The following is a 46,421-nucleotide window of genomic DNA, read 5'->3' as shown; positions in this document are numbered from 1 at the left end:
TTTATCTTACCAAATCTTTCCCTGCCCTGTCAACTCTTTTTTCCGCCGGAGGGGTGTTTTTTACAAAACAAACGGAGAGCATACAAATTTTGTATGCTCTCCTCACATGCTCCGCCTATTCTTCGAGATCTACAATCTTTGCGGGATTCATAATATTATTAGGATCCAACGCCGCTTTTATAGCTCTTATAATATGTTGTTCCCCTTTCGGTGTATGGCGTTTGAATTCTTTTAATTTTTTAAACCCGATGCCGTGTTCACCGGACATCTTGCCGCCGAGAGCATAAACCTCCGCGAAAAGGTCCTCATGGAAGCCTTCCATCTTCTTCATCCATCCTTCCGGCGAAAGCCCGTCTCTGTTGAGAGGCAGAACATGGATATTCCCGTCTCCGATATGAGCAACCGTAACGGCATAAAGATCATGCTTTTCTTTGAGTGCCGGCAGCTTTGCCGTAATCGCCGCAATCTTATCAAGAGGTACGACAAAGTCTTCGGCAACATACATAATATCGATGTCACGAGCTGCTTCGGCAAACTGGCGGCGGCAGCTCCAGATGCGGTCGTCCGCCTGGATAACGTCTATAGCGCCACATTCTTCACAAATTTCACCGGCTTTTTCCATTTTCCGGTCCAATTCATCTTCATCGAACGTCTCCACCGTCACGATGACATAGCAGACACCTTCATCCACATGAGGCAGCGTAACCTTACAGAAAGCGGAACAAATGCGAAGCGCTTCATTATCCATGTATTCAATACTCGTCGGTTCAATACCCGCTTTCAGGAGTTTATTCGGTAATGTAAAGCCCTGCGTATCTTCTTTGAAAATAGCGACAAGATCAAACTTATACGGCGGCAACGGCCTCAGTTTAAGCGTAATTTCCGTAATGATTCCCAACGTTCCTTCGGACCCGCAGAAAAGCTGCTCTAAGCAGTATCCCGTCGAACATTTCTGCAAACGCGCGCCAATATCAACAATATCACCTGTAGGCGTAACAACTTTCATACCATAAATCTGGTTGCGTGTCGTTCCATACTTGACAGCTTTATTACCGCCCGCATTGGTTGCGACATTACCGCCTATTTGGCAGCTTTCGGCACTGCACGGATCACCTGCATATAACAAGCCTCTGCGACGGCACTGTTCTTGAACTTCGCTGGTACGGACTCCCGTCTGGACGACTGCATAAAGGCTGTCTTCATTGAGTTCAAGAATTTTATTCATTCTGTCCAGCTCCATAACGATGCCGTGATAAACGGGAATAGCGCCGCAGGCAACACCGGATCCGGCCGCACGCGGCGTAATGGGAACTAGGTATTCGTTCGCCAATTTAACAACTGTCGCCACCTGCTCCGTCGTTTCGGGAAAAACAACGACCTCAGGCGTCCGAAACCAATAAGGATTCCCTTCTTCATCTGTCTGATACGTTAAAAGCTTTTCCGGGTCAACAGTTAATCCTTTGGCACCTAAAACATCACGTAATTTCTCAATAAGTTCAGGTGTCACTTTGTTAAATCTAGCCATAATCACTTCCTCCTTTTGATATACTTATACTGTTCCTTCTGATGTATCGGCTGTTCTATTTCCCCAAATAGACGCTACGAAGGAACAGAAAACAGTAGCCCAAACAACGCCGACTGCTGCCGGCAAAGCCGACAAAGGGTCAAAATAAGTAATTCCCAACGCTACGGCCAAAGCCGTATTTTGTACGCCCACAACAAAAGTAAGGGCCTTGCGTCGTGGCGGCGATGCATGTAATATTTTTCCGACACCGTAGCCGATGGCAAGTCCGCAGCCCGTATAGAGAACAATGGCTAAAGCCGCCATCATTGCCACGGCACGCAGCCGTTCCACATTTAACGCAACAACGACACTGATAACCAAAAGGATCGCCAGCACCGTTGCCAGAGGGACAAATTTTAAAACCAGCGGCATCTGTTTGGCAAATAATTTACGAATAAGCAGTCCCAACATAATAGGAATAAGGACAATTTTAACAATACTCAAGAAGAGCGCCATGCCGTCGATAGCTAAATATGTCCCTGCATACAGTAAAAGTAAAAGCGGCATAATGACCGGCGCCAGCAGTGTGCTCAAGCTGGAAATCGTAACGGACAGTGCCTTATCGCCTTTTGCTAAAAAAGTCATTACATTAGATGTTGTCCCCGTAGGACTGCAGCCGAGAAGCACAAGACCGACAACCAGCATGGGGGCAAGTCCCAAAAGTTTGCCGATTCCCAATCCTACGAGGGGCATACATACATATAAAGTAAGTACACCGACAATAACGTCTTTCGGCCTGGTAAAGACCAGTCTGAAATCATTCGGACTCATTGACAGACCCATACCTAGCATGATGATTCCCAGACAAACAGGAATACAGCCGCCGTACGGCATAAACGGTTCCGGCATGACATAGGCAAGTACGGCAATTAAAATAACCCAAAGCGTTACGTACTTTGCAATAAATTGTATTATTCGTTCAACTGTCGCCATCATCTTTCCTCCTTTACAAAATATGTTTACCCAAGCCATAAATTACTTAATAAGATTTTATTTATGATTTATTTTAATGATTATGTAAAAGTGCGTCAAACCGTATACGATATATAGGTATACTGTTTAGCTTTATCGTTTAATCTTTCAAAGTTGTACCGATTTAAATGCAAAAAGTACTTTTACATATTGTGTAAAAGTACTTTTCCGTTTATTCTTCATTACCCATATACAGCCGTTTATCCATGATATCCTTCAAGAAATTTTCCGCAAAGGAGACATGGCGCTGTACAACAGCTTCCGCCATCACCTTATTACGCAATTTTAATACATCGCAAATAATTAAATGATCTTTAGATACGATTGAATAATATCCCTTAGGCGGATTATACATCAAATAACTGCGATAGCGAAAAAGACGGTATTTTATTTGGTCATATATAGCCAGAAGCAAAGGGTGATCGGCAAGACAAATGATTTTTCGGTGGAATTGACGCTCTAATTCTATCGTTTCACTGCAATAACAAATATTCCGACGTTTGGTATTTTCCCATCCTTTTTTCTGCAGCAGATAAGCCAGCTCATACAGTTCATCCAGTTGTTTGTCCGTCATTATCATGACGGCCCGCCCCGCCGCATATGCTTCCAGCTGCACGGCCAATTCCATCATATCCTTACATTCTTTTTCCGAAAAAGAAGCCACACGATACGCACCGCTTTTTTCAACATATTGATTCTTGGCTAATCGCTGCAGAGCCGCATTAACAGGAGAACGGCTCACACCCAAGGTCTTGGCGACATGACTTTGGGTTATTTTACTCCCCGGAAGCAATTGAAAGGTAACAATTTCCTGCAGCAGAATTTCATGAATAATATCCTGTAACGGCATAAAGGGATTTTCTTTTCGCAGACGCTGAATAACCTGCCCGTCCATATATTATCCCTCCTTATAACACAACTTCACCGACCGGTAAAATCTCGGACTATGTTCGTTGTCATCAACATATTATTCTGAATTTACAAATTTCTTCTTTCATACTTTACTATGCATACTGCAGGTATATCACCCTTGCCCGTCTACAGGACACCGCTTCCGAAAATCCGCTCCGGGCACGCGTACTTACTTTATTTATTTTCTTCCCGCATCAGAGTTACGTCCTTATCATTCATAAAATAAACCCTAATAATAACCGCTAAAATCATAAGCACACCGACCTGTCCCATCAAGGGGTATAAAAATCCGATCAATCTGCCAAGACCCAGCTGAGCTCCGAAGTAAGCGATAATGCCCAGCACAAGCGTGACAAATATCTTAACATTTTTATTGGGAATCCATTGTTCCAATTTATTAATGACCACCCAGAACATAGGGGCGGCAGTGCTGTATATACCCAGAAGGAGAATTACAGAAAAAACCGCGGCCAGAACCGGTGCAAATTGTTGTACTAAAAATAAATTAGGCACCTGTAACGCGGCTATCTCTTCAGGGAAGTACAACATAGCCGCCACCAAGATACCGGCTGCCAGGATAATAGCCACGCCGCCAAGAAATCCGCCCCAAAACGCTTCTTTACGGGAATTGGCTTTACTGCCCAGACCGGTAAGAAAAGGAATACCTCCGAAAACCATGCAGGAAGCATATAAAACACCGCTGAACCACGCCGAATCAAGAACGGCATAGCGAGCAAACCACCATGACCCGGTAGCTCTTAATTCATACAGGACCTGCCAGTTCTGCGCCCATGCACCGGACGCATTCAGCATCGTCAGTATGCCGACAAGAATAGAAAAAACAATGATAACCGGGCCGATGGACCCGATAATATCAGCCAATCGCATCAATCCCAACAAAATGGAAGCCACGCAAAGCACCGTCATGCCGATACTGCCTATTTCTTTAGACAATCCGTAATATTCGGAAGTCATGGCTCCGGTGCCGGCTATCATAATGGAAACCACGCCGAAAAGAAAAATAACGGTCACCCATTCCAGAAAAATACCGATATATGTGCCGCAATAATACCGGAAAACCTGCGTCTGGTATTTTAATTTTAAATCATACCCCTTTTGCATAAGGGCCCCGCCCAAAACTGCAAATAAAACCATACTGACAAAACACCCGATCAGGCCCTCCGGACCGAAAGCACAGAAGAACTGCATTATCTCCTGTCCCGTTGCGTATCCGGAACCGATTGTAAAAGCACAATATGCGCCGGCGAAAACAATAAGATTACGTATACTCACAGCCTGCGTCCTGTTTTCCATGCTATTTCCTCCTAACGTTGATTTAATTCCGATTCAATTACATTGAGTCTCTGCAGCAACTCGGTCGTATCTGAGGGGACACGCAAACGTAAATGCCGTTTAGTCAGACCGGGAAAATCCGGCCCGTTCTCTACACGAATACCGTGTTTTAAAAAAATCTCGCCCAAATCTATATCTTTCTTTGTATAGTACAATGCAATCGGCACCTCGTCCGCAGTTACCGATACCTGTATATGCCGCAGCTTCGGATCAATTCATTTTTATTAGTCCGGATACGGGTTCGAGATTCCTCCAAAAACTCCGGATGAGCCAAAACGTGCGGCACCAGCCTGCTGGCAACAGAATTGAGGTTCATTTCGCCCGAATTCTTATTGATCACGGATATCAGATCTTCCGGCATAACGATATAGCCGGCCCTCAGGCCGCCCAGGCCGAAAGCCTTGGAAAAAGATCTGACGACCAGAAGATTATCAAATTCCGGAATCAAAGAGACAGCGGAGCAGCGCTTGTCTAAAAAATCGCCGTATGCTTCATCAACAATAACAACAATGTTCTTTTCTTCCGCAGCCGTCAATATCCGACGCAACGTTCCCAGATCTATATATTGACCCGTAGGGTTATTGGGATTATCCAGATATGCCAGCCTCTGAGACGGATGAAGAGCCTCTATATAGCGTTCCGGACTGAAAGCAAACCGCTCCGTTTCTGAAAGCGGTACCGCATCAATCACTGCACCGCAGAGCCGCGCATGAGATACATAAGAAGAAAAACAAGGTTCCGGAATCAGGACATGCGTATTTTCTTCCAAAAAAATATAATTAATAGTGCACAACGCCGACATCGACCCCGACTGCATACTGATTTGCCGGGGAGACAACGCCGCCAAATCAGAAAAATATTCACAAATTTTCCGGCAATCGGTACCATACGGATAATCCGGATATCGGCTGAGATCACCAAAGGTCTCCAGATACACCTCCTTGGTCAGTGTCGGTGTTACCCCGTAGGGATTAACGCCCAATGAGCAATCAATAACATCATCGGCCAGGACTGCTCCCTCATCTTTCAAGTAGCTGCCGCTCTGTACCTGTTCAAGCACTCGTGAAATTCTGTATTTCATAAATTGCTCCTCCATCGGCTAATCTCTTCGTAATAAAAGTCTTTTTTCGATTTTACGCTACAATACATTATTTGTAAAGCAAAAAGGAGCGAAAAAGGAGCGCCTTAAAACATCAGGTTTTAAGGCGCTCCTTTTTATACTCATAAGCCGTTATTGCCCGTCCCGGCGTTTATTTTATACTACAGCAACGTCCCCTGCACTTTCTCATCATCGTTGCCCATGGGCAGAAATTGTATCCAGCGCTGCTACCTTATCATTTTCCTCAAGCTTCTGAATTTTTACTCCCGACGTATTGCGTCCCTTTTTGATACCGATACTTTCAATATCCGTCCGGATAACAATGCCGTTTGATGTAATGAGAATCAATTCCTGCGTATCGCGAACAACTTCGACGCCGACGATGACGCCCGTCTTTTCGGTAATCTTAAAGTTTTTCACTCCTTTACCGCCGCGGAACTGCACCTTATACGCATCAACATTATTGCGTTTACCGAACCCTTCTTCACTGACCGTAAGGACCTGTGAATCGGGAGCAAGAATATCCGCACCGATAACAATGTCATCTTTGGCAAGACTGATCCCCCGCACGCCGCGCGTATTTCTGCCCATGGGCCGCACATCCGTTTCGCTGAAACAAATCGCCATGCCCTGCTTCGTCGCCAAAATGATATTCTGATTTCCCTTGGTCATGCGCACCTTTGCCAAGTGATCCCCGTCGACGAGAGAAATGGCAATGAGGCCGTTACGCCGAACATTGCGGAATTCATGAAGAGCCGTCTTCTTGACAAGACCTTTTTCCGTCGCCATGAAAAGATTGGCCTGCGGATCGACTTGGTCGATATCAATAAGAGCATTGACTTTTTCACCCTGTGACAGGGGCAAAAGGTTGATAGCCGCAATTCCCTTTGAATTACGACTGTTCGCTTCGGGAATTTCATATTGATGAGGCGATAGACGCGGCCGAAATTCGTGAAGAAGAGAACTGTATTGTGAGCCGACGTGTAAAGCAGATGATTTACCGCATCTTCGTCCTTCGTCGTCATCCCCTTGATGCCGCGGCCGCCTTTATTCTGCGTGTGATACACATTGGCATTAATACGTTTGATGTAACCGCGGCGGGTCAACGTGAGTACCATGCGTTCATTCGGAATAAGATCCTCCACATTGAGTTCGGATGTATCCGTTTCAATCACAGTGCGGCGTTTATCCGTATATTTTTTCTTCGTTTCGAGAAGTTCGTCTTTGATGATACCCATCAATTTATGCTCATCAGCCAGGACGCTGCGTAAATAAGCAATCGTTTTTTCCAATTCGGCATATTCTTCCTGGATTTTATCACGTTCCAGCCCGGTTAACCGGCGGAGGCGCATATCCAGAATGGCAATTGCTTGTTTTTCACTGAGATCGAATCTGTTCATCAAGGCCTTTTTCGCAATTTCGTCCGTCGCCGATTCACGAATCGTCCTGATAACCTCATCAATATGATCAAGCGCTATAAGCAGACCTTCCAGAATATGTGCCCGCGCCAAGGCCTTGTCCAATTCGAACTGACAGCGACGGGTAACGGTGATCTTACGGTGTCCCAGGTAGTATGCCAATACTTCTCGCAACGTAAGAACACGCGGATGACCGTCCACAAGGGCCAGCATAATAACGCCGAACGTTTCCTGCAGCTGTGTATGCTTGTACAATTTGTTGAGAATAATATCGGGATTGACATCGGCACGCAATTCGATGACAATACGCATGCCCTTGCGGTCCGATTCATCACGTAACGCCGTAATACCGTCAATATCCTTATTACGCGATAACTCGGCAATGCTTTCGATAACGCGGGCCTTATTGACCTGATAAGGGATTTCCGTAACGACAATGCGATTTTTCCCCTTGGACATCGGTTCGATTTCTGCACAGGAACGCATTTTCACGCTGCCGCGGCCTGTTGAATAGGCCTTTACAATCCCTTCGCGGCCGAGTATCTTCGCCCCTGTCGGGAAATCGGGCCCCTGGATTTTCGTCATCAACCGTTCAAGCGGCACTTCAGGGTCATCGATCATCATGACGAGGCCGTCAATAACTTCACCTAAATTATGAGGCGGAATGTTGGTCGCCATGCCGACAGCAATACCGGCCGAGCCGTTGACAAGAAGATTGGGGATTTTCGCGGGAAGTACCGTCGGCTCCTGGAGAGATCCGTCATAGTTGGGCATAAAATCGACTGTTTCCTTATCGATGTCAGCCAACATTTCTCCGGTAATCTTAGCCATACGAACTTCCGTATAACGCATGGCCGCCGCCGAGTCGCCGTCGACAGAACCGAAGTTGCCGTGGCCGTCAACAAGAGGATATCGTGTCGAGAAATCCTGAGCTAAGCGAACTGTTGCATCATATACCGAGCTGTCGCCGTGGGGATGATATTTAACCCAAAACTTCACCGACAATACGGGCCGATTTCTTATACGGTTTATTCGGTGTCATACCGGCTTCGTGCATAGCATATAAAATACGGCGATGTACGGGTTTTAACCCGTCACGCACATCAGGCAAAGCACGCGTAATGATAACGCTCATAGCGTAATCAATATACGAATTCTGCATTTCATTTTCTAAGCACACGGGCAACACTTTATCAAATTGCTGTTCGTCCACAATGTCACCTCAATTAATAAATTATTCATAAGCAAAAACAGCAGCTCATAACCGAAGTTATGAGCTTATCCGCTTTATTATAGCAAAAATCGGAAACTTTGAACAGGTTTACTGAAATTGCCATAAATCATTTTTTATTTAGCGAGTCATCATTTCCGCCCGTTCCAGGAACGAACGAATAATATTGCATGATGTGTGGAACTTTTCCTGTTCTTCCGGCAAAAGAGGCACCTCCAGAATTTCTTCAATACCGTTTTTACCGAGAACGCAAGGCACGCCGGCTACAACATTTTTTTCACCATATTGTCCTGTAAGAACTGTCGAGCAGGGCCAAATGAGCTTTTGATCATGCAGGACGGCGCGAATAATCATAAGTGCCGCATTGGCAATCCCGAATTCGGTGCAGCCTTTAAAGTCCACTTCCAGGTCACCGGCACGCTTGACCTGTGTCTGTAACTCCTCCGGATCCACATTGCTCAGCTCTTTTTTGTCTTTAATGAATTCTAAAAAAGGCCGGCCGTTAATGCGAACGGTTGACCATGCAATAAAGCTGGAATTACCGTGTTCACCGAGGCAGAACCCTTGAATGGAATGACGGGAATAGCCTGTCAGATTGCCAATGATGCGCAAAAGCCGGTACGTTTCGAGACTCGTGCCGGTACAAAAACAGCGCTGCCAGTCCCAATTCATGCGGCGGCGGATGTATTCGCAAATAATATCGGCCGGGTTGGATATACTGAGCATAATGCCGCGAAAATCGACTTTTTTCAGATGAGCAATGACCTCATCCGCCATACGGATGGAGTCATCAAACATATCAAGCCGCGTTTCACCGGGTTTACGGCTGCGGCCGAAGGCCATGACAAGAATATCCGCATCATTAAGTTCTTCATATCCACCGGCACGAACGGTCGAATCACGGCCGCAGGCGGCACCTGTAACGGCGTCATCCAGATCATATGCCTGCCCGACAGCTTTATCTTTATCAATATCAATAAGAACAATATCGTTCGCTTCTCCTGCCTGAATAAGCGCCAATGCTACATGCGAACCGACATGACCGGCTCCGACAATAATTATTTTCCGTGTTTTATACATATCCGCTCTCCTTTATTTCTAAGTATGCCTTTTATTCAAAATATGCTACCCCCGCCGCAAAGATAGGCTGTATCTTGTTACCGGAAATATTTTTGAAGGATGTTTCCCCTGTATAACGCTCCGTATGAGCCATTTTGCCGAAAACACGCCCGTCGGGACTGGTAATCCCTTCTACAGCCATGACGGACTGGTTAGGATTATACATACTGTCGTATGTCGCCGCCCCGTCGGAAGCAACATATTGTGTTGCAATCTGCCCCTTAGCGGCAAGTTCATAAATCTGTTCCACTGAAGCAACAAAGCGCCCTTCGCCGTGTGAAACGGCAAGCGTGTGTATATCACCCGTCTTGGCATTACTGAACCAGGGGGACATAACGGATACGATCTTTGTATCGACCATACGCGAAAGATGACGGCCGATTGTATTATATGTAAGGGTCGGGCTGTACGCATTAAGAGGCTGAATATAGCCGTACGGCAAGAGGCCCAGTTTAATGAGCGCCTGAAAACCGTTGCAAATCCCGAGGACCAAACCGTCCCGTTTATAAAGGAGGTCTTCCAACGCTTGGGCAAGAACGGGATTACGGAAGAGGGTAGCAATAAATTTACCTGAACCTTCCGGTTCATCACCGGCACTGAAACCGCCGGGAACATTATGATCTGCGCCCGGGCAATACGTTTTTCCATTTCTGCAATAGAGGTCATCAATGCCTGCGGTGTTTCGTTACGCAAGACAAACGTATCCGTTACGGCGCCGGCAGCTTCAAAGGCGGCAGCCGAATCATATTCGCAGTTCGTCCCCGGGCAAACGGGAATAAAGACGCGCGGTTTACCGAAAGATTCACTTCGTTTCGGACCGTAAGTCGTGAAAACAGGCAACTCGGCACTGCCTGTTACAGCGGTACTCTGAACAGGGAATATTTTGGCAAGCGGTTTCTCCCAAGCTTGCAGCAACTCATCCAGGGCGATGTGAACATTTCCGACAATCGCTGCGTCAGTCGTCGTTGTCGTCGCGACAACGGTTCTGTACGCATGCGCGGTCCATGTCTTTGCCGTTTCACAATCCGTTTCGACGACAAATGCACCGTAGCGAAGAGCAAATAGATCCGCTGCCGCAATATCAGCTGCCGTCATAAAGCCGATCCCGTTGCCGAATGCCATCTGTGCAAGCGCGGCCGCTACGCCGCCTTGTCCCACAGCACGGGCGGCCTTTACTTTGCCGGAAAGAATTTGTTCATGAAGGAAGTCGCATTGGTCTTTAAATATAACCCAATCAATAACATCGTCATCGTCATGCGGTACATCAAGGAGAATGACGGCATCACCGGCGGCCTTAAATTCGGGAGAGATCACATTTTTGGCTTTTTCCGTAACCACGGCAAAGGATACGAGTGTCGGCGGTACGGTCAGGTTTTCAAAGGTACCGCTCATACTGTCCTTGCCGCCGATTGCGGCAATTTGCAGCTCCCGTTGTGCCGTATAAGCACCTAAGAGTGCAGCTACAGGTTTCCCCCACGCGTTAACCTCCGTACCGAGACTCTGGAAAAACTCCTGAAACGTTAAGTACGCCTTTTTACGGTCACCGCCGAGAGCAACCAGCTTCGCCACGGACTGGACTACTGCATACAAGGCGCCGTGGAAAGGACTCCACAGAGCCAGATCGGGATCGTACCCGTGCGTGAAAATACTTGCCGTTTCCGTCGTAGAACCGACATCTACGGGTATACACGTACCATACCTTCAACCGGCGTCTTCTGATATTTACCGCCAAAGGGCATCAATACCGTACGGGCACCGACAGTACTGTCAAAACATTCGGCTAAGCCTTGTTCGGACGCGATATTGAGAGTTCCCATCACATCAATGAACCTCTGTTTAACGTCCTTCACGCCTTTAGGCGCAAAAAAACTGTTGCCCTGCGGTGCCGTTACATAAGCCTCACGCTGCTGCATGACACCGTTTGTATCAAGAAAAGCACGAGAAAGATTAACAATTTTATCACCGCGCCAATGCATGATCAGCCGCTGCGAAGCGGTAGCGGAGGCAATAATCGTCGCTTCCAGATTTTCTTCCGCCGCGTATGACATGAATGTGTCCACGTTTTCAGGCGCTATGACGACAGCCATACGTTCTTGGGACTCGGAAATAGCCAATTCCGTACCGTCAAGTCCTTCATATTTTTTCGGGACCGCATCAAGATTGATATCGAGACCGTCCGTTAGTTCACCGATAGCAACGGATACACCGCCGGCGCCGAAATCATTGCACCGTTTGATGAGTGTCGTTACTTCAGAACGACGGAAGAGGCGCTGAATTTTACGTTCTGTCAGTGCATTTCCCTTCTGTACCTCGGCACCGCTCGTTTCAAGTGACGTAAGGGTATGCTTCTTCGACGAACCCGTGGCGCCGCCCATACCGTCACGTCCGGTTTTGCCGCCGAGAAGGATGATGACATCGCCGGGCCGCGGCGCTTCACGCACAACATTGCCGCGCGGCGCCGCACCGAGAACCGCGCCTATTTCCATACGTTTAGCCAAAAATCCGGAGTGATAGTATTCTTTTACTTCTCCTGTAGCCAAACCGATCTGATTGCCGTACGAGCTATACCCTTTAGCGGCACCTGTCGTTATCGTACGCTGCGGCAATTTACCGGGAATCGTATCTTTTACGGCCTGACGGGGATCGCCCGAGCCGGTAACACGCATAGCCTGATATACATAGGCACGGCCGCTTAAAGGATCGCGGATACACCCGCCAAGGCAAGTGGCCGCGCCGCCGAACGGTTCAATCTCCGTCGGGTGATTGTGTGTTTCGTTCTTAAAGAGGAGGAGCCATTCCTCTTCCTTACCGTCTACATCAACGGGAATAACAATCGTGCAGGCGTTAATTTCTTCCGATTCATCCAGATCCGTAAGCTTACCGGCAGCTTTTAACTCTTTCACCGCCACAGTCGCCATATCCATCAAAGTCTGCGGCTTTTTAAGCCGCAATGCTTCACGCGTTGTTTTATATGCCTCATAGGCACGCTGTACCGGCCCGGCAAAGGGTCCGTCTTCAAACTTGATATTCGTCAGCTCTGTCATGAAAGACGTTTGCCGGCAATGGTCGGACCAGTATGTATCAATAACGCGAATTTCCGTAATCGTCGGGTCTCGTTTTTCTTCATCCCGGAAATAGCTCCGGCAAAAGACCAAATCGGCAAAACTCATCGCTAAATTGAGACGGACGCGCAACGCCGCCAACTCCGTCTCGGACATAGCCGTAAACCCATTGATATATGCCACATCAGCCGGTCGCTTCCAAGTCATTTCCAGTGTTTTCGCCTCATCAAGAGACGCTTCACGCGCTTCAACCGGATTAATGCAATACCGTTTAATAGCTTCTTTATCGTCAGGCGACAAGACCCCCGTAAAGACAAACACACGCGCCGTACGCACAACGGCATCATTTTGCATCGTCAACATTTGCAAACACTGCATCGCCGAATCGGCGCGCTGATCATACTGTCCCGGCAAATATTCGATTGCCAGGATCATATCGGCGCCGTCTCCGGGCAGTTCACTGTAAACAGTGTCAACAGGCGGTTCAGAGAAAATCATATCTTCATTGCCGGCAAACGTCTTGTCATCAAGACCGCTCACATCATAACGGTTATAAAGCCGGACATCCTTCAGTCCGCGGATCAGTAAATTTTCTTTTAAATCCGTAAGCATACGCCTTGCTTCATCAGCAAAAGCACGCCTTTTGGCAACATATAAACGACGGATGGATTGCATCAAGTGACCCCCTCAAATCGATATAGAACTCCAGTCATGTACGAGTTTATTGTACCCCTATACAGCTCTCACTGGCAAGGAAAAATGCCTGCGCTGTACGGTTTATATGGACAAAAACAGAAAGAATGTGTAAGATGTGAACAATGGAAGGATCAGTCCTTATAACCGGAGTACCTCCGCAGACGGAAAAGCGCGGCGATACTTTAAAAACAGACTGTATTTCACAACCGTTGCAGCGACTCAATCAGAGACACGCGAATCGTTTTCGTATAAAAAGTCTCTGCGATGATAAATGGGCTTTGATATATCCCGATGCTGCCAAAACCACGTAAATCACTGCTATTGTCCCTTACAGGAGGCATACATGCGCGCTCAATTTTTTGACGGGTTTAACTTTAACGACCGTAAATACAGTATTGTCGCCATAGAAAGGCCGGAAGAACTCTTTTCTATAAAAGATGTTCCCATTCGGCCGACCATGTTTGATGAATCATGTATTCGCGGCTGGTCCGCCATTTATACATTATCGGACGGTAAGCAACTTATTCTTTCCCGTCTTTTCACTAATAACGGCGATGAGCCGGCGCCTGCACTCTACGGAGTCGAACCGGTTTCTTTCCATTCACCTGCAGGTGATCTGCAATATAATTTAAACCTGTCTTTAACTTATACGGGTTCCTTTCTCATTGCCTATGATTTTATTCATGAATATTTCATGCCTTTCGGGTTTCAACTCCCTCATGCCTTCAAAACGGTATTTGAGCTGTCCTTCGAAAACGGTATATATACTCATGTGGAGAGTCGTTCCGAAGCGGCCCGCCAATTGCGCATCAATTATGAACCGCCCGTAAATTCACGGAAGAAAATGCAGTTGAAATTCGGCACAGCGCTTAAAGGTAAATCTCAGGAACACGGATTTGATGATGAAATCATAAGCCAATTCATGGATATCAGTTATGATACGAAATACTTATTCTGACTGAAAAAAATCACTTGAGACAAGAAAATTCCAACAGGAATATATACATTTATTATCATTGCACACTCCTTAATATATTCCCTGAAACATTATGACGGTAAACAGCGTATCACTACAATGCGGAGGTAACAGGCATGAACAAGCACATACAAGAACTGGTTAGCCGATACGGAAATAAAGTAGTTGAAAACAGACGTTACCTGCACGCCCATCCGGAACTTTCCTTTCAAGAAGAAAAAACGGCCCGGTGGATACGCGATGCTCTTATAAAAGCGGGTATCCCTATGCTTGAAGGCATCAGCGGCAACAGCACGGTCGGTTATCTCAAAGGAGAGCGGCCCGGTCCTTCTATCGGTCTGCGAGCCGATATTGACGCCCTCGGTCTTGTTGAAGAAAATAAGCTCCCTTATAAGAGCATTACTCCCGGCGTCATGCACGGCTGCGGTCACGACGCGCATACGGCCGTCCTTCTGGCGGTCGCCGAAATCCTTGCGGCACATCGAGAGCTTATCAAGGGTACGGTCTACTTCGTCTTTGAGCAGGCCGAAGAGTTTCTTCCCGGTGGTGCCGTACAGCTCGTGAAAGACGGGATTATGGATAAGATCGACTACATGTTTGCCATTCATGTCGATGCTGAAAATCCGGTCGGCACTATCGACATTGAAGAAGGCAGCCGCTTTGCAGCCGTCGGCACGTATGACTTCAAAATCACGGGCAAAGGCGGCCACGGCGGCTTTCCCCACACGGCAAACAATCCGCTTCTGCCGATAAGTCACTTGATTTCGTCCCTTAACCTTATACCGGCATTAAAATGCGACCCTTTGGCGAACTGCACAATAACGGTCAGCTATCTTCATTGCGGTATCGACGGTGTAGCTAACGTCATACCCGAAAAGGCCGTCATGGGCGGCTGTGTACGCGCACTTGACACACATCTGCGCGATTTCATGATGTCTGAAGTCGAACGGCTCGGCCGCGCCGTCTGTGCCGCATATAACTGTGACATTGAGGTATCCACGGTCTACGGGTATCCGGCAGTCGTCAATAACGGCAACTGTGTTGCTCTTATGGCTGATGCGGCAGACGAGCTAGGGATCACGCGTCTCCATGTTCCTCCGCGTTTGGGCGCCGAAGATTTCTCTTACTTTGCGGAAAAGAAACCGTCCGCCATTGCCTGGTTCGGCCTGGCCGATCCGTCAGGAACGCATGAGCCGACACCGCATCACAGCCCGAAGTTTTATCTGTCCGATGAAGACGGCTTACCGCTGGCCCTGATGTATATGCTCACAGTATACTGCAAAGCATGCGAACGGTTTCATTAAGATAAAAAAAAACGGTGTACAAAAAGAGACGACAACCGTGCGGTTGTCGTCTCTTTTCCGTTTACATCATGATTATTTATCCGTCGCGTATGCTTTTTCCATTGCCACATACGATTCATAACGATCTTTTGCATCCTGTTCGGCCTTTTCAAAGAGCGCTTCCGCACTGTCGGGGAAGGTCCGCAAAAGTGAAGAGAAGCGGGTTTCGCCCATGAGGAAGTCTCTGAAATTAGCTTTAGGCGGTTTCGAGTCAAGAATGAACGGGTTTTTACCTTCCTTCTTGAGAAGCGGGTTGTATCTCCACAAGTGCCAGTATCCGGCCTCTACGGCGCGTTTCTGTTCAAGCTGACTCTGGCCTTGTCCGACTTTCAGACCATGATTGATACAAGGCGCATACCCGATGATGAGGGACGGACCCGGATATGCCTCCGCTTCCTGAAGCGCTTTCATGAACTGATTCTTGTCGGCGCCCATAGCAACCTGAGCTACGTATACATAACCGTATGTTGCTTCCATTAAACCGAGGTCTTTTTTCTTCGTCTTCTTACCGGAAGCGGCGAACTGAGCCACGGCCGCTGTCGGTGTAGCCTTGGAAGCCTGTCCGCCCGTGTTGGAGTATACTTCCGTATCGAAGACAAGAACGTTAATATCTTCATTCATTGCGAGAACATGATCCAGGCCGCCGTACCCGATATCGTATGCCCAGCCGTCACCGCCGAAAAGCCACTGGCTCCGCTTAACGAGGAACTGTTTCATCTTGTACACCTGTTCCAAGGCGGGTTTGCCGTCTTTTTCAGCTTCCAGAAGCGCAATGACTTTAGCCGCACGGTCACGGGTACCGGTGCCTTCATTCATCTTTTCTTTCCATTCAACCAGCGCCTCTTTCAGCTCCGGACCGGCAACTTCGACAGCGGCGTCAACATAGGTGGCAAGAAGTTTACGTTCCGCTTTTTCAGCTACGAGCATACCGAATCCGTATTCTGCATTATCTTCAAAGAGGGACGTCGCCCATGCGGGACCTTGCCCTTTTTCATTTTTTGTGTAACCGCAGGTCGGCGCACTGCCGCCCCATACGGACGAGCAGCCGTGAGCATTGGCAATCATCATGCGATCACCGTAAAGTTGTGTAATAACCTTACAATAAGGAGTTTCGGCACAGCCTGCGCAGGCGCCCGTAAATTCAAGTAACGGCTGTTCAAACTGACTGCCGATAACCGTCAATTTGTCACCCGGGTTCGGTTTAACCGGCAAATCAATAACATAATCCCAAATAACGGACTTATTCTCTTCTTCGTCAAACGGTTTCATTGTCAACGCCTGCTTCGGGCAAACATGCGTACAGCTGCCGCAGCCGAGGCAATCAAGAACAGATACTACAATACTGTACTTATAGTCCGGAGCTATTCTGATGTCTTTATTCGTATACCCTTCCGGTGCACCGGCAGCTTCTTCCGGCGTGAGGAGGAAAGGACGGATCGCCGCATGTGGACATACGAAAGAGCACTGGTTACAACCGATACATTTTTCCGCATCCCAGCTCGGTACGAACATGGCAACGCCGCGTTTTTCTTCAGCAGCCGTACCGGTCGGCCAGTGGCCGTCTTCACGGCCGTCAAAAGCACTGACCGGAAGGTCGTCGCCTTCAAGACGATTTGTCGGAAGAGCAAATTCCTTATAGAAGTCCGAATGCCTGGACAAGTCCGCTTCTTCGTCCGCCGCTTCGGCCCAAGCTGCGGGAACATCGATTTTGACGATATTTTTAAGGCCTTCGTCGATAGCCGCATAGTTCTTGTTAACAACTTCCTGACCTTTCTTGCCGTATGACTTGACAACCGCTTCTTTTAACTTCGAAATAGCGAGGTCAACCGGAATAACTTCAGAAAGCTTGAAGAATGCCGACTGCATGATCATGTTGATACGGCCGCCCAAACCGATGGACTGCGCAATCCCTACACCGTCAAGGATATAGAACTGCACGTCGTTCTTAGCGAGAGAGCGTTTCAACTGTGCCGGTAATTTTTCTTCCAATTCTTCCGGTTTCCAGACCGTATTCAAAAGGAAGGTACCGCCCTTCTTGATGCCGCGGAGGAGGTCATAACCATAAACATAGGACTGCCTGTGGCAGGCGATGAAATCGGCACTGTTTACGAGGTACGGCATATTAATCGGGTTGGAGCCGAACCGCAAGTGTGAAACGGTTACACCGCCGGATTTCTTCGAGTCATATGCAAAGTACGCCTGCGCATACATATCCGTGTTATCGCCGATAATCTTGATAGCGCTTTTGTTTGCGCCGACTGTACCGTCAGAGCCGAAGCCCCAGAACTTACAGGCTTTAAGCCCTTTCGTGTTGAGATGAACATCTTCCTTGCGCGGCAAGGATTTAAACGTAACGTCATCAACAATACTGAGCGTAAAGTCGTTCTTCGGTTCATCCTGTTTGAGATTGTCAAAAGCGGCAATAACGTCAGCAGGTAAAAATTCTTTTGAAGCGATACCGTAACGGCCGTTATAAATCTTCGGATGTACGTCCGCCCGTGCAAAGGACGCGGCCACGCTGTGATACATAGGTTCACCGTTGGCACCGGTTTCTTTTGTACGTTCCAAAACGGCAATTTTCTTCGTCGTTTTCGGAAGTGCTGCAAGGAAGTGTTTTTCCGACCACGGACGGAACATATGAACGTTTATACAGCCGACTTTTTCACCTTTATCAACCAGGTATTTGACCGTTTCTTCAATGGTCTGTGCGCCGGAACCGATAGCAACGATAACATATTCCGCATCGGGAACTCCCGTGTAATTAAAGAGATGATATTCACGGCCCGTAATTTCGTGAATCATCTGCATGTACTTTTCCGCCGTTTCAGGCACCTTATCATAGAACTTGTTGAGTGATTCTTTGTGCTGCATGTAAACTTCAGCAGACTCGCAGAAAGCGACGGCTTCCGGATTGTCCGGATTCATACCGCGTTTGCGGAATGCTTCAACCGCTTCCATATCAAGCATAGGACGAAGATCTTCGTAGTCGATAACTTCGATTTTCTGTAATTCGTGAGATGTACGGAATCCGTCAAAAAAGTTAATAATAGGCACACGACAGGAGATTGCCGTAGCATGCACAACAGCAGAAAGGTCCATAACTTCCTGGACGCTTGATTCAGCCATCATACAGATACCTGTGCCGCGCATAGCCAAAACATCATCGTGCCCGGCGAAAATAGTGTACCCGTTTGATGCAATCGTACGGGATGCGGCATGAAAAACTGCCGGCAAAAGCTCGCCCGCTACCTTAAACATGTTTGAAAGCATGATCATCATGCCCTGAGATGATGTAAATGTTGTCGTCAAAGCACCCGCATTCAACGCGCCGTGCAACGTACCGGCAGCACCTTTTTCGGACTGCATTTCTTGTACGAGTACAGGCACGCCGAAGAGATTTTTGCGGCCGTGAGCCGACCATTCGTCAACATGTTCCGCCATAGGCGAAGACGGTGTAATCGGGAAGATAGGCGCGACTTCCGTAAAAGCATAGGCAATGTGAGCCGCCGCTTCGTTACCGTCCATTGTCTTAAAAATTTTCTTTCCAGTCATTTAATTCACTCCTTTATATTTGTAAAAACATACATCGCATATAACGTTCCACTATAGCATAATAATGTATGCATTCTTTAAAATCATTGTATCTAAAAAAAATCGGCGCCACAAGGAAATTTCGGAAGCTTCGTTCTCCGTGAAAGTTCACCGGAAAAGTACATAAAAAGGGAGAATGCGATAACAAAGGCATTCCCCCTCTTTTGAGCAGGTGGCACTAAAAAAAGTACCACTCTCAAAATTTATGAAATTGTCACAACCGGCTTATTTAAGCTCAGCCAATTTTTCCAACGTACCGCTCAATAACCGTGACAAGCTGGGCTACCGTATCAAGTTCAACACATTCGTCGGCACTGTGTATATCGTGAGTTTCCGGTCCGACGGAAACAATATCAAGTTCCGGATTCAGAGCATAAAGGAATCCCGTTTCCAGACCGCCGTGCATGGCTTCAATACGCGCCTCTTTATTCATTACTTTTTTATATACGTCAGCCATGAGAGACCGCAATTTACTATGCGTGTTTTCTGTCCAAGCAGGCATGGGGGTACCCATATGCACTTCTGTGCCGGTCCGTTTAGCAACGACAGGCATGGTCAGAAGGAAGTCGCGTAAGCGAGCATCACTGGAGGATCGGGGGAAATATTGAAAAGACAGCGTCTTTTCCGTCGTCGTAATCGTGCCCAGACTGGCTGAAAGATCGGGCAAGGTCGGAATTGAGCGATTCATGGCAAAAACGCCTGAGTGAAGCAGGTTAATGACATCGACAACAGCTTCCGTATCTTCTTTGGAAAATACGGTTGCCGGAACTTCCGCCGCAGTTGCTTCAAACACGGCTTGCTGTTCGAAATCGCCGTATATAAGGCGGAATTCTTTTGCCGCTTCCTGTACCGTCGCTTCAACAACAGGACCGTCTTCTTTCCGGACAACGATTGTCGCCGCCGCATCGGACGGAATAGCATTCGCCGCAACGCCTCCGGTATAATCCGCCAGAGCGTACTCAATCCCCTTGTCGGCAAGGCGACGTAATACCGCAGCCACGGACTTAATTGCATTAGCACGGCCTTCGTTAATAACTTCACCGGAATGTCCGCCTAAAAGTCCGTGTACACGGACAACTACGGCAGCATCACCGCCGGGAACCTGCCGATGAAGAGTACGGCTGAAGTCCATATGGCAGCTGCCCGCCGAGGCAACGCAGATAACATCAATCGATTCGGAATCGCAGTTAATGACATACTTGGCATCTTTTACATGGTCGGCACTAAGTGTCGTAGCACCGGTCATATTCGTTTCTTCATCAACCGTAAAAATAAGGCGCAACGGGCCGTGCTTGATTTCCTGCTGAAGGAGATAGAGCGAAACGGCAACGGCAATGCCGTCATCAGCACCCAGGCTGGTACCGTCCGCACGGAGAATATTTCCTTCGCGGACAAGTTTAATCGGATCCTTTACGGGATCATAGACAACGCCCGGTTTAGATACACAAACCATATCCATATGGCCTTGCAATACGGTTACGGGCGCATTTTCATATCCCGGTGTAGCCGGTACATCGGCGATGATATTATACACGTCATCCTGTCTCGCCGTAACACCGAGTTCGGCAAGACGACCGACAATATAATCGCTTACTTCTTTTTCATGATGAGACGGCCGGGGATGTCCGGCAAGACCTTCAAATTCCTTTAAAACGCCGGCAATAATGTCTTCCTTTGTCATAACAGAACCTCCTCAGAGCAATAGTGGCACTACTTCCTAATTCTATTGGTATTATTATAACACGGTCACCGGAGTACGTCTTAAAAAAGCGCGTCTTACTCGGCAAAGAACAGACAACAACGATACTTTATTCGCAAAATGGTGACAAAAAAACAAACAATATAGTATACTGTTTGTAAATTAAGGTGCAAAAGGCGTTGCTTTCGCACACAATTAAAAAGGAGGAAACTATATGGTTTCAAACACTGAGCAGACCGTATACCCGTCCCTTCCGGAATTAACCTTCAGGGGTATGTTCCTGGGGATGCTTATTACGGTCATCTTCACGGCCTCTAATGTATATCTGGGGCTGAAAGTCGGCTTAACGTTCTCATCATCTATTCCGGCCGCCGTTATCTCCATGGCTATTTTGCGCATGTTCAAAGACTCGAACATACTGGAAAATAACATGGTCCAAACACAGGCCTCCGCTGCCGGTACGTTGTCGGCTATTATTTTTATTCTCCCGGGTCTTTTGATGATCGGTTACTGGCAGGGCTTTCCCTTCTGGGCAAACCATGATCCTCTGTGCCTGCGGCGGTTCTCTCGGCGTACTGTTTACCATTCCTTTACGTCGCGCCATGGTCGTACACAGCGACCTTCCTTACCCGGAAGGCCTCGCTGCGGCTGAAATCCTGAAAGTCGGCTCCGCCTCCCACGAAGAAGTGACAACCGACAAAAAAAAGAGTACGGGCATGAGGGATATTGTACAGGGTACGGCTCTCGCCGGTATTATCGGTCTCTGTGCTAACGGTTTTCATATTCTTTCATCCGAATTCAGTTATTGGCTTTCTTTCGGCAGAGCCACCACACAGATCCCCCTGGGCTTTTCCATGGCTCTTCTCGGTGCGGGCTACCTTATCGGTATTGCCAGCGGTATGGCTATTTTAGTCGGTACAGTACTGGCTTGGGCCATCTTCGTTCCTTATTTGACATCGGTCCTCTCGCCGGCCGAAGGCCAGGCAGCCGCCGCATTTGCTAAAACCGTCTGGGCTCAAAAAGTACGTTTTATCGGTGCCGGAACCATCGGTATCGCCGCAATTTGGACATTGATCAAACTCTTGGGGCCCGTTATCGACGGTATCAAAATGTCGATCAGCGCCATCCGCGAGAATGACTCGGCGGAAAAGAAAGCGCTTCATCATACGGATATCGACATGAGTCCCAAATCGGTAGGCCTCGTTTTCCTCGCTATCCTTGCCGGCCTCTTCTTTACATTCTACACCTTCGTCGCGGAAGCGGGTTTGCCCGGCACGGTGACGCTTATATATATCGTCATCGGCATTGTCGTCGCCGTTCTCATGGGCTTCTTTGTAGCAGCCGCCTGCGGTTACATGGCCGGTCTCATCGGTACATCCGCCAGCCCGATTTCGGGTATCGGGATCCTCGGTATTATCGTTTCATCCCTCGTCGTTCTCGGTGTCGGTCAATCCTTCGGCATCTTCGAAACGGCAGAAGGCACGAAATTTGCAACGGCTTTAGCCATCTTTATTACAAGCGTTATTGTCAGCATTGCCTCTATTTCTAACGATAACCTCCAGGATTTAAAGACCGGTTTCATCGTCGGGGCAACGCCGTGGAAACAGCAGGTTGCTCTCATTCTCGGCTCCGTTATCGGCGCTTTCGCTATTGCTCCCGTATTGAATCTGCTTTATCAGGCATACGGGTTCACGGGCGCTATGCCTCGTGCTTCCATGGATCCGAGTCAGGCTTTGGCCGCTCCTCAGGCAACCTTGATGACGACAATCGCTCAAGGTATTTTCAGTTCCCAACTTGAATGGAATTATATCCTCTTCGGTATCGGGGTCGGCGTAGTCGCGATCATCGTCGATGTCCTCTTAAAGAAAAACACGGCATCCCTCGCTTTGCCGCCATTGGCGGTAGGCATGGGAATCTACTTACCGCCGACCTTGGAAGTTCCCTTGGTCATCGGTTCCGTCATCGGCTATTTTCTTAATAAACATCTCTACGCCCGGGCTGAAAAACGCAGCCCCGATCATGTGGAAGAAGATGTGGAAGCATGCAAACACCGTGGTGTCCTCTTTGCATCAGGCCTCATCGTAGGTGAAAGCCTGTTAGGCGTTATCATTGCCATGATTATTGTCTTCTCCATTACTTCGGGCGGCAGTGAAGATCCGCTTGCTCTCGTCGGCAAAGATTTCAGCAGCACGGCCGATCTTCTCGGTTTAGCCGTCTTTGTACTTTCCATCGTCTACTTCATCTATCATGTTCTATCGACAAAGTTCACGGCAGAAGAAAAAGAATAATTTCTCTGCCGACGGGTACGGTTCCGCCGTACCCGTTTTTTAATTACATGCTCGCCGCCGATCGCCAATATTATAAAAACAGCCTGAGTGAGTAAATATAAATTCTTATTGTCCAGAACGGAAACTTTAGTATATACTACTGCCTAGGAGATGATTGCCATGGGCACATTACAGTGGAAACGGGTTTACGAAAAACCGACGGACTCTGACGGCTTTCGTATTCTCATTGATCGCCTCTGGCCGCGAGGCATAAAAAAGGAAGCGGCCGGACTCGACAGTTGGGCCAAAGAAATCGCACCGTCCGCCGAATTACGGAAAAGTTATCATCACGGTGAAATCAATTATGATGAATTTGCTGCCGCTTACCGTAGGGAATTGGATAAAAACAGTGCATTTACACCTTTCATCGAGCTCATTAGAAAACATCTTGAAACGGAAAATGTCACTCTCCTCTATGCGGGCAAAGACCCGGAAAAGAGTCAGATCCCTACATTACGAAATCATATTAATACTATATTACGGCACGAAGGAAAGGATGTTTACGAATGAAGAAACTTAAAGTTGAAATGATCGCAGGCCGTGAGATTATCGACTCTCGCGGCAATCCTACAGTAGAAGCGGAAGTTATCCTCTCCGACGGCACAAAAGGTATGGGGGCGGTTCCCAGCGGTGCATCTACCGGTCAATTTGAGGCATTGGAGCTTCGCGACGGCGATAAATCCCGTTTCGGCGGTAAAGGAGTATCTCATGCGGTCGAAAATATAAATACGCATATCCGCAAAGCTCTTATCGGCACCAATCCCTTTGATGCATACGCCGTTGATAAGGCCATGCTTACAGCCGACGGAACGAAGGATAAGTCAAGACTCGGCGCCAACGCCATTTTGGCAGTATCCCTGGCTACGGCTCAGGCAGCTGCGAGAATGCCCTGGAGCTTCCTCTTTATCGCTACATCGGCGGCATCAGCGGTAATCGGCTCCCCGTACCGATGATGAATATTCTGAACGGCGGCGCCCACGCGGCAAATACTGTGGATGTACAAGAGTTTATGATCATGCCCGCCGGCGCTCCGACCTTCCGTGAAGGACTCCGTTGGTGTACGGAAGTATTCCACACCCTTTCAGGCTTATTAAAAGAAAAAGGGCTCGCTACATCCGTCGGTGACGAAGGCGGTTTTGCGCCTGATCTCTCAAGCGACGAGGACGCAATCCGATACATTCTCGCAGCTGTTGAAAAAGCCGGTTACAAACCGGGCACAGACTTCGTTTTAGCCATTGACGCCGCTTCAAGTGAATGGAAAGGCACTAAGACAGGAGAATATATATTACCGAAATGCGGTAAAAAATATACATCTGCAGAACTCATTGAGCATTGGAAATCCCTTATTGAAAAATACCCGATCTGCTCCATTGAAGACGGTTTGGATGAAGAAGACTGGGAGGGCTGGCAAGCTATGACCAAAGCGCTCGGCAATAAAATACAGCTTGTCGGCGACGATCTCTTCGTCACAAACACAAAACGGCTCTCCCGCGGTATTACGCAAGGCAGTGCCAACTCTATTCTCATCAAACTCAACCAGATCGGATCCCTCACGGAAACACTTGACACTATAAAACTGGCGCATCATGCAGGATATACAACAATCATATCGCATCGCTCCGGTGAAACGGAAGACACGTCGATTGCCGACCTCGCCGTCGCTTTAAACGCGGATCAGATAAAAACGGGTGCTCCCAACCGAAGTGAACGGGTCGCTAAATACAACAGACTGCTTCGCATTGAAGACGAACTCGGCGACAGTGCCGTATATCCGGGATTCGCTGCATTCCAACAAAAGTACTAAAATGATTAAGACGTATGGCTATATAGTCATACGTCTTTTTTATTGGCTCTTTTACAAATGTTGGGTGTGGTACCCGGCAAGTCTTTCCCGGCATTGATCACGGTAGCAGTCGATGCCATTCTTTTGGCTTATCAATAAAATATGTATTCGAAAGCGTTCAAAATGTCGGAGTCCGTAACTGATATGCTTTTGTTTTGCAAAAAAAGAATGCTGAAGTCAACATCTTTCGCTGCCGACCCCAACATTTATTGTAGAATCTATAAAATCCGCAAAGACTATCTTTCTTTGCGGATTTTTTGTTGCAAGAACACTGCCGCAGCTGCCTACCCTTCTCATCCATGAAAAAGCTCTTTAGGTACAACAACCGGACTGAACCCGGTAGATGTCACCTTACGCGGGACATACACGGTTAAAAATGACGGCAGTACTGTTAATTCTAAAGGAAAATCCGGCCCCTTGTCGCCGTCCATGTTAGTTGTTAATTTTTCATCGTCTACAACGGAAATTCTAACCTTTTTCACCTGCTGTAATGTCATATACTCCGAGTTGATCGGAAGGCCCGCAAGGATCTCCGGAATAATTTTTAGGATGTCGAGATAGTTGAATTCCTTAAAAACAGCCAACCAAATAGTTCCGTCGTCGACTTTAGCCAGAGGAGCGATATTATTAAAACTGCCTACAGAGTTTGTCAGCATGGCCACGATCAGCGGCGATCGCCGCACTTCTACACCTAATTCGGACTCGATCTTAAAGAGAGATGTTTCTCGTGACTGCAATGCTTTAATGCCTGTCAGGAAATAGGCCATAGGCCCCAGACGCGTCTTCTGCTCAATTGATACATTACCGACCGCTTCAGGCATGGCGCCTGCAGCTATCGTATTGACGAAATAGCGGTCGTTAACTTTGGCTATATCCACTTTTACAAGCTTTGAATCCTTTAATGCGGCAATAGCTTCTTCCGGCTGCAAAGGAATATGAAGAGCCCTGGCCAGGTCATTTACCGTACCAAGGGGAATAAAGCCGAAATTAACAGCTTGCCCGGCCCGGGCCAACCCGTTTACGGTCTCATTGAGAGTCCCGTCTCCACCCATGGAAAAAACGGCGTCATAGCCTTTTTCCGCTGCCTCTTTTGCCCATGCGGTCGCATCTCCGGCTTTTGTCGTTTCACGCAATTCCACGACTTTAAACATAGTCCGAAGTTGTGAAACCAGATCGGTTTTATAATATTTCGCCTTTTCTTTGCCTGCCGTGGGATTGACAATTAATATGCAGCGGCTCAATGCTATTCCTCCCTCTCATCGGTCTCTATTTTATTATAGCGATAATAAATGGATTAGTGAAGATACGTAACGCATATGCTATAGTAGAATAGAATAAATGGCTTTGGAGGCTTATAGTTTATGTCATCATACTTCGATCCCTGCAGTTATCCCTATCCGTCACGACGTGAAATTGTTTACGGGCGAAACGGCATGGTTTGTACATCTCAAGCCTTAGCGGCGCAAGCAGGGCTGGATATGCTCAAAAAAGGTGGAAATGCCGTTGATGCGGCTTTGGCCACAGCCATAGCTCTAACCGTATTGGAACCTACCGGCAATGGCCTGGGCAGCGATCTTTTTGCTCTTATCTGGACAGACGGCCGGCTCTACGGGCTTAACGGCAGCGGTCATTCTCCGGCAAAAATGACCCCGCATATATTGGCCGAGCAAGGATATACGGAGATGCCTCTGTACGGCTGGCTTCCCGTGATGGTTCCCGGCGCGCCGGCTGCATGGTACGTCCTTCACGAACGGTTCGGCCGCCTCCCATTTGCCGAGTTATTCGGGCCGGCTGTCGCCTATGCCCGCAACGGCTATGCCCTTATGCCCACTGTGGGAACGCTGATGAAGAGCGAATACGAAAAATATGCCTCCTTCAATGATAACCCTGCCTTCGCAGGTCTTTTTAAAACCTTCTACACAAACGGCATTCCTCCGGTCGGCTCGCTCCTTACCTTGCCCGACCACGCAAAATCATTACAAAGTCTGGCCGAAACGAATTGTACCTCTCTATATACAGGTGAACTCGCCGACGCAATTGACGCATTTTCGCAAAAGACGGGCGGTCTTTTGTGCAAAGATGATTTAGCCGCATACAAACCGCTTTGGGTAGAACCGCTATACACAACCTACAAAGGGTATGATGTTTGGGAATTGCCTCCAAACGGACAGGGAGTAGTTGTACTCATGGCACTTAATATTTTAAACGGTATGGATTTTAAAAACCGCGACGATACAGGGTCTGTGCATACACAGATCGAAGCCCTGAAACTAGCCCTTACGGACGGTAAAAAATACATTGCCGACGCCCGTTTCATGAAAACGCCCCCCGCCTATTGGCTTTCAGAAGAGTATGCGGCAACACGCCGTGCACAAATCAGTGCCGAAGCCCTTTTACCGGAACCGATTGACCCCGGCAGCGGGGGAACGGTCTATCTCTGCAGCGCCGATCATGAAGGCAACATGGTTTCTCTTATTCAAAGTAATTACGACGGTTTCGGTTCGGGAATCGTTATTCCGGGCTACGGCATTGCATTAAATAACAGAGGCCATAATTTCAGTAACGATCCGTACAGCGATAATGCCATCGGTCCGCGTAAGCGCTCATACCATACTATTATTCCCGGGTTTCTCAGTAAAGACGGAGCGCCTATCGGCCCCTTCGGTGTCATGGGCGCATTTATGCAACCTCAGGGACAGTTGCAGATCCTGACAAATATGATTGACTCTCATCTCAACCCGCAGGCAGCTTTAGATGCACCGCGATGGCAGTGGAAGGGCGGTAAATATATTGAAGTTGAGACGAACTTTCCTGTAAAATTAAGAGAAGCATTACGTCAGAAGGGGCACGATATAACGATAAACCCGGAAGTCGCACCGTACGGCCGCGGGACAAATCATCTGGCGCACTGAAGATAAAACTTTCATGGGAGCAACAGATCCTCGCGCGGACGGGACGGTAGCCGCCTGGTAATTTAATAAAGGGGATATTCACGATGACCGATACGCAAATTTATGAACGGATAGTAGAAATTTTACACAAAGAAGTAGTCTATGCAACGGGATGTACCGAACCGATTGCCCTGGCCTATGCGGCAGCCGTTGCACGCAAACACTTAGGCTGTACGCCCGATAAAATAGAAGCTTTCGTGTCGCCCAATTTAATGAAAAACGGGATGGCTGTAAAAGTCCCCGGTACGGGACTACCGGGCATGGATGTGGCCGCCGCAGTCGGCGTAACCGGCGGTGACCCGAACGGAGGACTCGACGTGTTACACCATCTTTCTGCAGAAGCTGTCGAAAAAGCAAAAAATTTACTTGCAAAAAAACGGGTTTTAGTCGATATTGCCGACACGGAGCTTCCCTTATATGCAGAAGCCAAACTCAGTCGCGGCAATCATTGGTCTCGCGTGGTCATTCAAGGCAGCCATACCAATATTATTCGCATTGAAACCGATGAGAAGATCTTTCTGTCCAAAGAAGATTCCGGCAGTGTAACTAAAGATCCAAATGAGGATTTTCTTCATTCCTTAAACTTGAAAATTCTCTATAATTTTGCTACTGCTGTTCCACTCAACAGGATAGAATTTATGGAAGAAGCAGGTCTTGTAAACGATGCCTTGTCCCGCGCAGGGCTACAAAAAGAGTACGGCCTTTGTCTGGGCAAATCAATGCAGGATGATCTGCAAAACGGATTGTCTATAGATAATCTTCACGACCGTATCGTTATGGAAACAACCGCCGCGTCGGATGCCCGCATGGGCGGAGCCCCTTTACCCGCAATGACTAATGCCGGTTCGGGAGATCAAGGCATTACGGCGACCGTGCCGGTCAATGTAACGGCACGGTACGTAAACGCATCGCGTGAAAAACATATTCGCGCTCTCACTCTATCTCACATTACGGCAATTTATATTCACAGTTTCTATCCAAAGCTTTCCGCTCTCTGTGCCACTGCCACAGCCGCCATGGGCGCGGCCGTCGGTATGACGTTACTCTTTGACGGCGGCTACACGGAACTGGAAGCAACCATTGCCAATATGACGGCCGAACATATCGGCATGATTTGTGACGGGGCCGGTGACGGCTGTTCTCTGAAAATTGCCACAGCCGTCGATGCCGCCTATAGAGCGGTCTTCCTTTCACGCAGGGGAATTCGCGTTAACGGGACTGAAGGGCTGGTCAGCAATACGGCTGATGAGTCTATTCGCAATATAGGCACCTTGGCAACTAAAGGCTTGAAAGTCGCTGATAAAGAAGTATTGCAGATCATGATTTCCAAAAATAAATAATCTCCTGTCTTTATATGATATCAAATATTTGCCCTTATTCCGAATAATTGACATATGTCATTATCCTCCTATAATGTATATGAAGGGGGGGTATTCCCTATGGCAAGACCGCATCGTTCCAGATGTATCTGTTCTCTTCCGACAATATGTGAGTTTTCACCGAAAACAGGAACAACTGTCCGCAAGAATATTATCATGACCGTTGATGAATATGAGGTTATTCGTCTTATCGACCTGCTCGAACTGACACAGGAGGAATGCGCCTTACAATTGGAAGTATCACGTACAACCGTAACGGCTATCTATACCGCGGCTCGGCGTAAGTTAGCCCAGTCCATAATCGAAGGAGAAACCCTGCTTATCCAAGGCGGCAATATAACAGTTTGTTCGCACACGGAATCTTGCAGTCATTACTGTTGTAAAGTTCCCCGTAACCGCATACATAAAGGAGATTGATTGAAATGAGTGAAAATTGCACAAAAACCACCTGTTCCGGTTGCAGCAGCGACTGTTCAGATCGCAAAGAACCGCAAAGCCTCTTGGCCGCGCCTCATGAAGGGACACATGTAAAACATGTTATCGCAGTTGTCAGCGGTAAAGGCGGCGTCGGTAAGTCTCTCGTCACATCTTTTTTAGCTGTAAAAATGCAAGAAAAAGGGTATAAAACAGCTATCCTTGATGCCGATATTACAGGCCCGTCTATTCCGCAGGCATTCGGCCTCAAAACTCGTGCTAACGGCAATGAAACAGGAATTATTCCGGTTAAAACTAAATCGGGGATCAAAGTCATGTCCATGAATGTCCTTCTCGACAATGCCGTCGATCCTGTTGTTTGGCGCGGCCCCGTTATCGGCAGTGCGGTAAAACAGTTCTGGACAGATGTTCTATGGGGCGATATCGACTATATGTTCATCGATATGCTGCAACCGGAACGGGGGATGTCCCTTTAACGGTCTTCCAATCTTTACCGATCGAAGGCATTATCGTTGTTACATCACCGCAGGAACTCGTTTCCATGATTGTAGAAAAAGCGCTCCGTATGGCCGATCTCATGAAAGTCCCAGTACTCAGCGTAGTCGAGAACATGAGCTATTTCGAATGTCCGGACTGCCATAAAAAGCATGCAATCTTCGGCAAGAGTCATGTGGATGAAGCCGCTAAAAAATATAATATTCCTCATGTTGCCAAGTTACCTATCGACCCGGAATTTACCGCCTGTGTTGACAACGGCGACATAGAAGGATACGGCTCGAAATATCTTTCTGAAACGGCCGAATTCCTTGTCCAAACCTTGGGATCCTAAAAATACAATACAGCTCCTTTGCCATATGGTGAAGGAGCTTTTTATCGTTTACACTTATAACGCTTCTTTTTTTGTGTTTACGATTCCGATAATACCACCGCCGACGAGACCGACAAGAAAAGGGCCAAGCCAACCGAATCCGATCTCAGACAAAGGAGCAGCCATAACGATCGTCCGGGCGAAATTGAGATTACTGAGACCGGGTAAAGCTTCCAGAAGCGCATAAATAACAACCAAATAGGTAGCTCCCTTATAAGCGCTGTCATTAGGAATAATTTTAGAAAAGGTGCCCAATACCATGAGAGCCAACACAGGCGGATAACTAATACTGAAAATCCAACCGATATATGTGACAATACCGTCAACGCCTAAAAGCGCAGTCAATGCGGATAATATACATGTTCCTACAGCCAATGTCTTGTAACTGACTCTTGCCGTTTGATGCCGTATGAAAGAAATCCGCCACTGCCGCAATCTGACCGACAGCGGTAGTTAAACATGCAAGAATAACAGCGATACCCATAGGAATCATAAACGACCGGCCAACACGCTTAATCACGGCGACAAGAAGTTCTGCTCGGCCGATATTTGCCGAATAATCACCGCTTACACAAGCACCCATAAAAAGAAGGCTGCCATAGATAACTTGGCAACAAAATAATCGTCACCACACCACAATAAAGCATCATCTGATTACGTTGTCCCGCCATCTTATAGCCCTTATTTTCTATAGAATGAATGAACAACGCTGCCATAATAAAGCTGACAAGGACATCGCCCGTATTATACCCGCCGAGAAAAGCATTGACAAAAGGATTATCCACTGTTGCCGTTACAGGCGTGCCTATAGGCAATATAACACCGAGGCTCCCTATAACAATCAAAATCAGCGCTAATAAGGGCGTCAAATATTTGCCGATCTTATCAAGTACACTGTTTTCATCAGCTGTAAACCAAAAGGAAATCAAAAAGTAGCCGACGACACAGGGTATAAACGGTACTTCCGGAAAATTCCCCTGAATGCCGAGCTGAATAGCTGTCGCACAGGTTCTGGGAATAGATACAAACGTACAAATCACCATAAGCAACGCCAGTAAAATATTATATGTATATATGCCTACATGATCTGTAATACGACGTACCTCCCCATGAAAAGAAATAATGAGCAAAGCAAAAACAGGAAGTAAAATGCCCGATAGAGTCAAACCGATTAGGGCGGAACCATATGATGAACCGCTTACCAATCCTAATTGGGGCGGAAAAATCAAATTTCCTGCGCCGAAATAGGTTGCAAAAAAAGCAAATCCCAAGATTAAAACATCTTTTACTTTGATGCTTTTAGACTCCGACGGCATATTATTCATTAAAACGTCCCCCTCATTATAAATATAAAAAACGTCATCTTTACAGATGACGTCATGTACGTTAGGTCAATTATCATCTGCCGATACCGGTGATATCGTCGGAATTGGCACCTTTCCGTCCGGAAGGTTGCCGCAGCTTCATCGGGCCGTTCCCTCAACTGCTCTTGATGAGTATACAATTGTATGATGAGATAATACACAAGTAACATAAAAATGTCAATACATTACCGACACTCTCAGCAAAATATATTGAATCACTAAGTGGATAAGTGGTGCCGCTTGAGTGAGTAAATCAGTTATTTTACTGTTTTCCTAATAAATACCTTCGAAATACCTTCGAATTTACGTGCATAATCCGAAGAATAATATGCCAGTCATCCATAAATTCACACATTCTGTACACATAAACCACAACATTATCATAATCCCCTGTATTCCCTATAACCAAGCCATTTATAATGATAATCCAGATGTTATTGCAGTCCTGTCGAATTCAAGTTATCAACAATCTCCAAGAGTCTTATACTGAATCGCTTCCTGTAAAAAAGGCTGAAATAGACAATAAAAAAAGTTATGCACAATGATACTGGTCTCTGTGGCATGATTGTGTATAACTTGTGAATAACTGTCTAGACTACAGGGCGGCTCCAGTCAATATGTACTTCTATGTCTTCCCAAATTTTGCCTAATGCAAGTTTAAATATTTCTAAACTTGCATTAGGCATAGCATTAATCAGTTCATATTCAGAAAGGTCGGTAAATTTCTTTAGCGACTTTACGGTCGTTAAATACTCAACAACCTTCCGGTTAATACCGTCATCATTTAAAAAAACCTGCACCTCTTTCGTATCTCATCATACTGAATGTACCCTTCATTATCAGCGCCCGTATGAGCAGCCACTTTATAAATAGACATATATCCTACTCCTTTTCTTTCCTTTGAGACTGAACCGTTTGCCAGAAAAATCCTTTCATAATAGCCCTTCTACCGAATCGTTCCTGTAACTTATCAATAACGGCAGTCACTTTTTCCTTGGACATTCCGTCACGAGAGAAAAGATCTTCCTGTATGGCTAAAGGCTGTAATCGGCTGACACTAATGCCCAACAACCTGACTGCCCTTTTTCCTACCTTTTTAGCATATAACTTTTTCGCTGAAAAATAAAGTTGTTCTTCTGAATAGGCACCTGTACTATCGAAAGTCGACGAACGGGTAATCGTTTCAAAATCAGCATATCGCACTTTTAAAGTTACCGTTCTCCCCATAAGGGAATTTTGTCGCAGACGTTGCGCCACTTCCCCGGCTAAAATCCGTAACTGTGTATCTATTTCTTCAAAAGCGCTCAAATCACGTTCATACGTGTGTTCACTGCCCACCGTCTTAAGCTTGCAGCCGACTTCCAAAGGACGATTATCTCTCCCGTGCGCTAAATCAAGAAGGCGTTGTGCTTGATTTCCGACGAGGGGCTGTAATATTTCAGGCGAAGCGGCAGCAAGATCGCCAATATGTTTCAAAACCTGCGGCAAGAAGCTTTTCTTCTGTTACTTTACCGACACCCCAAATCTTACGGAGCGTCAAAGGGGCTAAAAATCCTTCTTCTTTTCCGTAAGGAATACAGACAAGGCCGTCCGGTTTATTCAAATCGGATGCCAGTTTAGCAAGGAATTTATTCGGCCCGATACCGACTGAAGCCACTAATCCTGTTGTTTCTTTGATCTCCTTTTTTATATCAAATCCTATTTCACGAATATCCTTATAATGCCAGCCCATGCCGGAAATATCCAGAAACGCCTCGTCGAGTGACAGCGGCTCAATATACGGCGAATAGCGTGAAAAGATCAAGCGGATTTGATGAGAAATACGACGATAATGTGCCATACGCACAGGTAAAAACACTCCGTCAGGACAAAGCGCGCGTGCACGTTTCATGCTAAGCGCCGAATGAATACCGTAATGCCGCGCTTCATATGAAGCCGTTGCCACAACGCCCCGATCACTCAGACCGCCGACAATAACAGGGCGGCCGCGCAGTACCGGATTATCTCTCTGCTCAATAGAAGCATAAAATGCATCCATATCAACATGCATGATCCATCGCTTTGTCACTTCCTTTCACCTCCTGCCCAAAGTGTATTCTATATAAGGTATGCCTATAAAAACATGGGAATGGTATATATTTTTCGTTCTATTCTTAAACGAAAAATGTTAATATATACACATATGATATAATGATATAAATGGAGAAATGAGGCCCGGAAAATGGATTTATTCCAACTAACTTACTTTATCGAAGTAGCTCATAAAAAAAGCTTTACGAAAGCGTCGCACTCCTTACACATCAGTCAGCCGTCCATCAGCAAAGGAATTAAAGCCTTGGAAACATATTGGCAGGTACAGCTCTTCAACAGAACAGGAAAACACGTAGAGCTGACAGAAACAGGCGCCTACCTCCTGCCCAAAATTGAGGCTATTATTGATGAGCTCTCACAAATCAATGAAGAACTGGAATCACCGCAATACTTTAATTCCGGGATCATTTCCGTCGGTATTCCGCCCATGATCGGCTCTACTTTTATTTCCCCCTTCATTCACAGATTTGTAACAACTTATCCCGAGATAAAACTGGAACTGACCGAAGTCGGTTCGCAAGAAATAATTTCTTCAATCGATAACGGCACCATTCAAGCCGGTTTTGTAGCATTACCCATTAATACAGATACACCCTACGACTTTTTCATTTTCGACCAAGAATTCTTACATGTTGTTTTATGGCCCGGACATCCCTTGTCGGACAAAAGCGAGTTGACCTTGGAAAATATAAAAGACGAAGCGCTCATCTATTATCCGGAAAGCTTTTCCCTCCATAATTATATTCGCTCATTCTATCAAAAAATCTCCGCGCGACCGATAATTATCGGTCAAACGAGTAACTGGGATTTTATGGGCGAGATGGTACGTACTAAATTAGGTATCGCTCTTTTACCTCAATCTATTTGTAATCGTTTCAACTCAACTCAATTAAAGACAATCCCTTTAGTGGAACCAAAAATACCCTGGACGTTAGCCATGGTCTGGAAAAGCAGAGGATTTCTTTCTCATTCGACACGTATGTGGGTGAACAGTTTTAAAGAATACTATAAAAATCCTCGAATTAAATAACGCATCCCCCTGCGGATGAATCATTTCAGCAAAATATACGTTTAGCTCCCCTATAACGAGGACTCCAATATTCATCAAACAGATTGTCCATACTTACACCGTTGTTGCCGGCATGGATAAACTGCCCATTTCCTATATAGATACCCGAATGAGAAATCCCGGATGCATACGTGGAAAAAAAGACAAGATCACCGGGCTGCAAATTAGCAGTCTCTACAGCACTGCCAACTGTAAACTGCTCATCTGCCATACGCGGTAACTCTATTCCTACAGATTCATACACATAGCGCGTAAAGCCGGAGCAGTCAAATCCGGCAGGCGTCGTGCCGCCGAAAACATAAGGTACACCGAGATTGCCGTTAGCAACTGCCATAAGGCGTCCGAAAAGTTCTTTGTTACCGGCTTTCCCGGTATTGCCGATACAGCGCAATGACCCGCCCTGTAATGTCTGTCCCGTTAAGGAAGTATACGTAAGGTTACCGACTATACCGTCTGCATCAAGCCCTTGTTTAGTTTGAAAATCACGAACGGCTTGTTCCGTGTTTATACCGAAAATACCGTCCACGGAAAGATCATAACCACGTCCGGCAAGTGCCGCCTGAACGGCGGTTATTTCTCTTTCTGCCACCATAAGCTCAGCATCAGGTAAGCCTGATTTCTGCACGAAATACTCGGAATGATTTTCGGGCATAGGCCGTTCCATTAAAGCCGCATAGGTCTGAGCTCCAAGAATACCGTCACATTCCAATCCATGAGCGGCTTGAAATTTCCGGATCGCCTCAGTCGTACTCGTGCCGTAATCCCCATCCACGCTTAACGATATACCATTATTCACCAATGCCTGCTGTATTTCTCTGATTTGTGCCCCTCTGTCACCGGGATGAAAAGTAGCGCCGCAGGTGATTGTCAGAACTGCAGAAAAAAGCCACAACAACCATGCTGTTTTGCGAAAAAACTTCATATAATCGCACTCCTTAAATCTCTAGCAAGAAAATAGCTATCGGCAAGGCATCCCTCCACCGATAGCTATTAGATTTACTGTACTGTAATTAGTTTATCACTCGATACAGGCCTTGTCAAAACCCTCCGGAACAACCGTACAAAGTTCTGAACAAAGGCGTTTGAACACATCTCTATCCACGCCTTTAACAGGACAGATGAATGAAAACGTATTAACACAAACAAGACCATGTATATCTATTTCTCGCAAAATCCCGCGTTCAATGTCATCACGGACGGCACTTTCATAAAGAAAGGCCACACCTATATTACGTAAAGCTAATTTCTTTACCAAGTCGGGTGTCCCTAAATCGACATGAAAGAACAAATCATCCAAGAAAACATTGTGCTCTTGAAATGCGTTCTCTAAAAGACGACGCGCCGGAGTTTCCTTTGCACAAAGAAGCAATCGATGATCAGTTAGGTTCAATAAATTAATCGGACTGCCTATATCATAATCGGCACCGCAACAAGCGATTAATCGCTCTCTTGCAAAGGGCACCGACTCGTAGGAAGGGGAATCAACAGTTCCTTCAATCATGGCAAAATCAATTTTTCCTTCTTCTAAATTTGCCAATAATTCATCTGTAGTACCTAAAATAATACTCACCGTTACACCGGTATGCCGTTTTAAAAATTCTGTCAAACGGTCACAAATATCGTATTCCGCAATAGTTAAAGTAGCTCCAAAAGATATCTTTTGTTTGCGATTTTTTATACGTCGCTTTAAAAGATTTGTATCATGGTAAACATTTGTTGCCATATTACGCAATAAAAGCCCCGATCGGGTCAATTTCAGCTGATGTTTTGTATAAATAAAAAGCTTGGTTCCATAATACTCCTCGAGATAACGGATATGATATGTTACCGCCGGTTGACTGAGGTGGAGTTCCGACGCCGCCCTTGTGTAATTCATATGGCGGCAAACACTTAAAAACGTATACATCCGAAAATCTAACATAAAACCGCCTCTTTTACTTATAGATTATTATTTTGTTGTACTGCTTGCCTCTGTTGTTTTTATTTTACTCCCAGAGACCTTCATCTTGCAAGGATTTGTTACAGAATATTGTAATTTAAATTTCAATTATAAATATTTTAAATTAAGAGCTATAATAAAATGAAACTTTTATCTCATTTTATTATAGCCCTTGTTATTTTCTATTATTTCTAAATTTTAAACCACGGTTAAACTCCATACTTAAACCAAAACATGGTCGTTTTATCAGATTACCCCATTATAACTCCGCCGTAACAGAGAGTATTAATACGTAAAAAAAGCACAGGCGTAACTGCAGAAGAAACTTTACCCCGCTTTATATTACAGCAGCCGATCTCTTTACCATCCGAGGTGCTCCTTCAGTCCTGACAGTCAAATTCTTCATATCCTGTCTTTTTAGAAATAATTCTGTCTAAGGGATGGCAAAAATACGCTTCCCGTTCTCCAGCGTCAACTGTTGAATCGTATCCGTATCCGTATTGCGAAGACGGGCGATTTCATCAGCAACATACCGTACGTACGCCGGCTCGTTCCGTCTGCCTCGATATGGCGGCGGCGTCAAGTACGGGCAATCTGTTTCAATAAGAATCCGGTCTTCCGGAACCTTTGACACAATATCCTTGAGTTTAACTGATTTCGGAAACACGGTCGTGCCGCCAAACCCCAGGTAAAATCCCATTTTAATAACTTCTTTTGCCATTTCCATGCTGCCTGAATAGCAATGAAAAACGCCGCGGCTTCCCTTTCCGTATTTACGGAGTATATCAACCGTATCACCATGCGCTTCTCTGTCATGAATATCAAGGGGTACATCAAGCGCAACAGCCATCTTTACCTGTTCAATAAAGACTTCCTGTTGAAGTTCTCGCGCCGGTTCGGGCCAATAATAATCAAGACCGACCTCTCCGATAGCAACAACTTTCGGATCATTTACAAGCCAATTACGTAACTGTTCAAACCCTTCAGGCGTAGCAGATACCGCCTCTTCAGGATGATAGCCGACGGCCGCATATATTTGCTTATATTTATGAGCCATAGCAACGGCTGAAGCCGATGTTTCCAGGTTCGTACCCGGGCAAAGCAGATAGTCCACGCCTGCCGCAAAAGCACGTGTCAACATTTCATCACGATCTGTATGATAAGCCTCATCGTTTACATGACAATGTGTATCGAACAACATCAGCGAACTCTGCTTCCCGGCGCCATGCCGTCGACGAAGACAACCCGCAAGTTATCATTACCGTCAGAAGCAGCCAGCAACATACCGTACGATTCGATACCGCAAAGTTTTGCCGGTTTCAGGTTCGCAACAATAATAACCTGATGCCCGATGAGATCTTCCGGTTTGTAGTACTGGGCAATACCGCTGATGATCTGGCGCCTTTCAGAGCCTAAGTCAATTTGCAGCCTCATGAGCTTTGTTGTTTTAGGCACTTTCTCACATGCTAAAATTGTACCCACACGAAGATCCGTTTCGGAGAATTGATCAATTGAAATTTCTGATTTGAACGGCTCTTTTGCAGCCGGAACAAGTTCAACAGTATCTGCTTCCGGTTTTGCTTCAGCTACTTCTTCAGCCACGTCATACCTCGGAAAAAGCGCATCTCCCTTGTCAATACGCGTACCTGCAGGATAGCCGCCCCATATCTGTGCGTCTTGCAACTGCACTTTATCGAAGTTTTTTAATCCCAACTGTTTCCATATACCCGCTGCGCCGACAGGAATAACGGGGCTGACAAGTATGGCAATGATACGCATTACTTCTAGCAGATTATAAAGAATCGTATTAAGGCGTTCTTTTTGATCCGGTTCCTTAGCAAGTACCCACGGTACCGTTTCATCAATATATTTGTTGGAACGGCGGATAAGTGTCCACGTATCACTGAGCGCATCGTCAATCTTCATGTCGTCCATCTCCCGTTCAAACTTCTTCGCTGTTTCCACAGCCAGGGCAGACAACTCATCATCAATCGGTTCCTTTACGGTCGGACCGGCAACGACGCAGTTTTCATATTTTTCAATCATAGCGAGCGTGCGCTGCAAAAGATTCCCCAAATCATTCGCCAGATCGGAGTTAATACGATTAATAAATGTGGGTAAAGAAAAGTTGCCGTCCTGACCGAGACGAACTTCCTTTAACAGATAATAGCGAAGGGCATCGGCCCCATAACGGTCAATAAGAGGAATCGGATCAATAACGTTACCGAGGGATTTACTCATCTTCGTACCGTCGACAATGAGCCACCCGTGTCCAAAGACCTTTTTCGGCAGCGGTAATCCGCAGCTCATAAGCATGATTGGCCAAATAATCGTATGGAAACGAACAATCTCCTTTCCGACAAGATGAAGGTCGGCAGGCCAGAATTTTTTAAATTTCTCCGGATCATCCAAATAGCCGGCAGCCGTTACATAATTTGCCAAGGCATCAAACCACACGTAAACAACGTGTTTCGGATCCCAAGGCACTTTGATCCCCCAATCAAAGGATGTACGAGATACACTGAGATCTTCAAGACCGCTCTTAACGAAAGCAATCATTTCATTACGGCGCGATTCAGGTTGAATAAAATCAGGATTTTCTTCAACGAATCTGAGCCATCTGTCGGCGTATTTATTAAGGCGAAGGAAGTAGCTTTCTTCTTTTACCAGTTCCAACGGGCGACCGCAGTCGGGGCAAACATGTTTACCGTTAGGCAACTTGTTTTCCGGCCAGAACGTTTCATCAGGCGTGCAATACCAGCCTTCATATTCGGATTTATAAATATCGCCGTTATCAAAGGAACGTTGCATCAGAGCCTGAACAACCTTTTCATGACGCGGCTCAGTCGTTCTAATGAAATCATCGTTGGAAATGTTGAGCCGTTTCCACAATTCTTTGAAAAGTGCAACAATTTCATCGACATATTCGATAGGTTTCATGCCTTTGGCTTCGGCAGCACGCTGAATTTTTTGGCCGTGTTCATCAGAACCGGTTAAGAAAAATGTATCATCGCCACGAAGACGATGATACCGTGCCAGCGAGTCGGCAATAGTTGTGCAATATGTATGCCCGATGTGAAGCTTCGCACTAGGGTAATAAATCGGCGTAGTAATATAATAACTGTTTTTTCCTTTATCAGACATGAATATACCTCCCGTAGTCAACAAACGGACCGGATCAACGAATACCCGTACCGGTGTACCGGTCTTATAGATTCAGTACAGTTCGATACACTTCGCGTTTCGGTACGCCGCAGCATTCAGCCACAATACGAATTGAATCTTTTTTATTTATACCCTCCGCCATAAGACGGGTAACCAGGGTTATATACTCTTCAGGTCCGAAGTTCCTCTCTATATGTGCTTCACAGCCCGCGACGAGAATAACGAATTCACCGCGCGCCCCTGTAACGGCAAGTTTGGCCCGTACTTCCGACAGTGTACCGCGTATATATTCTTCATGTTTCTTTGTCAATTCCCGGCAAAGAGTAATCGTCCTGTCGCCGAAGACCGCTTCCATTTCGGCAAGTACCTTCTCTATTCGGTGCGGTGCTTCATAGAAGATAAGCGTTCCTGTATACTCTTTCATCTTTTTTAGGACAGGAAGGCGATGTTTTTTTGTCTTCGGCAAAAAGCCGGCGAACGTAAACGCTGTCGTATCCATGCCGGAGGCAACGAGACCTGTTAATCCAGCATTGGCACCGGGCAGGGGAACAACCGGCACTCCTGCCGCCAAAGCCAAGTATACAAGGTCATTGCCGGGATCGCAAATAGCCGGCATACCCGCATCACTGACAAGAGCGATCATTTCTCCCTGCAAGACCCGCTCAATGATGACCGGCCCCTGTTCCGCTTTATTATGTTCATGATAAGAAAAGAGAGGCGTATCTATATCATAAGCCGTTAAAAGAAGCTTTGTACGGCGCGTATCTTCGGCGGCGATACGATCCGCTTCACGTAAACAACGAACCGCTCTGTACGTAATATCTTCCAAGTTGCCGATAGGTGAAGCACATAAATAAAGGGTTCCTTTGCGAAATATTTCCGCCATAAATCCTCCTCAGGCCTTTCCGTAAATTCGCAGTACTTCATCGGTATACGTACCGTCATTATTATGGGTGATAAGAGGTTCCTGTAAGACCATTCCCTCCTTGCCGCCGCGGAGACCCTCGACAAGAAAAAATTTTGCCGCTTTTCCACGCCGACCGTAAACGGGCCGCAATATTTTGGGCTCGATTTCATATCTTCGCATGGCCTCTAAAATTCCAGCTAATCGTTCACTAATGTGAACCATGCGAAAGCGGCCGTGGAACTTAAGAGCGTACGCAGCTATACGGAGGACATCATCAAGGGTAGCCGTCTCTTCATGACGAGCACGGCGAACCCCTTCCCTCCCGCTTGACGCGCCTCGAAAGAGCTCGCTAAGGGGGGTTGACATAAACGGTCGTAAAATACCCTGCTGAATACTTAGTCGCAAGTTGTCGGTAATCACTGTTCTCGACATTGATGACCGCACCTTTACCATTCAGTTCGACATTGCGTGCCGCAATGTCGGCCATAACGGGATTAAGCTCAAGCGCCGTGATCTTCTTCACGCCCCGTGCCGCTAAGATAAGCGGAATAGCTGCCGTGCCCGTGCCGAGATCCAAAACGGGACCGCGCGGCACATCACCAAAATGAGCAAGGAGAATCGTATCCAGAGAAAAACAAAATTGATCGGGCCGTTGAATGACCTTCATACCGGCCAATATGAGATCATCCAGCCGTTCTCCGTCATGAAGTTTAACTGTCATGATCCGGTTCCGCAACATCACTCCAGGCAACGTTCACAGTATGACCGTTTTCCAACTGTACTTTGACCGTATGATCTTTCATGTGGACGCGCAAAACCGTCCCCAAGCCGTCCTCTGTTATGACGCGCTGACCGACAGCCGGCGGTTTCTGTTGTTCTCCACATTTATGGCAGCCCGGGCATTTCAGCTCACCTGACGTGTAAAGAGAATTTTCATAGCGAAGACAACACATAAGGCGCCCACAGATACCGGATATTTTTGTCGGATTAAGAGACATTCCCTGACTTTTAGCCATACGAATAGATACGGGTTTAAAATCTCCAAGAAAGGCTGCACAACAAAGGGGGCGGCCGCAATAACCGATACTGCCGATCATCTTCGCCTCATCACGCAACCCTATTTGGCGTAGCTCTATACGTGTCCGGAACACGGACGCCAAATCACGGACGAGTTCACGAAAATCAATACGCCCTTCGGCCGTAAAGAAAAAAATAATCTTCCCCATATCAAAAGTATAGTCCACATCAATGAGCTTCATAGGCAGCTTATGTTTGGCAATTTTTTCAAGGCACACGGAAAAAGCCTTCTTCTCTCTCTCTTTATTTTTTTCTACTTGGCGTAAATCTTTAACAGTCGCTCGCCTGACAATAGGCTTTAAAGGCTGGACTACTTCTGCATCTTTAACCCCTCGCGGTTCAATAACAACCGTACCGAATTCCATCCCCCGTGTCGTCTCGACAATAACACCGTCTTGTATATTTAAATCAACACCGTTCGGATCAAAATAATAGACCTTTCCGGCAGGTTTAAAACGTATACCTACAACAATCAACTAATAATCTCCCCTTCCTTGGAGAAATGAAATACAGAGATAATCCCAAATCAAATGTATATTAACATGTCTCGCAGTACCTTCCATTCCTTCTTCAATTGCCTGAAGGCCCTTCATAATTGCATCTTCGGACCATTGGGGTGCAAAAGTCCTCAACCGGGAGGTATATTGCTTTAAACGTAACCGCTCCCGTGAAGCATGAGTCCGCAAAATAAGCAAATCTCGTAAGATCATGGCAATCCACTTCATAATATCAACAGACTCGTCATCTTTAAAATCGGCAGAATAGGCAATCCATTCAGCATAAGGGGCTTCGCTTTCGGTTACGGTTTTAAAAAAGAAAAAGGCTCTGTCCAAAGCCACTGAGTTACCGTCTTGAAGAAAATTCAAGGCAGTACGCACATTGCCGTCACTGATTGCCGCTATCTGTTCGTAATCCGCCCCCGTATAGCCATATCTTCCTTTAAGGACATAATCAGTTCTTCATCGGGAACCGGCTCAAAATGAAATACGACGCACCGTGAAATAATCGTAGGCAACAACAGGTGTCGGCCGGTTTGTAACTAAGATAAAGTATATTCCTTCAGCCGGTTCTTCCAATGTTTTCAACATGCGATTGGCAAACTCGGCATTCATTGTTTCCACATGGTCGATAATGAAGACACGCCGTTTCTCGGAGCTGCCGCGGAGAGAAATAATATCTTGCAAATCACGGAATTGACCGGTTTTCAACATTGTTTTTTCAGGGCCGATATAAAAAACATCTTCGCCATCATGAATCATGCTTTCAGCCGTGGAGAAGTCAATATGTTTTAAAACGGGACGCCCGACCAGAGCCGCCGCAACAGCACCGGCCGCAACAGTTTTCCCCAATCCTGCCGCGCCGGCAAATATAGATGCATGAGGCATTCTACCCGTTGTTATAAGCTCCGTAAAGCGTTTCTTCAACTGTCTGTGTCCGATAAGATCTTTAAAAAAAACGCTGGTCACATTATTATCCCCAAACATACATATTTTAATTCATTATATGAGAAAACAACGGCAAAGTCCAGTTATGCCGCCGCGCGGCCTTATTATACAGTATTAAAGGCTTTACCTGTACCGATATAGCCACGTAATACATTGGGAATAGATAAGTCCTTTGTCCCGGCTCCATACGCCACTTTTTCATGAACAAACCCTTCCGGCCGCGGCCCGGCATACGTTGCTAAAACCCTGACCAGTGCTGCCCCTGTAGGCGTGACTAATTCTCCACCTATCGTACCGCTGTAAAAGGGCAGACCTGCCAACAGTTCTGCCGTCGCCGGGGCCGGCACAGGCATACGACCGTGAGCGCACTGAACAAAGCCGCTGCCTACATGAAGCGGCGATATCCCTATCTGCTTAATACCGAGACGTTCAAGAGCCCAAACAGTGCCGACAATATCTAAAATACAATCGACAGCTCCGACTTCGTGAAAATGAACCTCTTCAGGCGGCATACCGTGAACCTTGCCTTCCGCCTCCGCTAAAACCCGGAAGACGGCAAGACTTTTTTCTTTAACCTGCGCGGACAAGCTCGCTGTCTCAATAACGGCACGAATATCTTTAAGCTTTCTATGTACATGATGATGGTCATGCTTGTGCCCGCAAAGACGAGCCAGAAAATGATGGATACCGACACTATAACTATGAACGTGATCATAATGGGAATAATGCTTTGCTTCATGTACCAAACAAACATTATAATATATAGCCTGAATGCCCATTTTATTTACACTTTCACAAATCAGCGAATATCCGTCGAGACGGATACCTGAAAAAGTTTCTTTCAGTTCATCAAACGGGATACCTGCCTGTAAAAGCATGCCAACAAACATATTGCCGCTAATACCGGAAAAACAATCTAAATATAAGGTTTTCAAAATCCATTCCTCCTGCCTATCATCCTTCACGATAATATTCGCGCATAAGCCGAACCGCATTATCTAAACAAGAAAGACCCGCTACCGAACCGATCCCTCAATCGTATATTCCCTTTCCATGTACAATCGGGATCAAACCGAGCTCTCGCAGTTGTATCTGTGATACCGGCGTTCATAAGAAAGCGTTGGAGCGGTCTGTTCGCCGCCACCCCGGCATCATTTAAGACAGACTCAAGAGAAAAATCGCTGCGGACAAAAGCCGCCGGCACAGCCAGGGCGGTCAATGGTCGGCACTCACCGTATTACCGATGCCAAAAGCTTCCCCTGTCAACCGGACTTTGGGCCATTTCCACATCGATCATAAAAGAATCTGCCATAGCCTGATTATTCATAGCAGCGGCCTTAATAAAATAACAGCGGCCGCGCGTCACCTTTAACGACTGGACACCTGCCGATTCCGGCAAATCCTATTGTAATCCCGTATCCAGAAGAATTACATTAACATCCGCTTTATGGGCGATCTTGTTAATATCAGCCCCCCTGTCGCAATCGCCTCAGCTTGTTTTCGTCTCGTCTTCTCACATGTTTTATTCTCTACGTCAACAGTATGATCCGCTGTAAAATCGCACATTCAGGTTGAGCCGGTTCAATCGAATCCCCGTAATGTTCCTATCAACTTCTTCATACCCGCATCCTATAAAAATCAGTATAACATACTCCCGTTATAACACTTACAAAAGTCTTTCAAAAATTATACACCTCTATAGTGCACTCATTTTTAATAATAGATTGTCCAACTATTTATTGTATTTATAAAACATACTTTTATATTGACAGTATCCGGCATCCCCTCTATTGTTAGAATATCGTATTGCCATACAAAGTATCTACTCGGAAGGAGGTTTATTTTGAATTTTGATTTTTCTTACTTTGCCGCCGTATTGCCGAAAGTACTGGATCATCTGGATGTAACACTCCAACTCACAGTATCATCGGCAGTGTTCGCCTTGGCTATCGGGCTTTTTATTGCCGTTATTGCCTACTATAAAATTCCTGTGCTCTACCCGTTCACGAGAATTTTCGTTTTTCTTATGCGCGGAACACTTTTGAGCGATATATTTATGCATAAGCGTTAAAATACCGATAATGACAAGGTAAACGACCATAACGGCCGCATAGATTTCAAAGTAACGGAAGGTATAGCTGCCTTCTATTTTGGCAGCTCCCATGATGTCTATGACTCCCAGCATAAATGCCAGAGATGAAAGCTTGACAATATTGATAATATCATTAAACAGTGCCGGTAAAGCGACACGAGTCGCTTGAGGTATGATGATACGGCGAATCATTTGTAAATTGGACATACCCAGTGATAGAGCCGCTTCTTTCTGACCTTCATCAACAGCCATTAAGGCACCGCGGATGCTTTCAGACATAAAAGCACCTATGTTCAGGCTCATGACGATAGCTACGGCAGGAACGGGGTCCATATCACGAATAAGTTTGCTGAATGTAGCTATGCCGTAATAAAAGAAATATAATTGAACAATAGCAGGCGTTCCGCGCATAAGAAAAACGAAAATTCTCGTGA

34 protein-coding genes, 5 pseudogenes and 1 riboswitch are annotated in these 46,421 nt (G+C 46.5%); of the genes and pseudogenes, 10 read left to right on the top strand and 29 right to left on the bottom strand.

The window, feature by feature from the left end:
* Window positions 1-115: 115 nt before the first annotated feature.
* The 8 genes and pseudogenes from HMPREF0080_RS06625 to HMPREF0080_RS06590 form a co-directional block, all read right to left on the bottom strand.
* On the bottom strand, window positions 116-1,525 hold the full coding sequence (locus HMPREF0080_RS06625) for an FAD-binding oxidoreductase (protein ID WP_006790596.1): 1,410 nt from the start codon (window positions 1,523-1,525) through the stop codon (window positions 116-118).
* Window positions 1,526-1,549: 24 nt separating this feature from the next.
* A complete protein-coding gene (locus HMPREF0080_RS06620) occupies window positions 1,550-2,500 on the bottom strand; it encodes a bile acid:sodium symporter family protein (protein WP_245527251.1) in 951 nt (316 codons plus the stop codon).
* Window positions 2,501-2,708: 208 nt separating this feature from the next.
* Window positions 2,709-3,431, bottom strand: a complete 723-nt coding sequence (locus HMPREF0080_RS06615) for a GntR family transcriptional regulator (protein ID WP_006790594.1) — start codon at window positions 3,429-3,431, stop codon at window positions 2,709-2,711.
* Between the two features lie 191 nt (window positions 3,432-3,622).
* Window positions 3,623-4,762: a YkvI family membrane protein gene (locus tag HMPREF0080_RS06610; protein ID WP_006790593.1), complete on the bottom strand. Its 1,140-nt coding sequence runs from the start codon at window positions 4,760-4,762 to the stop codon at window positions 3,623-3,625.
* A gap of 217 nt (window positions 4,763-4,979) precedes the next feature.
* Window positions 4,980-5,882 carry a pyridoxal phosphate-dependent aminotransferase gene (locus HMPREF0080_RS06605; RefSeq protein WP_050808843.1) on the bottom strand — a complete coding sequence of 301 codons (903 nt, stop codon included), beginning with the start codon at window positions 5,880-5,882 and terminating at the stop codon, window positions 4,980-4,982.
* A 207-nt stretch (window positions 5,883-6,089) separates the two neighbouring features.
* Window positions 6,090-8,531, bottom strand: a pseudogene (gyrA, locus tag HMPREF0080_RS06600) (DNA gyrase subunit A).
* Window positions 8,532-8,669: 138 nt separating this feature from the next.
* Entirely contained in the window at window positions 8,670-9,629 is a 960-nt protein-coding gene (locus HMPREF0080_RS06595; RefSeq protein ID WP_006790587.1) for an L-lactate dehydrogenase, read from the bottom strand.
* Window positions 9,630-9,660: 31 nt separating this feature from the next.
* Window positions 9,661-13,405: pseudogene (locus HMPREF0080_RS06590) on the bottom strand (phosphoribosylformylglycinamidine synthase).
* A 364-nt stretch (window positions 13,406-13,769) separates the two neighbouring features.
* Between HMPREF0080_RS06590 and HMPREF0080_RS06580 the strand changes: the two are divergent.
* Window positions 13,770-14,384 (top strand): hypothetical protein, encoded by a 615-nt coding sequence (locus tag HMPREF0080_RS06580; RefSeq protein WP_006790583.1) that lies wholly within the window; start codon window positions 13,770-13,772, stop codon window positions 14,382-14,384.
* Window positions 14,385-14,518: 134 nt separating this feature from the next.
* The gene (locus tag HMPREF0080_RS06575) at window positions 14,519-15,706 is read left to right on the top strand and encodes a M20 metallopeptidase family protein (protein ID WP_006790582.1); all 1,188 of its coding nucleotides are present in this window, start codon (window positions 14,519-14,521) and stop codon (window positions 15,704-15,706) included.
* A gap of 72 nt (window positions 15,707-15,778) precedes the next feature.
* On the opposite strand, the gene nifJ is transcribed toward HMPREF0080_RS06575, so the two are convergent.
* Together nifJ and pepD are read right to left on the bottom strand one after the other, a co-directional pair.
* Window positions 15,779-19,297, bottom strand: coding sequence for a pyruvate:ferredoxin (flavodoxin) oxidoreductase (nifJ, locus tag HMPREF0080_RS06570; RefSeq protein WP_006790581.1), 3,519 nt, complete (start codon window positions 19,295-19,297; stop codon window positions 15,779-15,781).
* A 274-nt stretch (window positions 19,298-19,571) separates the two neighbouring features.
* A complete protein-coding gene (pepD, locus tag HMPREF0080_RS06565) occupies window positions 19,572-21,017 on the bottom strand; it encodes a beta-Ala-His dipeptidase (protein ID WP_006790579.1) in 1,446 nt (481 codons plus the stop codon).
* Window positions 21,018-21,249: 232 nt separating this feature from the next.
* On the opposite strand from pepD, the pseudogene HMPREF0080_RS06560 reads away from it, so the two are divergent.
* The 3 genes and pseudogenes from HMPREF0080_RS06560 (at window position 21,250) to eno (ending at window position 25,166) form a co-directional block, all read left to right on the top strand.
* Window positions 21,250-23,323 (top strand): annotated as a pseudogene (locus tag HMPREF0080_RS06560) (OPT family oligopeptide transporter).
* Window positions 23,324-23,482: 159 nt separating this feature from the next.
* Window positions 23,483-23,872, top strand: coding sequence for a DUF488 domain-containing protein (locus tag HMPREF0080_RS06555; protein WP_040347433.1), 390 nt, complete (start codon window positions 23,483-23,485; stop codon window positions 23,870-23,872).
* Window positions 23,869-25,166 (top strand): annotated as a pseudogene (gene eno, locus HMPREF0080_RS06550) (phosphopyruvate hydratase). Before HMPREF0080_RS06555 ends, eno begins: the two are co-directional and overlap by 4 nt.
* 332 nt (window positions 25,167-25,498) lie before the next feature.
* Here eno and HMPREF0080_RS06545 read toward each other — a convergent pair.
* Window positions 25,499-26,446 carry a diacylglycerol/lipid kinase family protein gene (locus HMPREF0080_RS06545; protein ID WP_050808842.1) on the bottom strand — a complete coding sequence of 316 codons (948 nt, stop codon included), beginning with the start codon at window positions 26,444-26,446 and terminating at the stop codon, window positions 25,499-25,501.
* 237 nt (window positions 26,447-26,683) lie between these two features.
* Between HMPREF0080_RS06545 and HMPREF0080_RS06540 the strand changes: the two genes are divergently transcribed.
* The 4 genes and pseudogenes from HMPREF0080_RS06540 to HMPREF0080_RS06525 all read left to right on the top strand — a co-directional run bounded on the left by HMPREF0080_RS06540 (window position 26,684) and on the right by HMPREF0080_RS06525 (window position 30,799).
* Window positions 26,684-28,117: a gamma-glutamyltransferase family protein gene (locus HMPREF0080_RS06540; protein WP_245527250.1), complete on the top strand. Its 1,434-nt coding sequence runs from the start codon at window positions 26,684-26,686 to the stop codon at window positions 28,115-28,117.
* Between the two features lie 83 nt (window positions 28,118-28,200).
* Complete coding sequence (locus tag HMPREF0080_RS06535) at window positions 28,201-29,496, top strand: L-cysteine desulfidase family protein (RefSeq protein WP_006790570.1); 1,296 nt, start codon at window positions 28,201-28,203, stop codon at window positions 29,494-29,496.
* A gap of 99 nt (window positions 29,497-29,595) precedes the next feature.
* The gene (locus HMPREF0080_RS06530; RefSeq protein ID WP_006790569.1) at window positions 29,596-29,952 is read left to right on the top strand and encodes a DUF134 domain-containing protein; all 357 of its coding nucleotides are present in this window, start codon (window positions 29,596-29,598) and stop codon (window positions 29,950-29,952) included.
* Between the two features lie 5 nt (window positions 29,953-29,957).
* Window positions 29,958-30,799 (top strand): annotated as a pseudogene (locus tag HMPREF0080_RS06525) (P-loop NTPase).
* Between the two features lie 54 nt (window positions 30,800-30,853).
* Here the strand turns inward: HMPREF0080_RS06525 and HMPREF0080_RS11350 are convergent.
* The 5 genes from HMPREF0080_RS11350 to dinB all read right to left on the bottom strand — a co-directional run bounded on the left by HMPREF0080_RS11350 (window position 30,854) and on the right by dinB (window position 34,270).
* Complete coding sequence (locus HMPREF0080_RS11350; protein WP_280959843.1) at window positions 30,854-31,213, bottom strand: branched-chain amino acid transport system II carrier protein; 360 nt, start codon at window positions 31,211-31,213, stop codon at window positions 30,854-30,856.
* Complete coding sequence (locus HMPREF0080_RS11345) at window positions 31,161-31,421, bottom strand: branched-chain amino acid transport system II carrier protein (protein WP_280959842.1); 261 nt, start codon at window positions 31,419-31,421, stop codon at window positions 31,161-31,163. The genes HMPREF0080_RS11350 and HMPREF0080_RS11345 overlap by 53 nt, the downstream gene beginning before the upstream one ends.
* Window positions 31,399-32,163, bottom strand: coding sequence for a branched-chain amino acid transport system II carrier protein (locus HMPREF0080_RS11340; protein WP_006790564.1), 765 nt, complete (start codon window positions 32,161-32,163; stop codon window positions 31,399-31,401). Before HMPREF0080_RS11340 ends, HMPREF0080_RS11345 begins: the two co-directional genes overlap by 23 nt.
* Before the next feature lie 70 nt (window positions 32,164-32,233).
* A riboswitch (SAM riboswitch) is annotated at window positions 32,234-32,337 on the bottom strand.
* Window positions 32,338-33,084: 747 nt separating this feature from the next.
* On the bottom strand, window positions 33,085-33,678 hold the full coding sequence (locus tag HMPREF0080_RS10895; protein WP_006790562.1) for a DinB/UmuC family translesion DNA polymerase: 594 nt from the start codon (window positions 33,676-33,678) through the stop codon (window positions 33,085-33,087).
* Window positions 33,641-34,270 carry a DNA polymerase IV gene (gene dinB / locus HMPREF0080_RS10890; RefSeq protein ID WP_245527249.1) on the bottom strand — a complete coding sequence of 210 codons (630 nt, stop codon included), beginning with the start codon at window positions 34,268-34,270 and terminating at the stop codon, window positions 33,641-33,643. Before dinB ends, HMPREF0080_RS10895 begins: the two co-directional genes overlap by 38 nt.
* A 153-nt stretch (window positions 34,271-34,423) precedes the next feature.
* Between dinB and HMPREF0080_RS06505 the strand changes: the two genes are divergently transcribed.
* Window positions 34,424-35,323, top strand: a complete 900-nt coding sequence (locus HMPREF0080_RS06505; RefSeq protein ID WP_006790560.1) for a LysR family transcriptional regulator — start codon at window positions 34,424-34,426, stop codon at window positions 35,321-35,323.
* Between the two features lie 25 nt (window positions 35,324-35,348).
* On the opposite strand, the gene HMPREF0080_RS06500 is transcribed toward HMPREF0080_RS06505, so the two are convergent.
* The 13 genes from HMPREF0080_RS06500 to HMPREF0080_RS06455 form a co-directional block, all read right to left on the bottom strand.
* The gene (locus HMPREF0080_RS06500) at window positions 35,349-36,284 is read right to left on the bottom strand and encodes a C40 family peptidase (protein WP_006790559.1); all 936 of its coding nucleotides are present in this window, start codon (window positions 36,282-36,284) and stop codon (window positions 35,349-35,351) included.
* Between the two features lie 96 nt (window positions 36,285-36,380).
* Window positions 36,381-37,283 (bottom strand): LysR family transcriptional regulator, encoded by a 903-nt coding sequence (locus tag HMPREF0080_RS06495; RefSeq protein ID WP_050808841.1) that lies wholly within the window; start codon window positions 37,281-37,283, stop codon window positions 36,381-36,383.
* A gap of 451 nt (window positions 37,284-37,734) precedes the next feature.
* On the bottom strand, window positions 37,735-38,502 hold the full coding sequence (locus HMPREF0080_RS06490) for a TatD family hydrolase (protein WP_006790557.1): 768 nt from the start codon (window positions 38,500-38,502) through the stop codon (window positions 37,735-37,737).
* Window positions 38,502-40,445 (bottom strand): methionine--tRNA ligase, encoded by a 1,944-nt coding sequence (metG, locus tag HMPREF0080_RS06485; protein ID WP_006790556.1) that lies wholly within the window; start codon window positions 40,443-40,445, stop codon window positions 38,502-38,504. The genes HMPREF0080_RS06490 and metG overlap by 1 nt, the downstream gene beginning before the upstream one ends.
* Before the next feature lie 64 nt (window positions 40,446-40,509).
* Window positions 40,510-41,352: a 16S rRNA (cytidine(1402)-2'-O)-methyltransferase gene (rsmI, locus tag HMPREF0080_RS06480; RefSeq protein WP_006790555.1), complete on the bottom strand. Its 843-nt coding sequence runs from the start codon at window positions 41,350-41,352 to the stop codon at window positions 40,510-40,512.
* 9 nt (window positions 41,353-41,361) lie between these two features.
* Complete coding sequence (locus HMPREF0080_RS10885) at window positions 41,362-41,553, bottom strand: hypothetical protein (protein WP_245527248.1); 192 nt, start codon at window positions 41,551-41,553, stop codon at window positions 41,362-41,364.
* A 169-nt stretch (window positions 41,554-41,722) separates the two neighbouring features.
* Window positions 41,723-42,094 carry an RsmD family RNA methyltransferase gene (locus tag HMPREF0080_RS10880; protein WP_006790553.1) on the bottom strand — a complete coding sequence of 124 codons (372 nt, stop codon included), beginning with the start codon at window positions 42,092-42,094 and terminating at the stop codon, window positions 41,723-41,725.
* Window positions 42,084-42,926, bottom strand: coding sequence for a PSP1 domain-containing protein (locus HMPREF0080_RS06470; protein WP_006790552.1), 843 nt, complete (start codon window positions 42,924-42,926; stop codon window positions 42,084-42,086). Before HMPREF0080_RS06470 ends, HMPREF0080_RS10880 begins: the two co-directional genes overlap by 11 nt.
* Window positions 42,927-43,289: a DNA polymerase III subunit delta' C-terminal domain-containing protein gene (locus tag HMPREF0080_RS09730; RefSeq protein ID WP_050808840.1), complete on the bottom strand. Its 363-nt coding sequence runs from the start codon at window positions 43,287-43,289 to the stop codon at window positions 42,927-42,929. It abuts the gene before it with no gap.
* Between the two features lie 135 nt (window positions 43,290-43,424).
* A complete protein-coding gene (locus HMPREF0080_RS09725; protein WP_050808839.1) occupies window positions 43,425-43,916 on the bottom strand; it encodes an AAA family ATPase in 492 nt (163 codons plus the stop codon).
* An 83-nt stretch (window positions 43,917-43,999) separates the two neighbouring features.
* Window positions 44,000-44,830 (bottom strand): nickel pincer cofactor biosynthesis protein LarC, encoded by an 831-nt coding sequence (larC, locus tag HMPREF0080_RS06460; protein ID WP_040347432.1) that lies wholly within the window; start codon window positions 44,828-44,830, stop codon window positions 44,000-44,002.
* Window positions 44,831-45,132: 302 nt separating this feature from the next.
* Window positions 45,133-45,294: a hypothetical protein gene (locus HMPREF0080_RS09950; RefSeq protein ID WP_006790546.1), complete on the bottom strand. Its 162-nt coding sequence runs from the start codon at window positions 45,292-45,294 to the stop codon at window positions 45,133-45,135.
* Window positions 45,295-45,819: 525 nt separating this feature from the next.
* A partial coding sequence (locus tag HMPREF0080_RS06455) for an amino acid ABC transporter permease (RefSeq protein WP_006790545.1) occupies window positions 45,820-46,421 on the bottom strand: 602 nt, incomplete at its 5' end.

This window comes from Megasphaera geminata F0357, assembly GCF_000239275.1.
Taxonomy (GTDB): domain Bacteria; phylum Bacillota; class Negativicutes; order Veillonellales; family Megasphaeraceae; genus Megasphaera; species Megasphaera geminata.
This window is presented reverse-complemented; position numbering and strand designations above follow the sequence as displayed.

Bases quoted from the DNA above. Each gene is read 5' to 3' on its own strand.
- HMPREF0080_RS06575 (WP_006790582.1), top strand. From the start codon at position 14,519: ATGAACAAGCACATACAAGAACTGGTTAGCCGATACGGAAATAAAGTA.
- HMPREF0080_RS06580 (WP_006790583.1), top strand. From the start codon at position 13,770: ATGCGCGCTCAATTTTTTGACGGGTTTAACTTTAACGACCGTAAATAC.
- HMPREF0080_RS06495 (WP_050808841.1), bottom strand. From the start codon at position 37,283: ATGTTAGATTTTCGGATGTATACGTTTTTAAGTGTTTGCCGCCATATG.
- nifJ (WP_006790581.1), bottom strand. From the start codon at position 19,297: ATGACTGGAAAGAAAATTTTTAAGACAATGGACGGTAACGAAGCGGCG.
- HMPREF0080_RS06540 (WP_245527250.1), top strand. From the start codon at position 26,684: ATGCTCAAAAAAGGTGGAAATGCCGTTGATGCGGCTTTGGCCACAGCC.
- HMPREF0080_RS10880 (WP_006790553.1), bottom strand. From the start codon at position 42,094: ATGACAGTTAAACTTCATGACGGAGAACGGCTGGATGATCTCATATTG.
- HMPREF0080_RS11340 (WP_006790564.1), bottom strand. From the start codon at position 32,163: ATGAATAATATGCCGTCGGAGTCTAAAAGCATCAAAGTAAAAGATGTT.
- pepD (WP_006790579.1), bottom strand. From the start codon at position 21,017: ATGACAAAGGAAGACATTATTGCCGGCGTTTTAAAGGAATTTGAAGGT.
- HMPREF0080_RS06615 (WP_006790594.1), bottom strand. From the start codon at position 3,431: ATGGACGGGCAGGTTATTCAGCGTCTGCGAAAAGAAAATCCCTTTATG.
- HMPREF0080_RS06505 (WP_006790560.1), top strand. From the start codon at position 34,424: ATGGATTTATTCCAACTAACTTACTTTATCGAAGTAGCTCATAAAAAA.
- HMPREF0080_RS06595 (WP_006790587.1), bottom strand. From the start codon at position 9,629: ATGTATAAAACACGGAAAATAATTATTGTCGGAGCCGGTCATGTCGGT.
- HMPREF0080_RS06625 (WP_006790596.1), bottom strand. From the start codon at position 1,525: ATGGCTAGATTTAACAAAGTGACACCTGAACTTATTGAGAAATTACGT.
- HMPREF0080_RS06620 (WP_245527251.1), bottom strand. From the start codon at position 2,500: ATGATGGCGACAGTTGAACGAATAATACAATTTATTGCAAAGTACGTA.
- HMPREF0080_RS06500 (WP_006790559.1), bottom strand. From the start codon at position 36,284: ATGAAGTTTTTTCGCAAAACAGCATGGTTGTTGTGGCTTTTTTCTGCA.
- HMPREF0080_RS10885 (WP_245527248.1), bottom strand. From the start codon at position 41,553: ATGCGAAGATATGAAATCGAGCCCAAAATATTGCGGCCCGTTTACGGT.
- HMPREF0080_RS06605 (WP_050808843.1), bottom strand. From the start codon at position 5,882: ATGAAATACAGAATTTCACGAGTGCTTGAACAGGTACAGAGCGGCAGC.
- HMPREF0080_RS06610 (WP_006790593.1), bottom strand. From the start codon at position 4,762: ATGGAAAACAGGACGCAGGCTGTGAGTATACGTAATCTTATTGTTTTC.
- metG (WP_006790556.1), bottom strand. From the start codon at position 40,445: ATGTCTGATAAAGGAAAAAACAGTTATTATATTACTACGCCGATTTAT.
- HMPREF0080_RS06490 (WP_006790557.1), bottom strand. From the start codon at position 38,502: ATGTTGTTCGATACACATTGTCATGTAAACGATGAGGCTTATCATACA.
- HMPREF0080_RS11345 (WP_280959842.1), bottom strand. From the start codon at position 31,421: ATGGGTGCTTGTGTAAGCGGTGATTATTCGGCAAATATCGGCCGAGCA.
- HMPREF0080_RS06555 (WP_040347433.1), top strand. From the start codon at position 23,483: ATGGGCACATTACAGTGGAAACGGGTTTACGAAAAACCGACGGACTCT.
- HMPREF0080_RS06530 (WP_006790569.1), top strand. From the start codon at position 29,596: ATGGCAAGACCGCATCGTTCCAGATGTATCTGTTCTCTTCCGACAATA.
- HMPREF0080_RS06535 (WP_006790570.1), top strand. From the start codon at position 28,201: ATGACCGATACGCAAATTTATGAACGGATAGTAGAAATTTTACACAAA.
- rsmI (WP_006790555.1), bottom strand. From the start codon at position 41,352: ATGGCGGAAATATTTCGCAAAGGAACCCTTTATTTATGTGCTTCACCT.